57 protein-coding genes (1 of these 57 running past the window's edge) are annotated in these 55,370 nt (G+C 65.7%); 28 read left to right on the forward strand and 29 right to left on the reverse strand.

Going from position 1 to position 55,370, the window contains the following annotated elements; all coding sequences use genetic code 11:
- Nucleotides 1-804: IS256 family transposase (locus ACP7BL_RS09915; RefSeq protein ID WP_426258249.1), on the forward strand; the 804-nt coding region annotated here is incomplete at its 5' end.
- Here the strand turns inward: ACP7BL_RS09915 and ACP7BL_RS09920 are convergent.
- From ACP7BL_RS09920 to ACP7BL_RS09930, 3 genes are all read right to left on the reverse strand, one after another.
- The gene (locus tag ACP7BL_RS09920) at nt 785-1,057 is read right to left on the reverse strand and encodes a hypothetical protein (protein WP_426258250.1); all 273 of its coding nucleotides are present in this window, start codon (nt 1,055-1,057) and stop codon (nt 785-787) included. The genes ACP7BL_RS09915 and ACP7BL_RS09920 overlap by 20 nt on opposite strands.
- Before the next feature lie 260 nt (nt 1,058-1,317).
- Nucleotides 1,318-2,292 carry an agmatine deiminase family protein gene (locus tag ACP7BL_RS09925; RefSeq protein WP_426258251.1) on the reverse strand — a complete coding sequence of 325 codons (975 nt, stop codon included), beginning with the start codon at nt 2,290-2,292 and terminating at the stop codon, nt 1,318-1,320.
- A 3-nt stretch (nt 2,293-2,295) separates the two neighbouring features.
- Nucleotides 2,296-3,948 carry a M28 family metallopeptidase gene (locus ACP7BL_RS09930; protein ID WP_426258252.1) on the reverse strand — a complete coding sequence of 551 codons (1,653 nt, stop codon included), beginning with the start codon at nt 3,946-3,948 and terminating at the stop codon, nt 2,296-2,298.
- A 124-nt stretch (nt 3,949-4,072) separates the two neighbouring features.
- Here ACP7BL_RS09930 and ACP7BL_RS09935 point away from each other — a divergent pair, with 124 nt between their 5' ends.
- Complete coding sequence (locus ACP7BL_RS09935) at nt 4,073-6,082, forward strand: alpha/beta hydrolase family protein (RefSeq protein ID WP_299112478.1); 2,010 nt, start codon at nt 4,073-4,075, stop codon at nt 6,080-6,082.
- Between the two features lie 55 nt (nt 6,083-6,137).
- Here ACP7BL_RS09935 and rpsD read toward each other — a convergent pair whose 3' ends face one another.
- Nucleotides 6,138-6,752, reverse strand: a complete 615-nt coding sequence (gene rpsD / locus ACP7BL_RS09940) for a 30S ribosomal protein S4 (protein ID WP_126845983.1) — start codon at nt 6,750-6,752, stop codon at nt 6,138-6,140.
- Nucleotides 6,753-6,962: 210 nt separating this feature from the next.
- Between rpsD and ACP7BL_RS09945 the strand changes: the two genes are divergently transcribed.
- Nucleotides 6,963-7,268: a chorismate mutase gene (locus ACP7BL_RS09945; protein ID WP_299112487.1), complete on the forward strand. Its 306-nt coding sequence runs from the start codon at nt 6,963-6,965 to the stop codon at nt 7,266-7,268.
- A 17-nt stretch (nt 7,269-7,285) separates the two neighbouring features.
- On the opposite strand, the gene ACP7BL_RS09950 is transcribed toward ACP7BL_RS09945, so the two are convergent.
- Nucleotides 7,286-7,537 (reverse strand): hypothetical protein, encoded by a 252-nt coding sequence (locus tag ACP7BL_RS09950; protein WP_299112490.1) that lies wholly within the window; start codon nt 7,535-7,537, stop codon nt 7,286-7,288.
- 211 nt (nt 7,538-7,748) lie between these two features.
- Between ACP7BL_RS09950 and ACP7BL_RS09955 the strand changes: the two genes are divergently transcribed.
- On the forward strand, nt 7,749-7,973 hold the full coding sequence (locus ACP7BL_RS09955) for a hypothetical protein (RefSeq protein ID WP_299112493.1): 225 nt from the start codon (nt 7,749-7,751) through the stop codon (nt 7,971-7,973).
- A gap of 46 nt (nt 7,974-8,019) precedes the next feature.
- Here ACP7BL_RS09955 and ACP7BL_RS09960 read toward each other — a convergent pair whose 3' ends face one another.
- The 4 genes from ACP7BL_RS09960 to rpiB are packed head-to-tail and all read right to left on the reverse strand — an operon-like array spanning nt 8,020 to nt 11,009.
- Nucleotides 8,020-8,757, reverse strand: a complete 738-nt coding sequence (locus ACP7BL_RS09960; RefSeq protein ID WP_033964432.1) for an RNA methyltransferase — start codon at nt 8,755-8,757, stop codon at nt 8,020-8,022.
- A complete protein-coding gene (gene nrdR / locus ACP7BL_RS09965) occupies nt 8,754-9,230 on the reverse strand; it encodes a transcriptional regulator NrdR (protein WP_033964431.1) in 477 nt (158 codons plus the stop codon). The genes ACP7BL_RS09960 and nrdR overlap by 4 nt, the downstream gene beginning before the upstream one ends.
- A gap of 1 nt (nt 9,231) precedes the next feature.
- Nucleotides 9,232-10,548, reverse strand: coding sequence for a serine hydroxymethyltransferase (glyA, locus tag ACP7BL_RS09970; protein WP_299112504.1), 1,317 nt, complete (start codon nt 10,546-10,548; stop codon nt 9,232-9,234).
- Nucleotides 10,545-11,009: a ribose 5-phosphate isomerase B gene (gene rpiB / locus ACP7BL_RS09975; protein ID WP_299112507.1), complete on the reverse strand. Its 465-nt coding sequence runs from the start codon at nt 11,007-11,009 to the stop codon at nt 10,545-10,547. The genes glyA and rpiB overlap by 4 nt, the downstream gene beginning before the upstream one ends.
- 145 nt (nt 11,010-11,154) lie before the next feature.
- Here rpiB and ACP7BL_RS09980 point away from each other — a divergent pair, with 145 nt between their 5' ends.
- From ACP7BL_RS09980 to ACP7BL_RS10000, 5 genes are all read left to right on the forward strand, one after another.
- On the forward strand, nt 11,155-11,754 hold the full coding sequence (locus ACP7BL_RS09980) for a sigma-70 family RNA polymerase sigma factor (protein WP_033964427.1): 600 nt from the start codon (nt 11,155-11,157) through the stop codon (nt 11,752-11,754).
- Nucleotides 11,751-12,518: an anti-sigma factor gene (locus tag ACP7BL_RS09985; protein ID WP_126845970.1), complete on the forward strand. Its 768-nt coding sequence runs from the start codon at nt 11,751-11,753 to the stop codon at nt 12,516-12,518. Before ACP7BL_RS09980 ends, ACP7BL_RS09985 begins: the two co-directional genes overlap by 4 nt.
- A 72-nt stretch (nt 12,519-12,590) precedes the next feature.
- A complete protein-coding gene (locus ACP7BL_RS09990) occupies nt 12,591-13,145 on the forward strand; it encodes a fasciclin domain-containing protein (protein WP_126845968.1) in 555 nt (184 codons plus the stop codon).
- Nucleotides 13,146-13,407: 262 nt separating this feature from the next.
- The gene (locus ACP7BL_RS09995; RefSeq protein ID WP_126845966.1) at nt 13,408-14,661 is read left to right on the forward strand and encodes a DUF3419 family protein; all 1,254 of its coding nucleotides are present in this window, start codon (nt 13,408-13,410) and stop codon (nt 14,659-14,661) included.
- Nucleotides 14,658-15,329, forward strand: coding sequence for a class I SAM-dependent methyltransferase (locus ACP7BL_RS10000; RefSeq protein WP_033964425.1), 672 nt, complete (start codon nt 14,658-14,660; stop codon nt 15,327-15,329). Before ACP7BL_RS09995 ends, ACP7BL_RS10000 begins: the two co-directional genes overlap by 4 nt.
- 151 nt (nt 15,330-15,480) lie before the next feature.
- On the opposite strand, the gene hemA is transcribed toward ACP7BL_RS10000, so the two are convergent.
- Both hemA and murI read right to left on the reverse strand, forming a co-directional pair.
- Nucleotides 15,481-16,722: a 5-aminolevulinate synthase gene (gene hemA, locus ACP7BL_RS10005; RefSeq protein ID WP_126845964.1), complete on the reverse strand. Its 1,242-nt coding sequence runs from the start codon at nt 16,720-16,722 to the stop codon at nt 15,481-15,483.
- A 71-nt stretch (nt 16,723-16,793) separates the two neighbouring features.
- Nucleotides 16,794-17,588, reverse strand: coding sequence for a glutamate racemase (gene murI / locus ACP7BL_RS10010; RefSeq protein ID WP_033964423.1), 795 nt, complete (start codon nt 17,586-17,588; stop codon nt 16,794-16,796).
- A gap of 106 nt (nt 17,589-17,694) precedes the next feature.
- Between murI and plsY the strand changes: the two genes are divergently transcribed.
- On the forward strand, nt 17,695-18,300 hold the full coding sequence (gene plsY / locus ACP7BL_RS10015; protein ID WP_137902459.1) for a glycerol-3-phosphate 1-O-acyltransferase PlsY: 606 nt from the start codon (nt 17,695-17,697) through the stop codon (nt 18,298-18,300).
- A gap of 4 nt (nt 18,301-18,304) precedes the next feature.
- Nucleotides 18,305-19,390 carry a DNA-processing protein DprA gene (gene dprA / locus ACP7BL_RS10020; RefSeq protein ID WP_299112550.1) on the forward strand — a complete coding sequence of 362 codons (1,086 nt, stop codon included), beginning with the start codon at nt 18,305-18,307 and terminating at the stop codon, nt 19,388-19,390.
- 2 nt (nt 19,391-19,392) lie between these two features.
- Here the strand turns inward: dprA and ACP7BL_RS10025 are convergent, their stop codons facing one another.
- Complete coding sequence (locus tag ACP7BL_RS10025) at nt 19,393-19,920, reverse strand: hypothetical protein (RefSeq protein ID WP_052192314.1); 528 nt, start codon at nt 19,918-19,920, stop codon at nt 19,393-19,395.
- Nucleotides 19,921-20,078: 158 nt separating this feature from the next.
- Here ACP7BL_RS10025 and ACP7BL_RS10030 point away from each other — a divergent pair, with 158 nt between their 5' ends.
- Together ACP7BL_RS10030 and topA are read left to right on the forward strand one after the other, a co-directional pair.
- Nucleotides 20,079-20,336: a SemiSWEET family transporter gene (locus ACP7BL_RS10030; RefSeq protein ID WP_126845953.1), complete on the forward strand. Its 258-nt coding sequence runs from the start codon at nt 20,079-20,081 to the stop codon at nt 20,334-20,336.
- A gap of 87 nt (nt 20,337-20,423) precedes the next feature.
- On the forward strand, nt 20,424-23,000 hold the full coding sequence (topA, locus tag ACP7BL_RS10035; protein ID WP_299111922.1) for a type I DNA topoisomerase: 2,577 nt from the start codon (nt 20,424-20,426) through the stop codon (nt 22,998-23,000).
- Nucleotides 23,001-23,004: 4 nt separating this feature from the next.
- On the opposite strand, the gene ACP7BL_RS10040 is transcribed toward topA, so the two are convergent.
- On the reverse strand, nt 23,005-23,301 hold the full coding sequence (locus tag ACP7BL_RS10040; RefSeq protein WP_299111924.1) for a hypothetical protein: 297 nt from the start codon (nt 23,299-23,301) through the stop codon (nt 23,005-23,007).
- Between the two features lie 73 nt (nt 23,302-23,374).
- A complete protein-coding gene (gene panC / locus ACP7BL_RS10045) occupies nt 23,375-24,226 on the reverse strand; it encodes a pantoate--beta-alanine ligase (RefSeq protein WP_299111932.1) in 852 nt (283 codons plus the stop codon).
- A 78-nt stretch (nt 24,227-24,304) separates the two neighbouring features.
- Here panC and ACP7BL_RS10050 point away from each other — a divergent pair, with 78 nt between their 5' ends.
- The 7 genes from ACP7BL_RS10050 (at nt 24,305) to ACP7BL_RS10080 (ending at nt 30,847) form a co-directional block, all read left to right on the forward strand.
- Nucleotides 24,305-25,099 carry a division plane positioning ATPase MipZ gene (locus tag ACP7BL_RS10050; protein ID WP_426258253.1) on the forward strand — a complete coding sequence of 265 codons (795 nt, stop codon included), beginning with the start codon at nt 24,305-24,307 and terminating at the stop codon, nt 25,097-25,099.
- Entirely contained in the window at nt 25,099-25,350 is a 252-nt protein-coding gene (locus tag ACP7BL_RS10055; protein WP_426258254.1) for a J domain-containing protein, read from the forward strand. The genes ACP7BL_RS10050 and ACP7BL_RS10055 overlap by 1 nt, the downstream gene beginning before the upstream one ends.
- A 58-nt stretch (nt 25,351-25,408) precedes the next feature.
- Nucleotides 25,409-26,806, forward strand: a complete 1,398-nt coding sequence (gene pgmG / locus ACP7BL_RS10060) for a phosphoglucomutase/phosphomannomutase PgmG (protein ID WP_426258255.1) — start codon at nt 25,409-25,411, stop codon at nt 26,804-26,806.
- Nucleotides 26,807-27,051: 245 nt separating this feature from the next.
- Complete coding sequence (locus ACP7BL_RS10065; protein ID WP_033966455.1) at nt 27,052-27,774, forward strand: 3'-5' exonuclease; 723 nt, start codon at nt 27,052-27,054, stop codon at nt 27,772-27,774.
- Between the two features lie 66 nt (nt 27,775-27,840).
- Entirely contained in the window at nt 27,841-29,361 is a 1,521-nt protein-coding gene (locus ACP7BL_RS10070; protein ID WP_033966454.1) for a sensor histidine kinase, read from the forward strand.
- 2 nt (nt 29,362-29,363) lie between these two features.
- The gene (locus ACP7BL_RS10075; protein ID WP_209515878.1) at nt 29,364-29,807 is read left to right on the forward strand and encodes a response regulator; all 444 of its coding nucleotides are present in this window, start codon (nt 29,364-29,366) and stop codon (nt 29,805-29,807) included.
- Nucleotides 29,804-30,847 (forward strand): sensor histidine kinase, encoded by a 1,044-nt coding sequence (locus ACP7BL_RS10080; RefSeq protein WP_426258256.1) that lies wholly within the window; start codon nt 29,804-29,806, stop codon nt 30,845-30,847. The genes ACP7BL_RS10075 and ACP7BL_RS10080 overlap by 4 nt, the downstream gene beginning before the upstream one ends.
- Before the next feature lie 6 nt (nt 30,848-30,853).
- On the opposite strand, the gene ACP7BL_RS10085 is transcribed toward ACP7BL_RS10080, so the two are convergent.
- The 8 genes from ACP7BL_RS10085 to recF form a co-directional block, all read right to left on the reverse strand.
- The gene (locus tag ACP7BL_RS10085) at nt 30,854-31,618 is read right to left on the reverse strand and encodes a class I SAM-dependent methyltransferase (protein ID WP_126845937.1); all 765 of its coding nucleotides are present in this window, start codon (nt 31,616-31,618) and stop codon (nt 30,854-30,856) included.
- Between the two features lie 75 nt (nt 31,619-31,693).
- Complete coding sequence (locus tag ACP7BL_RS10090; RefSeq protein ID WP_137902461.1) at nt 31,694-33,082, reverse strand: efflux transporter outer membrane subunit; 1,389 nt, start codon at nt 33,080-33,082, stop codon at nt 31,694-31,696.
- Nucleotides 33,079-34,200, reverse strand: a complete 1,122-nt coding sequence (locus ACP7BL_RS10095) for an HlyD family secretion protein (RefSeq protein ID WP_137902462.1) — start codon at nt 34,198-34,200, stop codon at nt 33,079-33,081. Before ACP7BL_RS10095 ends, ACP7BL_RS10090 begins: the two co-directional genes overlap by 4 nt.
- Nucleotides 34,201-34,204: 4 nt before the next feature.
- The gene (locus ACP7BL_RS10100) at nt 34,205-35,866 is read right to left on the reverse strand and encodes an MFS transporter (RefSeq protein WP_171010457.1); all 1,662 of its coding nucleotides are present in this window, start codon (nt 35,864-35,866) and stop codon (nt 34,205-34,207) included.
- A gap of 66 nt (nt 35,867-35,932) precedes the next feature.
- On the reverse strand, nt 35,933-38,440 hold the full coding sequence (gene gyrB / locus ACP7BL_RS10105; protein WP_426258257.1) for a DNA topoisomerase (ATP-hydrolyzing) subunit B: 2,508 nt from the start codon (nt 38,438-38,440) through the stop codon (nt 35,933-35,935).
- An 86-nt stretch (nt 38,441-38,526) separates the two neighbouring features.
- Nucleotides 38,527-39,366, reverse strand: a complete 840-nt coding sequence (locus ACP7BL_RS10110; protein ID WP_171010458.1) for an SPFH domain-containing protein — start codon at nt 39,364-39,366, stop codon at nt 38,527-38,529.
- Nucleotides 39,359-39,592 (reverse strand): hypothetical protein, encoded by a 234-nt coding sequence (locus ACP7BL_RS10115; protein WP_033967305.1) that lies wholly within the window; start codon nt 39,590-39,592, stop codon nt 39,359-39,361. The genes ACP7BL_RS10110 and ACP7BL_RS10115 overlap by 8 nt, the downstream gene beginning before the upstream one ends.
- A gap of 159 nt (nt 39,593-39,751) precedes the next feature.
- On the reverse strand, nt 39,752-40,807 hold the full coding sequence (recF, locus tag ACP7BL_RS10120; RefSeq protein ID WP_426258258.1) for a DNA replication/repair protein RecF: 1,056 nt from the start codon (nt 40,805-40,807) through the stop codon (nt 39,752-39,754).
- Between the two features lie 99 nt (nt 40,808-40,906).
- On the opposite strand from recF, the gene ACP7BL_RS10125 reads away from it, so the two are divergent.
- Nucleotides 40,907-41,473 (forward strand): carboxymuconolactone decarboxylase family protein, encoded by a 567-nt coding sequence (locus ACP7BL_RS10125; RefSeq protein WP_033966588.1) that lies wholly within the window; start codon nt 40,907-40,909, stop codon nt 41,471-41,473.
- Between the two features lie 282 nt (nt 41,474-41,755).
- On the opposite strand, the gene ACP7BL_RS10130 is transcribed toward ACP7BL_RS10125, so the two are convergent.
- The 3 genes from ACP7BL_RS10130 to ACP7BL_RS10140 form a co-directional block, all read right to left on the reverse strand.
- On the reverse strand, nt 41,756-42,535 hold the full coding sequence (locus ACP7BL_RS10130) for a Coq4 family protein (protein WP_426258259.1): 780 nt from the start codon (nt 42,533-42,535) through the stop codon (nt 41,756-41,758).
- A 79-nt stretch (nt 42,536-42,614) separates the two neighbouring features.
- Nucleotides 42,615-43,727 carry a DNA polymerase III subunit beta gene (gene dnaN / locus ACP7BL_RS10135; protein WP_209613074.1) on the reverse strand — a complete coding sequence of 371 codons (1,113 nt, stop codon included), beginning with the start codon at nt 43,725-43,727 and terminating at the stop codon, nt 42,615-42,617.
- 147 nt (nt 43,728-43,874) lie between these two features.
- On the reverse strand, nt 43,875-44,552 hold the full coding sequence (locus tag ACP7BL_RS10140) for an outer membrane protein (RefSeq protein WP_126845920.1): 678 nt from the start codon (nt 44,550-44,552) through the stop codon (nt 43,875-43,877).
- A 137-nt stretch (nt 44,553-44,689) separates the two neighbouring features.
- On the opposite strand from ACP7BL_RS10140, the gene ACP7BL_RS10145 reads away from it, so the two are divergent.
- A complete protein-coding gene (locus ACP7BL_RS10145; protein ID WP_426258260.1) occupies nt 44,690-45,343 on the forward strand; it encodes a histidine phosphatase family protein in 654 nt (217 codons plus the stop codon).
- Nucleotides 45,340-45,822 (forward strand): hypothetical protein, encoded by a 483-nt coding sequence (locus ACP7BL_RS10150; RefSeq protein ID WP_426258261.1) that lies wholly within the window; start codon nt 45,340-45,342, stop codon nt 45,820-45,822. Before ACP7BL_RS10145 ends, ACP7BL_RS10150 begins: the two co-directional genes overlap by 4 nt.
- Here ACP7BL_RS10150 and ACP7BL_RS10155 read toward each other — a convergent pair.
- Nucleotides 45,812-46,705 (reverse strand): LysR family transcriptional regulator, encoded by an 894-nt coding sequence (locus ACP7BL_RS10155; protein ID WP_426258262.1) that lies wholly within the window; start codon nt 46,703-46,705, stop codon nt 45,812-45,814. The two genes, ACP7BL_RS10150 and ACP7BL_RS10155, sit on opposite strands and share 11 nt — an antisense overlap.
- Before the next feature lie 86 nt (nt 46,706-46,791).
- On the opposite strand from ACP7BL_RS10155, the gene ACP7BL_RS10160 reads away from it, so the two are divergent.
- From ACP7BL_RS10160 to ACP7BL_RS10170, 3 genes are all read left to right on the forward strand, one after another.
- Nucleotides 46,792-47,742 (forward strand): NAD(P)H-binding protein, encoded by a 951-nt coding sequence (locus ACP7BL_RS10160; RefSeq protein ID WP_426258263.1) that lies wholly within the window; start codon nt 46,792-46,794, stop codon nt 47,740-47,742.
- A gap of 389 nt (nt 47,743-48,131) precedes the next feature.
- Nucleotides 48,132-49,340, forward strand: coding sequence for a 23S rRNA (adenine(2503)-C(2))-methyltransferase RlmN (gene rlmN, locus ACP7BL_RS10165; protein ID WP_426258264.1), 1,209 nt, complete (start codon nt 48,132-48,134; stop codon nt 49,338-49,340).
- Nucleotides 49,341-49,534: 194 nt separating this feature from the next.
- Nucleotides 49,535-50,296: a sulfite exporter TauE/SafE family protein gene (locus ACP7BL_RS10170; RefSeq protein ID WP_426258265.1), complete on the forward strand. Its 762-nt coding sequence runs from the start codon at nt 49,535-49,537 to the stop codon at nt 50,294-50,296.
- Here the strand turns inward: ACP7BL_RS10170 and ACP7BL_RS10175 are convergent.
- Genes ACP7BL_RS10175 through ACP7BL_RS10185 form a run of 3 tightly spaced genes read right to left on the reverse strand, consistent with a single transcriptional unit; the run spans nt 50,287 to nt 52,407 of the window.
- The gene (locus ACP7BL_RS10175; RefSeq protein WP_426258266.1) at nt 50,287-50,634 is read right to left on the reverse strand and encodes a cytochrome C nitrite reductase; all 348 of its coding nucleotides are present in this window, start codon (nt 50,632-50,634) and stop codon (nt 50,287-50,289) included. The two genes, ACP7BL_RS10170 and ACP7BL_RS10175, sit on opposite strands and share 10 nt — an antisense overlap.
- Complete coding sequence (locus ACP7BL_RS10180; RefSeq protein WP_426258267.1) at nt 50,631-51,824, reverse strand: molybdopterin-dependent oxidoreductase; 1,194 nt, start codon at nt 51,822-51,824, stop codon at nt 50,631-50,633. Before ACP7BL_RS10180 ends, ACP7BL_RS10175 begins: the two co-directional genes overlap by 4 nt.
- Nucleotides 51,817-52,407: an NADPH-dependent FMN reductase gene (locus ACP7BL_RS10185; RefSeq protein WP_033966586.1), complete on the reverse strand. Its 591-nt coding sequence runs from the start codon at nt 52,405-52,407 to the stop codon at nt 51,817-51,819. The genes ACP7BL_RS10180 and ACP7BL_RS10185 overlap by 8 nt, the downstream gene beginning before the upstream one ends.
- A 213-nt stretch (nt 52,408-52,620) precedes the next feature.
- On the opposite strand from ACP7BL_RS10185, the gene ACP7BL_RS10190 reads away from it, so the two are divergent.
- Entirely contained in the window at nt 52,621-54,768 is a 2,148-nt protein-coding gene (locus ACP7BL_RS10190) for a transglycosylase domain-containing protein (RefSeq protein WP_426258268.1), read from the forward strand.
- Between the two features lie 41 nt (nt 54,769-54,809).
- Nucleotides 54,810-55,370, forward strand: partial view of a threonine aldolase family protein gene (locus ACP7BL_RS10195; protein WP_426258269.1) — the 5' portion only. It continues 441 nt past the right edge of the window; only the first 561 of its 1,002 coding nucleotides appear in the window; the start codon lies at nt 54,810-54,812; its stop codon lies off the right edge, out of view.

Below are 55,370 nucleotides of genomic sequence, written 5' to 3' on the forward strand. Positions count from 1 at the left end.
ACGGTGACCGACGCCGTGCTCGACGAGGTGGCGACGTGGCAGCAGCGGCCGCTCGATCCGATCTACCCGCTGGTTTTCTTCGACGCGATCCGGGTCAAGATCCGCGACGAGGGCATAGTTCGCAACAAAGCCATTCACATCGCGCTGGGCGTTCGCGCCGACGGCGCGAAGGAGGTCCTCGGCCTGTGGCTCGAGCAGAATGAGGGTGCGAAGTTCTGGCTGCGGGTAATGAACGAGCTGCGCAACCGCGGCACCGAGGATATCCTGCTCGCCGTCGTCGATGGCCTCAAGGGCTTCCCCGAGGCGATCACCGCCGTCTTCCCCGACGCGATCGTCCAAACGTGCATCGTGCATCTGCTCAGGAACTCGATGGACTTCGTGTCCTGGAAAGACCGCAAGAACCTCGCCAGCGCGCTCAAGGAGATTTACCGCGCGCCCAGCGCAGAGGCGGCCGAACAGGCGCTGAGCGCGTTTGAGGCCGGCCCCTGGGGCCAACGCTATCCTGCCATCGGCCAAAGCTGGCGGCGCGCCTGGGGCGAAGTGATCCCGTTCTTTGCGTTCCCCGACGAGGTCCGCCGGATCGTCTACACCACAAATGCGATCGAGGCTTTGAACTCGAAGCTCAGACGCGCCGTCCGCGCCAGGGGCCATTTTCCCAGCGACGAGGCTGCCACCAAGCTGCTCTATCTGATCTTGAACCGATCGGAGAAAGAGTGGAAAATGCCGCCACGGGAGTGGTCCATGGCCAAGGCCCAGTTCGCCGTCATCTTCGGCGAGCGCTTCATCAGGGCCATGGCGGCGTAATGTTCAACCGCCCGCCCACACACGGAAATCCTGACAGTGCCCGATGGACGGCGCGGTGATAGCGCGAGGTCGGCTCCATCAGCACGAGCGCCACCGCGTGCTGGGTGAGCAGCGCCACGAGGTGGCGGTGGCCGTGCGCATCGTTGGTCACGCGCAACCGCTCGCCCAGCGGGTGCAGATGCACATCGAGATGCGCCTTGCTCACATCGATGCCGACATGGATCGTCGGCGTTGCCTCGGCCTTTTCTTGCATTCGGGTCTTGCTCCCCATCATCTGTTCAGGCCAGACAAAGAGGACGGACGGACCACGCTCGACTGCGGCGCATCGCCCAGAAACCTACGGTCCCGCCCGTCCGACCTGCAGGGGCGGCCACCCCTGCAGGTCAACCTTTCTGGATCACCAGATCAGGCCAGCCGCAACATGCAAGAAACCGCAAAACGCGCTGTGCCAGGTTTCTCGACTACGCTCGAAACGAACGGGCAGAGTGGCGGCGCGGAGCCCAATGCCCCCCGTTACGCCGGCACTTGCTGTGAAATGCAGTGGAAGCTCCCGCCCCCGGTCAGGATTGCGTCCGCCCGCAAGCCCACCGCCGCGCGATCCGGAAACAGCGCCTGCACCGCCGCCACCGCAGCATCGTCGTTGGGCGCACCGTAGAGCGGCACCACGACGGCGGCATTGCCAATGTAGAAGTTCATATAGCTGGCAGGCACGATTTCGTCGTCGCGAAGCACGCGACCGGGCGACGGGATTCGCACCAGCTCGATGCCGTCCTTGGCGGATGCGGCTTGCGCGGCGCGCTGATAGACCAGCCAATTGGGGTCATTCTCCGCCGCCTCCGGGATCACCAACACCCCCGGCGCAACGAAACGCGCCAGATTGTCGACATGCCCGTCGGTATGGTCGTGCATCAACCCGTCGCCCAGCCATAGCACGTCGACCAGCCCGAGATCGTCGCGCAGGCGCTGCTCGATCTCGCTCCTGGTCAAGGACGGGTTGCGATTGGGGTTGAGCAGGCATTGCTCGGTCGTCACCACCAGCCCGGTGCCATCGCCGTCGATCGCGCCGCCCTCCAGCACCCAGTCGCAGCTTTCGACCGGCAGTTTCTTGCGCGCGGCCAGCCGCCGCCCGATATCGTCGTCGCCCGGCAAATCATATTTGCCGCCCCAGCCGTTGAAGCCAAAGTCACGTGCGCTGCCGTCGGACAGCACGATCGGCCCGGTGTCGCGCAACCAGATGTCGCCGAACGGCTCGACCACGACGCTCGCGACATCGCCCGCCAGCCGCTCGGCGGCCGCTGCCGCCGCATCGTTGGCGGCGACGAGCAGCACGCGCTCGCCGCGTCCCCCGGCATGCACCGCGCGCGCGAACGCCGCGACTTCTTCCTGCGCGGGTTCGAGATCGGCTTCCCACAATTCGGGATGGCTCGGAAAACCGATCCAGACGGCGGCGTGGGGGGCCCATTCGGCGGGCGGCAAGGGACGAGTCATGCGTTACTTTCCTGCAGCCGCCCGGCTTTGATCGCGAATCGAGCGGAATTCGGCGGTCTTGTACCAATTCGGCCAATCGGCACCATCCGCCAGCGACCGGCCGAGCGCATAATAAAGCTGCACATCCTCGACCGCGCCCGACCAGTCCCACGCCGGATTATATTCGTCCTGCGGCTTGTGATAGCGATGCTCGATATAATCGAGCGTTGCGGCGTGCCCCGCCGCCTCGCCGCCAACGCGCAGATCCTCGCCCGATTCGCCGTAGAACATTGGCACGCCGAGCTTGGCGAAGCTGAAATGGTCCGAGCGGAAATAGCTGCCGCGCTCGGGATTGGGTTCGGGCTTCACCACGCGGCCCTGCGCTTCGACCAGCAGCTTCATGCGGTCTTCCAGCTCGGATTTGCCAGCCCCCGTCACCACAAAATCCTTGGCGCGGCCAACGGTGTTAAGCCCGTCCATGTTCACGCCGCCGACGGTCTGCGCGATCGGGTAGATCGGGTGCTGCGCATAATAACGCGACCCCAGCAGCCCGCATTCCTCGCAGGTGACCGACAGGAATACGAGCGTGCGCCGCGCCGGGCCCGCCTTCACATTCGCCTCGGCGAGTGCCACCAGCCCGGCGACCCCGCTCGCATTGTCAAGCGCGCCATTGCAGATGTCGTCGCCCTTCACCGCATCGCAATGCCCGAGATGGTCCCAATGCGCGGTGTAATAGACATAGTCGTTCGGCGCCGTCGTACCCGGAAGGATGCCGATCACATTCTTCGACGCCTGCCGCTTGATCGTGTTGTCGAACGATACCGACGCGGTGACGCCCAGCGGAACCGCCTTGAAGCCCTTCACCTTTGCCGCCGCGTTCAGCGCATCGAAATCCTGCCCGGCGCTCGCGAACAGTTCGCGCGCCTTGGCCAATTGCATCCAGCCGACCGCCTGGCTCTGGTCGGCATGGTCGCCCGCTTCGTCCAGCTCCAATTGCGGGCCGGTCCAGCTCGATTGCACCACGCCCCAGCCATAAGCGGCGGGCGCGGTTTCGTGCACGATGATCGCGGCCGCCGCCCCGTGGCGCGCGGCTTCCTCGAACTTGTAGGTCCAGCGGCCATAATAGGTCATCGCGCGCCCCTCGAAGAGGCCTTGGTTGGTCGGCGTCTGCCAATCGGGATCGTTGACCAGGATGACGACGGTCTTGCCCTTCACATCGACGCCCGCATAATCGTCCCAGCCGCGCTCGGGCGCGGTGATGCCATAGCCGACGAACACCACCGGGCTGTTCCGAATGTCGATCCTGGGCGTAACGCGATAGGTGGCGATCACGACATCGCTGCGATAGGCGAGGCTCACCGGGGCCTTGCCGCCGGTGAAGCTGAGCGGCGTCACGTTCTTCGCGGTCAGTTCGACCAGCGGCACGTCCTGAAACCATTTGCCGTCATTCCCCGGCTTCAACCCGGCGGCCTTGAAGCGCTCGACGATATAGTCTGTCGCCTTGGTCTCGCCCGCCGTGGTCGGCTTGCGCCCCTCGAACGCATCGGAGGAGAGCGTCTTGGTGACGTCCTTCAGCGTCTCGACGCTGATCGTGGGCAGCGGCCCATTCTGGGCCAGCACGGGGTTTGCCGCTGTCAGCAAACCGAGAGTGAGGGCAAGGGTCGGTATCGCGCGCATCGGCCATCATCCTGTCGCTAGGGTGGCCACCTTTTGGCAGGCGCAGTGCGCGTGCGCAACCAAGCGCGGTGCCACGTTGCGTCGCCTGCGAAAGTGCGTATCACTCTGCAAAAAGGGGAAAAGCATGAACCGATATCTGCTGGGGACCGCGCTGGCCGTTTGCCTCGCCACACCGTTGCTGCCCGCCGTCGCCGCCGCCTCCCCCGTCAGCGATGCGGCGACGCGCTTCGGCGCGCGCGAAGACATTCAGCAGGTCAGCCTTTCGCCCAGCGGCACGGCAATCGCCTATATCGCGGCCATTGAAGGGCACGGTGCCGGCTTGTTCGTGGTGTCGGTCGCCGACGGAGTGCCAAAGCCCATACTCGCGTCCAGCGGCAACCCCGACCGGCTGACCGCGTGCAAATGGTCAACCGACACGCGGCTGATCTGCGGAATCTACATGATCCTCGACACCGGGCTGACCCATGGCGGCTTCAATGGCTATACCCGCCTCGTCGCGGTCGACAGCGACGGCAAGAATTTGAAGGTGCTCAGCGCGCGGACCAACGAACGGTCGCTCGGGGCCTCCTTTGGCGGGGGCGACGTGATCGACTGGAATGGCGGTGCGCCCGGCACGGTGCTGGTCACGCGTAGCTATGTGCCGGAGGCAACCACCGGATCGCTGATCGCAGAGAGTCGCGAAGGTGTGGGCGTCGACCGGATCGACACCGTTTCGCTGCGCCGCGCAAACGTCGAGCCGCCCAATAACGATGCTGTCGATTATATTAGCGACGGTTACGGTAGCGTCCGCATCATGGGCAAGCGCCCCAAGCTCAACACAGGCTATAACAGCGATACGATCCTCTATTCGTATCGCAAGTCCGGCGACCGCACCTGGCTGCCGCTCGGCACGCTCAAGACGACGGGCGGCGTGCTGTCGGGCTTCAATCCCTATGCAGTCGATCGCGACCACAACCTTGTCTACGGTTTCGACACCAAGGATGGGCGCAGGGCGCTGTACACGATCGCGCTTGACGGCAGCCTGACGCGCTCGTTGGTGCTCGACCGCCCCGATGTCGATATCGATGACGTGATCCGCATCGGACGCCAGAACCGCGTGGTCGGCGCAAGCTTTGTCACCGACAAGCGGCAAAGCATTTTCTTCGACCCCGATCTGAAAAAGCTCGCCGCCTCGCTGTCGCGCGCCTTGCCCGGCCTGCCACTGGTCACGTTCGTCGATGCCAGCGCCGACGAGAGCAAGCTGCTGCTGTTCGCGGGCAGCGATGTCGATCCGGGCCATTATTATCTCTACGACAAGACGACGCGCCACCTCGCCGAAGCCTTTCCGGCGCGCGCTGCGCTCGCCAAGACGACCCTTGCAGCTCGCACGCCGATCACCTTCACTGCCGCCGATGGCACGCAGATTCCGGCCTATCTCACGCTGCCGCCCGGCAGCACGGGCAAAAACCTGCCGACAATCGTGATGCCGCATGGTGGCCCCGAAGCGCGCGACGAATGGAACTTCGACTGGCTGTCGCAATTCTTCGCCAATCGCGGCTATGCCGTGCTCCAGCCCAATTATCGCGGATCAACCGGCTACGGCATCGCCTGGTTCAAGGAAAATGGCTTCAAATCGTGGCGCACCGCGATCGGCGACGTCAACGATAGCGGTCGCTGGCTGATCAAGCAGGGAATCGCCGATCCTGCCAAGCTGGCGATCGTCGGCTGGTCCTATGGCGGCTATGCCGCGCTACAATCGGCGGTGCTCGATCCAAGCCTGTTCAAGGCGATCGTCGCGGTCGCGCCCGTTACCGATCTGGAGACGCTGCGGCAGGAACGGCATGACTTCACCGACTTTACGGAACAGGATGCGCGGATCGGCAAGGGCCCGCATGTTCGCGAAGGCTCCCCGGCGCAGAATGCCGCGCGGATCACCGCACCCGTGCTGCTGTTCCACGGGGACCGCGACCAGAATGTCGGCATCGGCGAATCACGGCTGATGGCGGGTCGCCTGAAAGCAGCGGGCAAGTCGGTCGAGCTGGTCGAGTTCCACGCGCTCGACCACCAGCTCGACGACAGCAACGTGCGCGCCACGATGCTCGACAAGGCCGATGGCTTTCTGCGCACCGCGCTGGCGTTGCCGCCCGCCAAATAAAAAGGGCGGCCCGTTGCCGGGCCGCCCTCTTGCAGTCTCGATCGGGATCGAACGATCAGCGCGAATAGAATTCGACGACCAGGTTCGGTTCCATCTTCACCGGATAGGGCACTTCGTCGAGCGTCGGAACGCGCGTGAAGGTGACCTTGGCCGCGCCATCGGGGGCGACATAATCGGGGATTTCGCGCTCGGCGAGCTGCTGCGCTTCGAGCACCAGTGCCATTTCCTTGGCCTTGGAGCCGAGCGTGATCTCGTCACCGACGAAGCAGCGGCGCGATGCGATGTTGCACTTCACGCCGTTGACGCGGACGTGGCCGTGCGAAACCAGCTGACGCGCAGCCCACACGGTCGGCGCGAACTTGGCGCGATACACGATCATGTCGAGACGCTGCTCGAGCAGGCCGATCAGGTTCTGGCCGGTGTCGCCCTTCATGCGCGCGGCTTCGGTGTAGCAAGCGCGGAACTGCTTTTCCGTCACGTCGCCATAATAGCCCTTGAGCTTCTGCTTGGCGCGCAGCTGGATGCCGAAGTCCGAGACCTTGCCCTTGCGGCGCTGGCCGTGCTGGCCGGGGCCATATTCACGCTTGTTGACGGGCGATTTGGGGCGGCCCCAAATATTCTCGCCCATACGGCGATCGAGCTTGTACTTTGCGGATGAACGCTTCGACATGAGATATTCCTTGGCAAATGCTTCGTGACAAGACCGCCTGCCTGCGCAAACGATCGATACCCGGTATCGCTCTATCCGAACCTGTAAGGGATACGGGCAGGGCCACCACTTCACCGGGGTGTGGGGCCAAATGCGAAGGCGGGCGGTTAGCGGGACCGGTCGCATGAGTCAAGCTGGACAGGCGCGCCGCGGCTCGCCAAGGGGGAGCGCATGACGAACGCGATCCTCACCGGCCCCGATTGCACCAATATGGCGGAGGTCCGCGCTGGCGTCGACCATGTCGACCGCGCGCTGATCGCGCTGCTCGCCCAGCGCTTTGCCTATATGGACGCAGCGGCGCGGATCAAACCCGAACGCGGCGCGGTGCGCGACGAGGGGCGCAAGGCGCAAGTGATCGCCAATGCCTGCGCGGAAGCGCGCGCCGTCGGCATTCCCGAAAGCGTCATCGCCGATTTGTGGGAACGGCTGGTCGAAGCATCGATCGCCTATGAGCTCGTGGCGTTCGACCGGCGCTGACCGCGCATCCCTTTCGGTTAGCGGGGAATATCCGAGCCGTTCCCGTCGCGCCGATTGCGCAGCGCCGCGGCACCACGCTCCCGTTCGGCTTCAAGCGCGACCCATTCGGCCTTGGTGTGGCAGACGCGCTTGGTAAACATCGAGCCGGTCACTTCCTCGGAGCGACAAATCTTCTTTTCTTTAGCCGCGTCCGCTGTGGAACCGGCTGTGTCCATGGCCTGCGCGGCCATTGGAAGGCATAATAGAGTCGCAGCGAGTAACGTCTTCATATACCCTCCCGATCGAGATCCAGTGCGCCGACAGTGAACGGTCTGCGCGATATAATGGGCAATCGCCGCCATCAAGGCACCGCGACGCTTCGTAGGGCCGGAGAACCCGTGAGCGGAACGCCAACCGGCCTCCATTCCCGAGCCTTAACGGCCGAGAACCCCAGCCATATGCTCGCTGCCCGCTGCCTCGCGCTCCCATTCCTCCGCAGTTTTGCAGACGCTGGCCCGCACCCGCGAGCTGGTCGTCGCTTCCGAACGGCAGATTTTGCGCGGCTTGGCGGGTTTGCTGGGCTTTGCCGTCGGGGTCGGACCCGACGACGTTCCCTCAGCGGATGTTTGCGCAATCACCGGCGATGCCGCAAGCGCGATGGCAGCCATCATCGAGGCAGAACGGACCAGCATGAAGATCTCCGACTTATGCGATGCGCCGGTGTAACCAGCCCGCAAGATGCCGTCAAAGCAGAATAATCTGTGCCGCGCGCTTAGCGGTCCCGCGGCCGCTTTCCTGCCAGCGCGCTCAGCACGCCGCGCACGGTGCGAACCTCCTGCGCCGACCAGCCAGGCTTGGTCAGCAAGGTCCGCAAGGTCCGTCGCGTCACCGGCGTGCGTTCGGGCGGGAAGAAGAAATCGGTCTCGCCCAGCATCGCGTCAAGCTGTGCGATCATCCCGTCCAGCTCTTCCTGCGGTGCCGGCGGCGGCAGATCGACCTGGGGTGGGCTCGCCAGGCGCTCCGCCTTCGACCATTCATAGGCGATGAGGATGACCGCTTGCGCCAGATTGAGCGATCCGAATTCCGGGTTGATCGGCACGGTGATGATGGTCCGCGCCAGCGCGATATCGTCGGTTTCGAGCCCCGAGCGTTCCGGCCCGAACAAAATCGCCGATCGCCCCGGCCCGGCATGGATCGCGCGCGCCGCCCCCTCGGGCGTCACCACCGGCTTGGTCACGCCGCGTTTGCGCACGGTGGTCGCATAGACATTCGCGCAATCGGCCACGGCGTCGGACACGGTTTCGAACACCCGCGCCTCTTCCAACACGACATCGGCACCGCTCGCGGCGGGGCCTGCGCTGGGGTTGGGCCAGCCGTCGCGCGGGCTGACGAGGCGCATCTCGACCAGCCCGAAATTGAGCATTGCGCGCGCGGCCTTGCCGATATTTTCACCAAGCTGCGGACGAACGAGAACGAGCACGGGCGGTGGGATGATCGAAGGTGTGCTCACCCCTTGCCGACCTCGCTCACCGTGCCGGCAAATTCCTCGAAATCGCGCGCTTCGCGGAAATCCTTATAAACGCTGGCAAAACGGATATAGGCGACCGAATCGAGGCCCTTCAGCCCCTCCATCACCATCTCGCCGATCTTGCCCGAGCGCACTTCGTTCTCGCCCAGCGTCTCGAGCTGGCGTTGAATGCCCGACACCAGCTTCTCAAGCTGCGCCGCCTCGATCGGGCGCTTGCGGGCCGCGATCGAGACCGAGCGCAACAGCTTCTCGCGATCGAACGGCTCGCGCTTGAAGCCGCCGCCCGCGCCTTCGCTCTTGACCACGGTCAACTCGCGGAGCTGAATCCGCTCGAAGGTGGTGAAGCGCGCACCGCACCCCTCGCATTGCCGCCGCCGCCGGATCGCGCCTGCATCCTCGGTCGGGCGCGAGTCCTTTACCTGACTGTCTTCATGGCCGCAGAACGGACAGCGCAAATCACACCCCTTCCGGATAGATCGGGAAGCGCGCGCACAGCGCCAGAACGCGCTCGCGGACATTGGCCTCGACCTGCGCGTCGCCGTGCTCGCCATTCTTGCGCAAGCCATCGAGCACATCGGCGACCATGTTGCCGATCTCGCGGAATTCGGCCGGGCCAAAGCCGCGCGTCGTGCCCGCTGGCGAGCCAACGCGGATGCCGCTGGTCTTGGTCGGGGGGAGCGGATCGTTGGGAATGCCGTTCTTGTTGCACGTGATGCCGGCGCGTTCGAGCGCTTCATCGGCATCCTTGCCGGTCACGCCGAGCGGGGTAAGGTCGATCAAGGCGAGATGCGTGTCGGTGCCGCCCGAAACGACTTCCGCGCCGCGCTCCTTGAGCGTGGCGGCGAGCACCTTGGCATTCTCGATCACGGCGGCGATGTAGCTCTTATAGCCCGGCTGCAGCGCCTCGCCGAAAGCGACCGCCTTCGCCGCGATCACGTGCATCAGCGGACCACCCTGCAACCCCGGGAACACCGCCGAATTGAGCTTCTTGCCCAGCGCTTCGTCATTGGCGAGGATCATGCCCCCGCGCGGCCCGCGCAGCGTCTTGTGCGTGGTGGTGGTGGCGATGTGCGCGTGCGGGAAGGGCGACGGATGCAGGCCCGCCGCAACCAGCCCGGCGAAATGCGCCATGTCGACCATGAAATAGGCCCCGACTTCATCGGCAATCGCACGGAATTTGGCGAAATCGATTGTACGCGGATAGGCCGAGCCGCCCGCGATGATCAGCTTGGGGCTATGCTCGCGTGCCAGCTTTGCCACTTCATCGAAATCGATCAGATGCGTGACCGGATCCACGCCATACTGGACCGCGTTGAACCACTTGCCCGACATCGCCGCCTTGGCACCGTGTGTCAGGTGACCACCGGCATCGAGGCTCATGCCGAGGATCGTCTCGCCCGGCTTGACCAGCGCCAGCAGCACGGCACCATTGGCCTGCGCGCCCGAGTGCGGCTGGACATTGGCATAGGAACAGCCGAACAATTGCTTGGCGCGCTCGATCGCCAGCGTCTCGACTTCGTCCGACGGGTGGCAGCCCTGATAATAACGCTTGCCGGGATAGCCTTCGGCATATTTGTTGGTGAAGACGCTACCCTGCGCCTGCAGCACCGCCTTCGACACGATATTTTCGCTCGCGATCAGCTCGATCTGCGTCTGTTCGCGCGTCAGCTCATGGGCAATCCCGCCGAACACCGCCGGATCGGCCTCGGCCAGGCCGCGCGTGAAGAAGCCGTCGGGCTGGACGTCGTGAAGCTCTGATGGATTGGTGCTCATGCCGGGTTCCCACTCGTAACTGGCGCAAAGGACGGTGCGCCGAGCTTTTCGACGCGCGATTGATGGCGGCCACCGGCGAAATCGGTGGTCAGGAAAGCGGTGATACAGGCCTTGGCCATGTCCTCGCCGGTCAGCCGCGCGCCGAGCGCCACGACATTGGCATCGTTATGCTCGCGCGCAAGGGCGGCGGAAAGCGGTTCGGAGACGAGCGCACAGCGCATCGCGAGATGGCGATTGACCGCGATCGAAATGCCGATGCCCGATCCGCACAGGGCAACGCCGCGCTCGGCCGCGCCAGAGGCCACGGCCTCGGCCAGTTTGAAGCCGAAATCGGGATAATCGACGCGCGCATCGCTGTCCGGGCCGAGATCGAGCACGTCATGCCCTTCGGCGGCGAGCCATGCGGCAAGCGTGGCCTTTAACGCAAAGGCGGCGTGATCGGAGGCGATGGCGATGCGCAAAGCGGGCGCGCTCCCAAAAGGTGAAGCGGAATGGCGTGCCCTTAGCCAAGCCCGCGCGCGATTGCCACACCCAAGCGCACGCACCGACACCGCAATCGCACGCCGATATTGCCGTGGCCCCCGCGCCAAGCTAGGCACTGCCCCCGTGACCGATCACCCGCTCGACGCTCCGGCTCCATCCGGCACGCCCTCGCCAGAGGCGGCGGCGCGTGCGCGGCTGGTGGACGCGCTGGTGCGCACCGGCGAGGAGGACCGCGCGGCCTTTCGCGATCTCTATGCGCTCACTTCGGCGAAACTATTTGGCGTCTGCTACCGTATCTGCGGCGAAAGGCAGGCAGCGGAAGACGTGTTGCACGATGTGTATCTGACGATTTGGCGGCGCGCCGGTGCCTATGACCCGCTGCGCGCCAGCCCGATCACGTGGCTCGCCACGATCGCGCGCAACCGCGCGATCGACTGGCAGCGCGCGCAGAAAATCCGCCGCGCCACCCCGATCGAGGATGCGCCGCCGGTGATCGACACGGCCCCGCTCGCCAGCGAGTCGATGCTGCAGGACGAAGCCAGCGACCTGTTGCACGGCTGCCTGCAAGGCCTTGAGGCACGCCAGCGCGATGCGATCCGCACTGCCTTTTTCGACGGCGTAACCTATGCCGAACTGGCCGAACGCCAGTCGATCCCGCTTGGCACGATGAAGAGCTGGGTGCGGCGCGGCCTCGCCAAATTGAAGGAGTGCCTTGAGGGATGAGCGACATGCCCCCTCCTGCAGGCGTCGGCCCCGAAGGCCTCGAGGACGCGCCCGACATGACCGCGGCCGAACTCGCGCTCGGCGTGCTGGATGGCGAGGAAAGGGCCGTCGCGCTCCGCCGCGTCCTCGCTGACCCCGATTTCGCGCGCGAGGTCGAGCGGTGGCGCGGGCATTTGGCACCGTGGTTCGACCAATGGCCCGCGATCGCGGCCCCCGATATTCTCGCGCGCGTCGAGCGCTCGCTCGATCAGGCACCGGCAGCACCGGTTGCAAGTCTGGTGACGCGACCCCGGCCACGCAGCGCGATCTGGCCCGGCGTGGCCGCGCTGTCGAGCATTGCGGCAGCGGCGCTGCTGGTCGTGCTGGTCACGCGCCCGCTCGCGCCCATGTCGCCGCCGCAGCCCGCACCGTCAGTCGCCGCGCCGCTCGCCCCGACGCTGGTCGCTTCGATCACGCCGGAGGGCAAAGGCACCCCGGTCACGGCAATCTATGACAAGAATGCCGGGACGATCCGCTTGACCGAGGCGAGCCTGACCAGTGCCGACCATAGCGCGGAATTGTGGGTGATCCCGGCCGACGGCACGCCGCATTCGCTGGGGGTCTTGCGCACCCAAGGGGCGACCGCGCTGACGCTGCGGCCGGAGAACCGGCAGCGTATTGCGGCGGGCGCGGTGCTTGCCGTTACGGTCGAACCGGTCGGCGGGTCACCCAGCGGGCTGCCAACCGGCCCCGTGGTCGCCAAAGGCGTTCTTTCGCCGGTCTGAGTGCATCCACGGCGGGGGCTGCCCCGTATCTCCGCCGCGTCCACCCCGGGCGCACCCGCAGGAGAACCCCCTATGACCCGCATTTTTCGCACCGCAATCGCCGCCGCCGCCGTCGCGATGAGCGCAGGATCGCTCGCATCCGCCCAGACCAACCCAATGGTCGGCGGTGCCGCCATGTATCCCACCAAGAATATCGTCGAAAACGCCGTCAATTCGAAGGACCACACCACGCTGGTCGCCGCAGTCAAGGCCGCTGACCTGGTCGAGACGCTGTCCGGCCCGGGGCCGTTCACGGTGTTCGCGCCGACCAACGCCGCCTTCGCCAAACTGCCCAAGGGCACCGTGACGACGCTGCTGAAGCCCGAAAACAAGGCGACGCTCGCCGCCGTGCTGACCTACCATGTCGTTCCCGGTCGTGTCACCGCCGCCGACATCGCCGCCGCCGCGCAAGCGCATGGCGGCAAGGCCACCTACACCACCGTCCAGGGCGGCACGCTGACCTTCGCCAAGGCAGGTCGCGGCTGGAGCGTCACCGATGCCAAGGGCCATACCGGGCGGATCACCATCGCCAATGTGATGCAGTCCAACGGCGTGATCCATGTCATCGACACCGTGATGCTGCCGTAAAAATACCGCGCCGCCGCATCCGGGCGGGGCATTCGCGCGTATAATGAACTGTCCCCGTTCCGCAGGGGACAAACTGACCGTTCGCCGGGTCCCCTCCTTTGCGGCGAGCGGTTGTAAAAACGGACCTGTCGGCGTCCCCCGCGTCGGCAGGTCCTTTTCATTTCGCCACAAGCGCGTCATGGAAGCGTCACCGGATCGTCGTAACGCACGGCTGCCGCCTGCGTCTTTTCCTCAACGCGATGTCCGGCCGGAGAAGCTTGCCATGGCCCTTGCCATTCGACCGCCTCAGGATCGCCCCCGCAAGACCGCCGCAAAGAATCGCGCGGTTCGCAGTGCAGTGCATCAGCACAAACATCTCTCGAAGCAGGGGCTGCTCGAACGCGCCTTTACCTTCGCCTTTCGCGGCCTCGTCTATGCCCAGATCTGGGAGGATCCGGCGGTCGACATGGAAGCGCTGGCGATCGCGCCGGATTCGCATGTCGTCACGATCGCCTCGGGCGGGTGCAATGTGCTGAGCTACCTAACCGCCAACCCGCGCGCGATCACCGCGGTCGACCTCAACACCGCGCACATCGCGCTCAACAAGCTGAAGGTCGTCGCCGCGCGGCATCTGCCGGATTACGACGCCTTCCACCGCTTCTTCGCCCAGGCCAACAGCCGCGACAACGTGCGCGCCTATCGCACCTATATCCGCCCGCATCTCGACGAGACGACGCTGGCCTATTGGGAAGGCCGTGACATCATCGGCCGGCGGCGGATCGGCGGTTTCGCCAAGAACGTCTACAAGCGCGGCCTGCTCGGCAATTTCATCGGCGTGGCGCATCTGCTCGCGCGGCTGAACGGCGTGAACCCGAAGATCCTGCTCAAGGCGCAATCGATCGAGGAACAGCGCGAAATCTTCGACCGCGAATTCGCGCCCTTTTTCGACAAGGGCTTCGTCAAATGGATCACCGATCAGCCTGCCTCGCTGTTCGGCCTCGGCATTCCGCCAGCGCAATATGAGGCGCTGGCTGGCGACGAGAAGATGGCGGTGGTGCTGCGCGAACGGCTCGAAAAGCTCGCGTGCGATTTCGACATCAAGGACAATTATTTCGCATGGCAGGCCTTTGGCCGCGGCTATGGCCAGGGACCATCGGCACCGCTGCCGCCCTATCTCCAGCGCGACCATTATGACGAGATTGTCGAGCGCGCGAGCCGGATCGAGGTGCGCCACACCAACTTTACCGATTATCTGCGCACCCACGGCGATGCCTCGCTCGATCGTTACATCCTGCTCGACGCGCAGGATTGGATGACCGACGAACAGCTCACCGATCTGTGGAGCGAAATCACCCGCACCGCCAAGCCCGGCGCACGCGTGCTGTTCCGCACCGCTGGCGAACCCAGCATCCTGCCCGGCCGCGTGCCCGATGCGATCCTCGGCAAATGGACGTACCGCGCCGAGGAGTCGCTCGATTACACCAAGCGCGACCGCTCCTCGATTTACGGCGGCGTCCATCTCTACGTGCTCGGATGAACGCAGCCTCGATCGACACCGGCCATGCCGGGCATATGGATGCGATCTATCGGTCGCAGCGCCATATCTATGATCTGACACGCAAATATTATCTGCTCGGGCGCGATGCGCTGATCGACGGAATCGCGCCGCCGCCCGGCGGCAGCGTGCTGGAAATCGGCTGCGGCACCGGGCGCAACCTGATCGCGGCGGCTAGGCGTTGGCCCGATGCGCGCTTCTACGGCATCGATATTTCGGAAGCGATGCTGCAGACGGCGCGTGCGAAGGTCGCCAAGGCAGGCCTTTCCGATCGGATCGTGCTGGCGCAAGGCGACGCCACCGCTTTCGATGCCGAGGCGCTGTTCGGCATCGCGACCTTCGATCGTATCTTCCAAAGCTATACGCTGTCGATGATTCCCGGCTGGCACGATGCCATCCGGGAGGCCGCCACCAAGCTCGCGCCGGGTGGGCGGCTCGACATTGTCGACTTCGGTCAGCAGGAAGGGTTGCCCAAAGCCTTTCGTGCGTTGTTGTTCGCCTGGCTCGCCAAATTCGACGTGGCACCGCGCGCAGCATTGCAGCCTGCCCTGATCGAAATTGCCAGCGAGGTGGGCGGCATGCCGCGCTTCGCCCCGCTCTATCGCGGTTATGCCTGGTCGGGCCGCATCGAGCGCAACGCCAATCGCTGACGGGGTCAATTAGTGGTGGAAAACCAGCCACAACAGCAGAATGACCGGGATCGGAACCCCCAGCAGCCACAAAATACAACCCTTGCCCATGATAACCTCTCGCTGATGTGAGAGGCGTAACGGGTTACAGGCGTCGCGGTTCCCGCTCGGTTCAGGCCGCCTTGCGCAATTCCAGCCGACCCCAGATTTCGACCAGCGCCCCGGTCAGTTCGCGCATCATCGCTTCGTCATGCGCGGGACCCGGGGTGAAGCGCAGCCGTTCGGTGCCGCGCGGTACGGTCGGATAATTGATCGGCTGCACGTACACGCCATATTCGGCGAGCAGGATGTCGCTGATCTTCTTGGCCTTGACCGGATCGCCGACCATCAGCGGCACGATGTGCGTGGTCGAGTTCATCACCGGCAGACCGGCTTCTGCGAACAGCGTCTTCAACAATGCGGCGGCGGCCTGTTGCCCCTCACGCTCGACACTCGACGCCTTCAGGTGTCGCACACTGGCCAGCGCACCCGCCACCAGCACCGGCGACAGCGAGGTAGTGAAGATGAAACCCGGCGCATAGGAACGGATCACGTCGATGATCGTCTGATCGGCGCTGATATAGCCGCCCATCACCCCGATCGCCTTGCCCAGCGTCCCCTCGATGATGGTCAGCCGATCGGCGACGCCATCGCGGTCCGAAATGCCGCCGCCGCGCGGGCCGTACATGCCGACCGCATGGACTTCGTCGAGATAGGTCAGCGCATGATATTTGTCGGCCAGGTCGCAGATCGCGGCGATCGGCGCGACGTCGCCATCCATCGAATAGACGCTTTCGAAGGCGATCAGCTTCGGAACCGCCGGATCGGCCGCCGCGAGCAGTTCCTCGAGATGCGCCAGGTCATTGTGACGGAACACATGCTTTTCGCAGCCCGAATTGCGGATGCCCGCGATCATCGAGGCATGGTTGAGCTCGTCGGAGAAGATGATGCAGCCCGGCAGCACCTTGGCCAGCGTCGCCAGCGTCGCCTCGTTCGAGACATAGCCGCTGGTAAACAGCAACGCGCCTTCCTTGCCGTGCAGATCGGCGAGTTCGCCTTCCAGATCGACATGATAATGCGTGTTGCCACCGATATTGCGCGTGCCGCCCGAACCCGCGCCGACATCGTGCAGCGCATGTTCCATCGCCGCAATCACTTGCGGGTGCTGGCCCATCGCCAGATAATCGTTCGAACACCACACCGTGATCGGCTTGGGGCCGTTATGTCCGGCGAAGCACCGCGCATTGGGGAAGGCCCCCTTGTTGCGCAGGATGTCGATAAAGACGCGATAACGCCCTTCGACATGCAGGCGATCGATCGCCTGCGCGAAAATCCGGGAGTAATCGACCCCGGGATGCGGTGAGTCTACGTCCATGTCCGCCCACTACCCCCGCCAAGCGCCGATTTCCAGCGGCTTTCCCCGATCTACGTGATCATACCTATCGGTTATAGAATATCCAGCCGCGTGAGTCCAAACCGGGCGAGTGCTGGTACCAGCCGATCCGTATCGGCACTGTGCGCGGTAAACACCGCACGCCCCTCGCGCGGCGTATCCGGCCAGCCCTGCCCCTCGGTCAAATGCGCGATCCGCCGGGCGATCCCCGCGCTGCCATCGACGAAGCGCACCGGGTGCGGGGCCGCCGCCGCCAATTCGTCCGCCACCAGCGGGAAATGCGTGCAGGCATTGACGATCGTATCGATCCGATCGCCACCAGCTTGCCCGAACAGGCCATGCAGGATGGCGGCATAGCGCGCCGGATCGGTCGGCTCCCCGTGCAATTTGGCTTCGGCGAGCGCGACCAGCTCGGCCGATCCGTGGCGCAACACCGTACAATCCCCGGCAAAGCGCGCCGCCAGATCATCGACATAAGGCTGGCGCACCGTGGCTTCGGTGCCGAGCACGCCGATCACGCGCGTCGCGCTGGCGATCGCGGCGGGCTTGATCGCGGGGACGGTGCCGACCACGGGCAGATCGAGCGCCTCGCGGACCGTTGCCAGCGCAATCGTCGATGCCGTGTTGCACGCGATCACGATCAGGCGCGGTTGATAGCGTTCGGCGAGCCGACCCAGCAAGGCGGGCACGCGCGCGGCGATCTCGCGCTCGGTCTTGGTGCCGTATGGGAAACCCGCCGAGTCCGCGACATAGACCACCGGCATGTTGGGCAGCAGCACCCGCGCCGCACCGAGCACCGACAATCCGCCGACCCCGGAATCAAAAAACAACACGGGGCGCTGATCCATGGCGCTCCATAACGCGATCGGCGCATTTGACAAAACCGGCTTGATGGAGATTGTGGCACCGGGCCGTGTGCACGCTATGTTCACACCGACCATAGGGGGATCTTACGTGCCGACCGACTATCTCTGGCAGGCCCCGGCGGCGGCGCTGGTGCTCGGCTATCTGCTCGGGTCGATTCCATTCGGCGTCCTGCTCACCCGCCTGGCGGGCGCGGGGGATTTGCGCCAGATCGGGTCGGGCAATATCGGTGCCACCAACGTGCTGCGCACCGGGCGCAAGGGGCTGGCGGCGGCAACGTTGCTGCTCGACGCGGCGAAGGGGTTTGTCGCGGTGTGGATTGCCGAGCGCTATCTTGGCGGCACCGGCGTGGTCGCGGCGGCGGCGGTGTTCCTTGGCCATCTCTATCCGGTCTGGCTGCGCTTCCGCGGCGGCAAGGGCGTGGCGACGCTGCTCGGCGTGGTGCTGGCTTTGCATTGGCCGATTGCACTCGTTTACGCGGTGGTGTGGATCGCCATGCTGGCGCTGCTGCGCATTTCCTCGCTTGCGGGCATGACGGCTGCGGTAACCGCCCCGCTCAGCGCCGCTTTTTTCGGTCGGTTCGACCTTGTCCTGCTGCTGCTTGCGCTCGCTTTGCTGGTGCTGTGGAAGCATCGCGCCAATGTCGATCGCCTCATCAGCGGCACCGAACCGCGCGTCGGCCGCAAGCGTGGCTGAGGCGATGGATCAAGCGCAACGGGCGATCCCCCGATTGCGCCTGATCCGTTCGGCGCAGATCGGGCCCGTCACCTACGCCCAATTGATCGCGCGCTTCGGCAGCGCGCACGCCGCGCTCGATGCCGTGCCGCACCTCGCCGCGCGTGGCGGTGGCAAGCCGCCCGCGCTGGCCCCGGTCGCGCTGGCCGAGCGCGAGCTGGCAACGGTGGCCCGGCTGGGCGCGCGCCACCTGTTCCTTGACGACCCCGACTATCCCCCGCTGCTCGCCGAACTCGACGATGCCCCACCCGCCTTGATCGTGCGCGGGCGGATCGATCTGCTCGCGCAGCTCTCCATCGCGATGGTTGGCGCGCGCAATGCGTCAGCCGCAGCGTGCCGCTTCGCACGTCAACTCGCCGCCGAACTCGGGCGCGAGGAAGTGAGCATCGTCTCGGGCCTGGCGCGCGGCATCGACACCGCCGCGCATGTCGGATCGATCGAGACGGGGACGATCGCCGTGATCGCCGGGGGCATCGACGTGGTCTATCCGCCGGAAAACGCGGCGCTGCAGGAGCGCATCGCGCAGGACGGCCTGCTGATCGCCGAACAACCGCCCGGCACCGAGCCGCGCGCGCGCCACTTTCCCTATCGCAACCGCATCATCGCCGGGCTGTCGCTCGGCACCGTCGTGGTCGAGGCCGCGCCCAAATCGGGCTCGCTCATCACCGCGCGCCTTGCCGCCGAACTGGGCCGCGAGGTGATGGCGGTGCCCGGCAGCCCGCTCGATCCGCGCGCGCAGGGGTGCAACGGGCTGATCCGCGACGGCGCGACGCTGGTGCAATCCGCCGCCGACGTGCTGGAAACGGTGCGCCCGATCGACCAGCGTATGGTCCGCACCAGCCGCGACGGCTTCCGCGCGCCCCCGCCCGAAGATGCGAGCGACGCCGAACGCCGCGACGTTTGCGACCTGCTCGGCCCCGTACCCGTCGCGATCGACGAACTGATCCGCCAATCCGGCCATAGCCCCGCGATTGTGCAGACGGTGCTGCTCGAACTGGAACTGGCCGGGCGGTTGGAACGTCATGCCGGAGGTCGGGTGGCGCTGGTCTGAACTCAGGACGCCGCGCAGGCCTTCGCGCTACCGGGGCAGAGAGCGATCGAATCGAGATAGGCCTCCGCCACCGCCGCATCCTTGGCCGTCGGCACCGACCGGAATGCATATTGGACGGAATGGATGTCCGCCGCACCGGTGAATACTTTGACGAAAAAGACCTCAGCTTTGCCCGTCGCGCTGTTGAGCGGACAGTCCGCGCGCATCGACGCAACCGCGCGTCCGTCGGCGACGCTATCGACGATCGGCGTCGTCGATGCGCCCTGACAGCTGCGTTTCACGCCATTGGCCAGCCTGTCCAGAAAGCCGTGCCCGCCCACTCGGGCAATCCCGGTAAAACGCTGCACCGTGATCATCCGGGACCATTGCTCGACGGTTTCGCCGCGCGGGATTCGCTCGGTTATCGCGATCTGCGTATTGTGCGCGTCATAGCCGGTCACGAACCCCGGCGGGGTCGGCGCTTCCAATCGCTCGGGCAGCACCACTGTCGCCGCCTGCACCGCCATCATCGCCGCAATTGCCCGAATCATGCTGCTCTCCCCTGCTCCCGACCGCTATGCCAGCCCAGTCGCGCGCTCGCCACCGTGCAGACCTTTTGACGCAAACGGGAACTTGCCGGGAGGTTTAAACGTCCCGCAGACGGTCGCTCCGTTTGGCGGAGACTGCCGCCTCAATCCGGAGCCTCCCCATGACCGACCGTATGCTCTCTATCCTCGGCTGGGTGGCCACCTGCACCGCGATCGCGATGTACGCGTCTTACGTCGACCAGATCCGCCTCAATTTGGACGGGCACAAAGGCTCGATCGTTCAACCGATCGCAACGGTGGTGAATTGCGCCTTATGGGCACTGTACGGTCTTGCGAAGCCCAAGCGCGACTGGCCGATCGTCTGCGCCAACAGCCCCGGCATAGTGCTGGGCGCGCTGACGCTGGCGACTGCATTGTGATGTCGATGGTTGACGTGATGCCCCGCTTGACGCAGCGCCCGCCACATCTCCATCCTCGCGCGTACACGTAAGGACCTCGATCACCCCATGCAGCTTGTCATCGTCGAATCGCCCGCCAAGGCGAAGACCATCGAGAAATATCTCGGTTCGGATTACCGCGTCCTCGCTTCCTACGGCCATGTCCGCGACTTGCCGCCCAAGGATGGCTCGGTCGATCCCGAGGACGGGTTTTCGATGGAATGGGAAAATTACGCCGACAAGGCCAAGCAGTTGAAGGCGATCACCGATCTCGCCAAGACCGCCGACCGCCTGATCCTCGCGACCGACCCTGACCGCGAGGGCGAAGCGATCAGCTGGCACGTGCAGGAGGTGCTGCGCGGCCGCAAGGCACTGCCCAAGGACGTGCAGCGCGTTACCTTCAACGCCATCACCAAGGCGACGGTGACCGAGGCGATGCAGCATCCGCGCGAGCTCGATACCGATTTGATCGACGCCTATCGGGCGCGCCGTGCGCTCGATTATCTCGTCGGCTTCACGCTCTCCCCAGTGCTGTGGCGCAAGCTGCCCGGCGCCAAGTCGGCAGGGCGCGTGCAATCGGTCGCGCTGCGCCTGATCGTCAGCCGCGAGCGCGAGATCGAGGCCTTCCGCCCGCAGGAATATTGGTCGGTCATCGCCGACATGGAGCATGACGGCACGCCGTTCCAGGCGCGGCTCGTGCAGTTCGAGGGCAAGAAGCTCGATCGCCTGTCGATCGGCGAGGAAGGCACCGCCAAGCGCGCCAAGGCCGCGGTCGAAAGCGGACTGTTCACGGTGCAATCGGTCGAGGTGAAGCCTGCGACGCGCAACCCGCCGCCGCCCTTCACCACCTCGACGTTGCAGCAGGAAGCTTCGCGCAAGCTCGGCTTCTCCGCCGACCATACGATGCGGATCGCGCAAGGCCTCTACGAGGACGGCGCGATCACCTATATGCGTACCGACGGCGTGCAGATGGATTCGAGCGCGATCTCTGCCGCGCGCCATGCCGTCGCCGATCGCTATGACGCGAGCTACGTCCCCGACAAGCCGCGCGTCTACCAGACCAAGGCCAAGAACGCGCAGGAAGCGCATGAGGCGATCCGCCCGACCGACTTCAGCAAGGACAAGGCTGGCGGCGGCGATCATGCGCGGTTGTACGATTTGATCTGGAAGCGCGCTCTGGCGAGCCAGATGGCCTCGGCCCGGCTGGAGCGCACCACGGTCGAACTGGCTGACGGCACGGGCGACACGGCCCTCCGCGCAACCGGTCAGGTGATGCTCTTCCCCGGCTATCTCGCTTTGTACGAAGAAGGCTCGGACGACACGCAGGATGAAGACGCCAAGCGCCTGCCGCGCCTGCGCGAGGGCGATGCCCCGGCCAAATTGGGCGTCACCGCCGAACAGCATTTCACCCAGCCGCCGCCGCGCTTCTCGGAAGCGTCGCTGGTCAAGCGCCTCGAAGAACTCGGCATCGGTCGCCCTTCGACCTATGCCTCGATCATCAAGACGCTGAAGGACCGCGCCTACGTCCGCGTCGAGAAGAACCGCTTCTTCGCCGAGGAATCGGGCCGGTTGGTGACGGCGTTCCTCGAACGCTTTTTCGAGAAATATGTCGGCTATGATTTCACCGCCGGGCTCGAGGACGAGCTTGACGAAGTGTCGGGCGGCCGCGCGCAGTGGCAAGCCGTGCTCGAAGCCTTTTGGAAGGACTTCAAGCCGCGCACGACCGAGGTGATGGAGCAAAAGCCGTCCGAAGTGACCGCCGCGCTCGACAAATTCCTCGAACCCTATCTCTTCCCGGCCAAGGCCGATGGCAGCGATCCGCGGCTGTGCCCGCTGTGCCACAAGGGCCAGCTCGCCTTGCGCGGCGGCAAGTTCGGCGCGTTCGTCGCCTGCTCCAATTACCCTGAGTGCAAATATACCCGCCGCTTCGGCCAGCCCGGCGGTGAAGGCGAGGCCGATGCCACGCCCGAGACGCTCGGCAAGGACCCGGAAAGCGGCTTGCCGGTCGAGCGCAAGTCGGGGCGGTTCGGCCCTTATATCCAAATCGGCGAGGGCGAGACGCGCAAGATGGCGTCGATCCCGAAAGATATTGGCGAACTCGATCTCGAATGGGCGCTGAAACTGCTGTCGCTGCCGCGCACCATCGGCACGCACCCCGAAACCGGCGAACCCATCACGGCGGCCATCGGTCGCTATGGCCCGTATCTGAAGCATGCCGGCAAATATGCGCGGCTTAGCTCGACGGCGGATGTGTTCGAAACGGGCATGAACGCGGCGGTGGTCAAGCTCGCCGAAGCCGCCGCAGGCGGCGGGCGGCCGCAACGGGGGGCCCAGGCCCCGCTCAAGGTGCTGGGCCTGCATCCGCGCAGCGAGGCCGAGATCAAGCTGATGGAGGGGCGCTACGGGGCCTATGTCACCGATGGCACGACCAATGCGACCTTGCCCAAATCGATCGAGAAAGACGCGCTGACGCTCGAAGAGGCGGCGCAGTTGATCGACGCGCGCGCAGCCGCAGCACCACCCGCCAAGGGCAAGAAGAAGGCAGCGGCCAAAAAGCCCGCCGCAAAGACGGCTGCAAAGAAGCCTGCGGCCAAGAAACCGGCCGCGAAAAAGGCGGCACCCAAAAAGGCGGTCGCCGCAGAGTAAAGGATCAGGCGGCGCGGCGCTGGGTGGCGACCAGGAACGCCCGCGCCGCCGCCTGGGCGGTGGCGATTTCGCGCGCGGTCATGTCCTCGGCAATGTCGCGGCGGCAATCCTTGGCGATCTCGCTGCCCGCAACGGCGGCCAGGTTGAACCATTTGTGTGCCTCGATCAGGTCTACGCCGATACCAGCGGAGCCACTCGAATAGACCATGCCAAGGTCGAAACACGCATCGGCGTCGCCGCGCGCCGCGTCGGCGATTCGGCTGTCGATCAGGAACTGCGCATTCTTCAGGCTGCTGCCCATGCTCTTAACCCCCGTTAACCATCCCTACCGGCAACACCTTGCCGGATTGGGGTCAACAAAAGGTTAACGGCCGTTAGGCATGATCGGCGGGCGGAATCGCGAGGTTGTCGATCAACCGCGTCGTGCCGATCCGCGCCGCTGCGAGCAAACGCCGCTCGCGGCTGGGGTCGGTCGCTGTGGCCAGCGTCGCGGCATCGACCAGCTCGACATAATCGACCTCGAAACCGGCGGTATTCAGCGCTTCGCGCGCCGTGGCCAGCCCGCCTTCTGGATCGTCGCCGCGCGCAATCGCTTTGGCCGCCACGCCTAATGCGCGCGGCAAGGCCACCGCTGCGACACGCTGCGCCTCATCCAAATAGATGTTGCGCGACGACAGCGCGAGCCCGTCATCGTCGCGCTGCGTCGGCACGCCCTGGATCTCGATCCCGAAATCGAGATCGGCAACCATCCGGCGAATCACCGCGAGCTGCTGGAAATCCTTTTCGCCGAACAGGGCGATGTCGGGCCGGACCTGGTTGAACAATTTCGCGACGACGGTCGCTACGCCATCGAAATGGCCGGGCCGCGATGCGCCATCGAGCCCCTCGCTCACCCCCGCCACCGAAATCGTGGTGGCGAACTCGTCGGGATACATCACCTCGACCGGCGGCATCCACAACAGGTCACAGCCCGCCTCGGTCAACAGCCGTGCGTCCGCCGTCTCCCGCCTTGGATAGCGCGACAGGTCCTCATTCGGGCCGAATTGCCGTGGGTTGACGAAGATCGACGCCACCACCTTGCGGCCCGGCCGCTTCGCCGCCTCGATCAACGCGAGGTGCCCGGAATGCAGCGCCCCCATCGTCGGCACGAGCGCAATGCTCGCGCCTCCGCTGCGGAAATCGGCGATCCCAGAACGGAGCGCTTCGAGGGAACGGATGGTTTGCACGGATGTGTGGCCTTCGGTAAGGACGGGCGCGCCTTCTATGAGGCGTGATCCAACCGGACAAGACGGGAAGCAAACACGTTGGCGACTGCTGCGCGAAAGCCACACATTATTGTCTTCGCCAATGAAAAGGGCGGCACGGGCAAGTCGACCACGGCGGTGCATGTCGCGATCGCGCTGGCGGCGCGCGGCGCGCAGGTGTCGGCGCTGGATCTCGACCATCGCCAGCGCACGATGGGGCGCTATTTCGACAATCGTACCGCGACGATCAAACGCACCGGCCGCGACTTGCCGACCCCGCGCCACACCACCCATGACGGCGAAAGCCTGGCGCGCTTCACCGAAAGCTTCGATGCGCTGGCCGAGGGTGCGGACTTTCTGGTGATCGATACGCCGGGTCGCGACGACCGGTTCGCGCGCATGGCCTCCGCCCGCGCCGATACGCTGGTAACGCCGATGAACGACAGTTTCGTCGATTTCGATCTGATCGGCCAGGTCGATCCCGAAAGCTACAAGGTCACGCGCCCGAGCTTTTATGCCGAAATGATCTGGGAAGCGCGCAAGGCCCGCGCCAAGGCCGATGGCTCGACGATCGACTGGGTGGTGCTGCGCAACCGCGTCCAGCATATTGAGGCGCGCAACATGCGCCGTGTGTCCGAAGCGCTCGACCAGCTCGCCAAGCGCGTTGGCTTCCGCATCGTGCCGGGCCTGGGCGAACGCGTCATCTACCGCGAACTGTTCCCCAACGGCCTGACCATGCTCGATTCGGGTGAATTCGGTGCCATGGGGCTGGCGCACGTCGCCGCGCGCCAGGAATTGCGCGAGATGATGGGCGCGCTTGCGCTGCCGGAACCGGTCCCGCCGCTGTTCGCATAATGGGCAAGATTCTTTTCTTTGCGGCGGTCCTGCTCGGTGGCTGGTGGCTGCTGCGCGCGCGACCGAAACCGACGCTGCGGCTCGACGAAGCCGAAGCGCGCGCCGTGCTCGGGGTGTCGGCCGATGCCGATGCGGCGGCGATTCGCGCCGCGCACCGGCGCTTGGTCGGCGCGGTCCATCCCGATCGAGGGGGCTCGGCCGATCTCACCCGGCGGATCAACGCCGCGCGCGATCTGCTGCTCCGACACTAGCCATTGAACTTTCGCGGGTTTCACCGATTAGGCACGCATCCAACCAACAGGAGCTACCATGACGCACCGTTTCGACCCGACGTCCTTGCGCGAATATGACATCCGCGGGATCGTGGGAAAGACGCTCGGCACCGCAGACGCCGACGCGATCGGTCGCGGTTTCGGCACGCGCGTGCGCCGCGCGGGCGGCACGCGCGTTGCCGTCGGCTATGATGGTCGCTTGTCCTCGCCCGAGCTTGAAGCGGCTTTGGTCGGCGGCCTCACCGCCGTCGGTGTCGATGTCGTGCGGATCGGCATGGGGCCGACGCCGATGCTCTATTATGCCGAGGCCACGCTAGAAGTGGATGGCGGCATCGAGATAACCGGCAGCCATAATCCCGCCGAGTATAACGGCTTCAAGATGGTCTTGCAGCACAAGCCGTTTTTCGGCGCGGACATTCAGGACCTTGGCCGCATGGCGACGGAAGGCGACTGGGATGTCGTCGCCGATGAGGCCGACCGCGGCACCGTCTCCACCGCCGACATTGAGGACGATTATGTCGGTCGCCTCGTCGCAGGCTATGCCGGGGGCAGCTACAAGATCGGCTGGGACGCCGGCAATGGCGTGTCGGGCCCGATCATCGAGAAGCTCGTCAAGCTCCTGCCGGGTGAGCATCACTTGCTGTTCACCGATGTCGACGGCAATTTTCCCAACCATCACCCAGATCCCACTGATGAAAAGAACCTGACCGACCTGAAGCGCCTCGTCGCCGAGAAGCAGCTCGATTTCGGACTGGCTTTCGATGGCGATGGCGACCGCATCGGCGCGATCGACGGGCAGGGCCGCGTCATCTGGGGCGACCAGATTCTGTCCATTTTGGCGGAGCCTGTGCTGAAGGAACTGCCCGGCGCGACGATCATCGCCGATGTTAAGGCCTCGCAAATGCTGTTCGACCGCGTCAGCGAGCTCGGCGGCACGCCGCTGATGTGGAAGACCGGCCACAGCCTGATCAAGATGAAGATGAAGGAAACCAACAGCCCGCTGGCGGGCGAAATGAGCGGGCACATCTTCTTCGCGCACGAATTTTACGGTTTCGACGACGCGCATTATGCCGCCGTCCGCCTGATCCGCGCAGCCCACATGATCGGCAAGTCGATCACCGATTTGCGCGGCGCGATGCCGGCCTTGGTCAACACCCCCGAAATGCGCTTCCAGGTCGATGAAAGCCGCAAGTTCGCGGTGGTCGAGGAAGTGCTCGACCGGCTCGAGGCGGCAGGGGCCGACGTCAACCGCACCGATGGTGCGCGAGTCAACACCGCCGACGGCTGGTGGCTGCTGCGTGCCTCCAACACCCAAGACGTGCTCGTCGCGCGCGCCGAGGCGAAGGATCAGGCCGGGCTGGATCGCTTGCTCGGCATGATCGACGACCAGCTCGCACTCAGCGGCCTCGTCCGGGGTGAGCAAGCGGCGCACTGAGGAGATTGGTTCGCGCAGAGGCGCGGAGGACGCAGAAGGGTTTTCACGCGAAGGCGCGAAGCCACTAAGATGGATTTTCCGCGAGGCGGTTTATCCACTCACTTGTCCGGCGGACCGCCGGACAAGGACTCCTTCGCGCCTCCGCGCCTTCGCGTGAAAAATCCTTCTCCTTCTCCGCGTCCTCCGCGCGAACAAACCCTTCTTCTCCGCTCGCAATCCGCAGCAGAACACGCCACCTAGTCCCAATGCCCCCGCCCCCACCCCAGATCATCCGCGTCATCGACCTTGAAACCACCGGGGAAGCCCCGCCCGTCCACGGCGTGTGCGAAATCGGCTGGCAGGACGTGGCATTAGGCACCGATGGTCGGTGGGAAATCCATGGCGAAGGCGGCGCGCGGCTGGTCAATCCCGGTCGCCCGATCCCGCCGCTGACGCAGACGATCCACCATATTCTCGACGAACAGGTCGCCGATGCGCCGTTCTGGCACGATGTCGCGCGCGCCGTGCTCGATCCCTATCCGAAGCGCGTGGCGCTCGCCGCGCATCGCTCCATCTATGAAGAGAAATTTTGCAGCCCCGCGCTCACCCGCAATGCGCCGTGGATCTGCACCTGGAAATGCGCGCTGCGGCTGTGGCCGGACAGCCCGACCTTCTCCAACCAGATGCTGCGCTATTGGCGCAAGCCCGAGGGGCTGATCCACGAACGCGGCCTGCCGGCGCACCGCGCCTTTCCCGACGCCTATGTCACTGCCTTCCACTTGCGTGACATGCTGAACGCGGTCGGCATCGACCAATTGCTCGCCTGGTCGAGCGTGCCCGGCTTGCTGCCGCGCGTGCGCCAGGGGCCGGATCGCGGCAAGGAGTGGAGCGAGGCAAGCGACGAGACCATCGCCACCATGCTGGAGGATCGCGACGAGGACGTCCGCTTCACCGCCGAGACCGAGCGCGCGCGCCGCCGCGCTGCCTAACCACTTGATCCAGGTCAACAACCGCTGGCTGGCGTTTCGCGCAAGGCCTGCGTAAGGGCGGCGCATATGTTCGAACGCATCGTTCAGGGATTTGGCATTGGCGAAGGGCGCATGCAGCGCTTCCTGCTTACCTGCATGGGGCTGGGCTTTGCCGCGCTGATCGCGGTGGGCGTGGCGGCCGGCTGGTCGACCGCGCGCAACGAAGGCCATACGCGCGACGTCAACCACACCTATGAGGTCGAACTCGCGATCGACCGCGCGCGTATCCTGGTGGAACAAAGCGAAACGTCGCGTCGCGGCTTCGTCTTGACTGGCGAGCAAGTCTATCTCGACACCTACCGCGCCGGGATGGCGACATTGCCAATGACGCTGGCGCGGATCGCCGCTCTGACGCGCGACAATCCCCGCCAGCAACGCAATATCGCCAACCTGCGCGTGCTCATCGCCGATCTGACCGCACAGCGCGAACGCACGATTGCGGCGATCGTGCGCGGGGACCGGCTCGGTGCGCTAACGCTGTTTCGCGATGAAACCAGCGCACGCCGGATGCGCGCCGTCCGCCGTGTGGCCGATGCGATGGTCGCCGAGGAGCAACGCCTGCTCGCCATCCGCGACGCCGAACAACAGGCGAGCGTCCGCATCTTTTATGCCACGCTCGCGCTTGCCGGGCTGTTGCTCGTTCTGGTTGCCCTGATCTCGTTGCTGACCGTGCAGCGTTACACCCGCGACCTCGCCGCCTCGCACGATGCACTGCGCGATTTCGCCGATACATTGGAGGATCTGGTCAAGGAGCGCACCGCCGACCTGACCCGTGCCAATGACGAGATCCAGCGTTTCGCCTACATCGTGAGCCACGACCTGCGCAGCCCGCTGGTCAATGTGATGGGCTTCACCGCCGAGCTGGAAAGCGCGACCGCCACGATTGGCGACCTGATCGATCGGGCCGAGCAGCGCGCGCCCGACATCGTCACCGAGGACGCCCGGCTGGCGGCGCGCGAGGATTTGCCCGAGGCGATCAAATTCATCCGTACCTCGACGCAGAAGATGGACCGGCTGATCAACGCCATCCTGAAGCTGTCGCGCGAGGGGCGGCGCGTCATCGTCCCCGAGCCGCTCGACCTCGGCTCGATGGTCGATACGATCGGCGCAAGCCTGACGCAGCAACTCGACCATCGCGGCGCGACGCTCGCGATCGAGCACCCGCTCCCGGCGATCGTCAGCGACCGGCTTGCGATCGAGCAGATCCTGTCCAACCTCATCGAAAACGCCGTGAAATACCTCAGCCCCGATCGTGCGGGGCAGATCGTGGTCCGCGGCCAGCGCGACGGGCAGCGGGTTATGATCGAGGTTGAGGACAATGGTCGCGGCATCGCCGCCAGCGACCATCAACGCGTGTTCGACCTGTTCCGCCGCTCGGGCAACCAGGATCAGCCGGGCGAAGGAATCGGTCTGGCCCATGTCCGTGCCTTGGCGTATCGCTTGGGCGGCGTGATCGAAATGGCGTCGGAACTGGGTCGGGGTACCACCTTCCGGCTGAACCTGCCGGCCAAGCTCGACATGACCAACGGCGATTCTCGGGAAAGCTGAATATGAACGACCACCAAAGCGTCAGCATCATCATGATCGAGGATGATGAAGGCCACGCCCGCCTGATCGAAAAGAACATCCGCCGCGCGGGTATCCTCAATCACATCACCCATTTCACCGACGGTACCACCGCACTCGACTATCTGTTCAACAACGCCGCCGGCCCGCAGCGCAACGGCCCGGCGCTGGTGCTGCTCGATCTCAACCTGCCCGACATGAGCGGGACCGACATTCTTGCCAAGATCAAGGCCGCCGACGGCCCGCTGCGCCGCACCCCCGTGGTGGTGCTGACGACCACCGACGACAAGATCGAGATTCAGCGCTGCTACGATCTCGGCTGCAATGTCTACATCACCAAACCGGTCAATTACGAAAGCTTCGCCCAGGCGATCCGCCAGCTCGGGCTGTTCCTGTCGGTGATCCAGGTCCCCGAGACCGAGGGGTGAACCGAACCGCCCCACCTGCGGTCCTGTATATCGATGACGATGCGGGGTTGCGGCGGCTCGCCGCGCGCACGCTCGCGCGCCATGGCTATGCGGTGACGGTTGCCGAAGGCGGTGCCGAGGGCGTCGCACTCGCGCGCAGCCAACCCTTCGACCTGATCGCGGTCGATCACTATATGCCCGGCATGGACGGGCTGGAAACGCTCGAGCAGCTCCACACGCTGCCGGTGATGCCGCCGGTCGTTTATGTCACCGGCTCCGAGGAAGGCCGCATCGCCGTCGCCGCGTTGAAGGCCGGGGCCGCCGACTATGTCGTGAAGACCGTCGGCGTCGATTTCTTCGATCTGCTCGCCAGCGCCTTCGCGCAGGTGCTCGAACGCGCGGCGCTCGAGCGTGGCAAGGCCGCCGCCGAAGACCAATTGCGCGCCAGCAACGCCCGGCTTGAAGCGCTGCTGCGCGAGGCCAACCACCGCGTCGCCAACAGCCTGCAACTCGTTTCGGCGATGGTGCGCATGCAGGCGACCGCGCTCGATGACGACAATGCCCGGCTCGCGCTGGAAGACACGCAGCGCCGCATTACCGCGATCGCGCAAGTCCACCGGCGCCTCTACACCAGCAACGATGTCGAACAGGTCGACATGCGCGAGTATCTCGGTGCCTTGGTCGATGAACTGGGCGAGACCTGGTCCACCCCGGCGGCACCGCGCACGCTTCGTCTTGCCGCCGAACCGATTCGGCTATCGACCGATCGCGCGGTGTCGCTCGGGGTGATCGTCACCGAGCTGGTCAGCAACGCCTGCAAATATGCCTATCCCACCAATGGCGGCGAAGTGCGCGTCTCGCTGCACGGCGATGGCGACGCACACTTCCGGCTCGCGGTGGAGGACGATGGCATCGGCATGAAGGCAGACGCTGCCCCCACCGGCACGGGCGTGGGCACAAAGCTCATCCGTGCGATGGCGCAAAGTCTGCAAACCATCGTCGAATATGACACCGGCGCGCAGAGCGGCGTCCGCGCGACGCTGCGCGCGGCGCTCGACTAAGTCCGCTCAGCGCGGCTTGCGGAATTTGTAGACGAACTGGTCGGTGTGCCCCCGAATGGAGGGGTCGAAGACGTTGGCACTGTGGTCGTCCGCCGGATTGCGCAGGACATCGCTTTCGCCGACGAACTCGAACCCCGCTTTCACCACCTCCGCCTTGACCGCCGCCGGATCGATCCGGTGCTTGGTCGAGGTGCCGCTAAGGCCGGTGCCCGCGGCGTCGGCATGGTCGATCACGACATAGCTACCACCGGGCTTCAGCGCCCTCAGCACTTCGGCATTCAACTGATCGAGCGCGGCTTCGCCCCCTTTATTGGCGACGTCGTGATAATTCTGGACGGTCCACACCAGATCGACCGGTTCAGATGCCGCCACGATGCCCGAGCCCAGCACCTTGGTGGTCACATTGTACAAATGCAGCGCGTCGAGCGCGGCTTCGCCCTTGGCGGCGGATTGGGCCGAAGCGGCCGGCCAGATCGCATAAACGTGCCCCGCCTTGCCGACCGTGCCCGAGAAGATCCGCGTCCAATAGCCACCGCCCGGGATCCAATCGAGCACCTCGTCACCGGGCCCCACACCAGAAAAGGCCAGCACCTCTGCCGCCTTGCGCCGCGCGTCATCGCCCGCTTGATCGGCCCGCGCCGGATTGGCCAGCCCGGCGGCAACGGCACGTTGCGTTTCCTTCGGCGAATGTTTGGAGGCGGGCTCAACCGCTGCCACTGCCGCCGTTGCGACCAGCGCCGTCACCGCCAACCCCGTCAAAACACCGCGCATGCTGTTTCCCCTCACCGTTTGCGCAAATCTACGCCAACAGGCCGCCCCGAGTCACGCGAAAGAGAGGCCACGCGCTTACTCCGGACCGTCCCGGTCGGTGACGACACCGGACCAACCACCCCCCATCGCCTGATACAATTGCACGCGCGCGGCCAACGCATCGCTCCGCGTCTGGATCAGCGCCAATTGTGCGCCGAGCAAGCCGCGCTGCGCATCCAGTTGCTCGAGATAGGGGGAATAGCCTTCGCGATAACGGTTGGTCGCCAATCGCAACCCTTCGGCGAGCGCAGCACGCTGCCGTTCCCCCGAGGCGACTTGCTCGTCCAATCGGTGCACTGCCGCCAGCCCATCCTCGACATCGCGAAAGGCACCCAAAGCGACGCGGCGATAAGCGAACGCCGCCTGGTCGCGTTGTGCGCCCGCGGCATCGGCTTGCGCGGTCAACCGGCCGCCCTGGAACAATGGGGCGAGCACACTCCCACCGAGCGACCATACCGTGATCGGATTGGTGAGCAGCGTCGAAAACGCCGCGCCCCCCGCCGCGCCGAGCCGCAATTGCGGTAGGAAGCGCTTGCGCGCCGCGGCCAGCGAACTGTCGCTCGCAGCCAGTTGATATTCGGCTTGTGCGACATCGGGGCGGCGGCGCAGTAACTCCGAGGGAAGGCCCTCCGGCACCGGTGGGGCGACCAGTCGATCCAGCGTCGTGCCGCGCGCCGTCGCGACCGGAAGCGCGCCGGTCAGCACGCTGAGCGCATCCTCGGCGCGCGCGATCGCAAGCGCGATTTGCGGCACGATCTGCGCGGTCGCTTCATATTCGGCCTGCGCCTGTTCGAGCTCGAGCTTGGGCGAATAGCCGTGCTCCACCCGCGAGCGCGCGATCCGCAGCGATTCAGCGCGCGCCGCCAGCGTCGATCGCGCGACCTCAAGGCGCGCGTCGAGCCCGCGCAGCGTGAGGTATCCGCTGGCCGTTGCGCCCGCGACCGACAACCGCACCGCATCGCGCGCCGCCGCGCTCGCCAGATAGGCGTCGCGCGCCGCCGAGCGCTGATCGGCCAGACGCCCGAACAGATCGACCTCATAGGCGACTTGCAGCTTCGGTTCACCTGCGGTCTGCTTCTCCGGCTGACCGAACGCGTCGACTTCGCGCGAGCGCGCGCCGCTGAGACTGGCGTCAAGCGTCGGCAGCAATTGCGACCGCGCCACTGCAACATTGGCGCGCGCCTCGCGAACCCGCGCGACCGCGACGCCGATATCGGTATTGTTGGCCAGCGCCCGCTCGACCAGCTCGGTGAGGACCGGATCGCCAAAGCCCTGCCACCATGTCCGGTCTAGTGGGGCAACCGGACCGGGATCGGTGCGCCACGCCGGTGCCGGAGCAAGCGGTGCCACCGTCGCCGTCTTCACCGTCGGCCCGGCACAGGCGGAGACCGCCATGGCCAGCAGCACAGTCGCGCGGCGGCTCATCGGCGGGGGTTTCCGTCGGTATCGATGCTGACCACCACCGACATGCCCGGTCGCAGCCGCGCCGCCAGCGCCTGCCCCGGATCGATCGCCACGCGCACCGCAATACGCTGCGCCACCTTGACGAAATTGCCGGTGGCATTGTCGGGCTTCAACACCGAAAATTCCGATCCTGCAGCGGGCGACAGGCTCTGCACATGGCCGGTCAAGCTGGCATTGCCCAGCGCATCGACGCGGAATCGGGCGCTTTGCCCAGGGGCCATGCGATGCGTCTGCGCTTCCTTGAAATTGGCCACCACCCACACGGTGTGGGGTACGAGGAACAGCAATTGCGTGCCCGCCGTCACATAGGCACCCTGTCGGACGCCGATTTCCGACACTTGTCCGTCGGTCGGTGCACGGATGATGGTGTTGTCGAGATCGATCTGCGCGAGGCGCAATTGCGCCTTGGCGGCATCGACCGCTGCTTCCAGCCCGCCGCGCCCGACCGCGACCGTGCGCACGTCCTGCGTACCGATCGCGCGGCTGGCCTGCGCCTGCTGCACCGCCGCACGCGCTGCCAGCAGGGTCGCACGAGTCTGGTCGAATTCGCGCGTCGAGATCGATCCGTCGGCGACCAGCGCCTGCGCGCGCTTCATGTCGGCTTCGGCGCGCGTCAATTGCGCCTTGGCATTCTCGATCCCGGCCTCCTGACTCAGGATCGCGACTTCGCGCGAACGTCGCGCCTGGGCGGAATTGGCCAGCGCCGCCTCCTGCGCCGCGACATTGGCCTGCGCTTGCGCCACCCGCGCGCGATAGATGCGGTCGTCGATCGTGGCCAGTACCTGACCCGTCTTCACCTCGGCGAAATCCTGCACCGGCACGCTGGTGACATAGCCGCTGACTTGCGGGCTGATGATCGTCACGCGGCCGCGCACATACGCGTTGTCGGTTTCCTCGGCCCAGCCCGCGAACGGCGGCAATTGCCATGCATAGAGGATGATGACGATCGCAACGACCGCCAGCGCGACGATGGTGATCGTCGCCGGACGCGATTTGACGGGCGGGGCCCAGCCGCGCGGGGCCGCAACCTGCGGATCGGGGGCGGTGGCCGTCGGTGTCGATGGGGAAGCGTCGCTCATTTCATTATCCCTGGTGACCCTGGGCTGCCTGGGTTTGTTTTTGTTGCAAGAGCAGAATCGGCGATATCTCGCCGCGCCGCCGGATCGACCAGCGGATCGCATAGCCCCACACAGCCGTCAGCGCAGCCAGCACGCCGACCAGCAGGAAGACGTCGTTAAACGCCAGGATATTGGCTTCGCGCGCCACCTGTTGCGCCAGCAGCGCGGCCCCTTCCGCACTGCGCAACGCCGGGTCGCCGACGACCCCGGCAACCCGCCCCGCCCCGGCGCGCAACCGCGCCGCCACCAACGGATCCGTCGCCACGATATGCTGCACCAACATGTTCGAATGAAATTTCTCGCGCACCACCTGAAAGGTCGACAGCAACGCCGTACCGACCAGCCCGCCAACGCTCTGGCTGAGGCTGAACAGCACGACGAAGCTCACGAAATTGCGCCCGCCCGCCAGCAGCGTGCGCGCGATGCCGATCACCATCGCCTGGCCAAGGAACAGCAGCGACGCAAAGCCGATCATCGCCTGGCTCAAATACAGGTTGCTCGGGCGTGTCAGGTTGGTCGCATCTGAATCCATGAACGCGGCGATGGCGACCAGGATGATCGCGATTGTGATCGGCCGCGTTACGTTGTGTGGATCGAACGTGAAGATCGCCACCACCAGCCCCGCAATCGAGGCCGCCACGACGATCAGGTTGAGCGTGACCATTTGGTCGTTGATCAGACCGACCGCATTCAACAGGCCGATCGAGCCAAATGCCTGTTCCGACAGCAAAATGCGCACCGACGCGGCAATCGCCATCAGCCGCAGCATTTCGCGCGTGCCGAGCCAGCGCGTGTTGATCAACGGGCTGGCGCGGTGATGCTCCACGATCAGCGCCGCCGCGACCAGCGCGACGCTGCCCGCCAGTGCCCATCCCATCCAGGCGCGCTCGGTCCACCATTCGATCCGTCCTTCGGACAGCACAGCGATCAGCAGCCACAACCCCGGAGCGAGCAGCGCAAAGGTGAGGAAGTCGAGCGGTTCGAACGCCTTGCTGCGCTCGCTCGGCGGCAAGGGCAGCGCCATCACCGCTGCGAGTGTGGCCAGTGCCAGCGCCAGTTCAAACCAATAGAGATGATGCCAATCACCCGACTCGAGCAACCGCGGCGACAAAGCACGCGCCAGCGGCGTCGCCAGTTGCGGGATGCTGATACCCATCATCACCCCGATCAGCCGCTTCGGCGCAGGCATCGACTGCATCAGATAGAGCAGCGTCAGCGTCGACAGGCCGCTCGCCGCGATTCCGCTCATCGCGCGCACCGCCACCGAGGTCCAGAAACCGTGGACGAAGAGATGCATCAGCGTCGTCGCCGCATAAGCAAGCAACATGTAGCGGATGAACGACTGCAACCCGAATTGTTGACGGTATTTCACCAGCAGCAAATTCGCGGTGACATTCGTCATGTAATAAGCGGCGGTCAGCCACGCGCTCTCATTGGTGTTGAGCCCGAGCGTGCCTTGCGCGAAATTGAGGTTCACCTGCACCAGCGCATTGCCGAGCGCGCCGGTGATCCCCACCAGGCATCCCACCGCGAAATAGCCGATATGCCGCGACAGCGGATGTTCCGGATTGGCGGGCGAGCCGGGCAGCGTCGGGCGCTCATTCGGTTTGAAGACGTATTCCGCCACGTCTCTAACTGCTCCCTGCCCGACCGCTCGCCCAAACACCCCGCCGCATGGGGTGGAATTCGCCTATCAAACGTCCAGATTGGCGACGCTCAGCGCGTTCTCCTGGATGAACTCGCGTCGCGGCTCGACCACATCGCCCATCAACCGCGTGAAGATCTCGTCGGCGACATCGGCCTGTTCGATCTCGACGCGCAGCATCGAGCGGTTTTGCGGGTCGAGCGTGGTTTCCCACAATTGCTCGGCATTCATTTCGCCCAGGCCCTTATAGCGCTGGATCGCGAGACCCTTGCGCCCCGCCGCCAGAATCGCCTCGAGCAATTGCGAGGGCCGCGCGACCATCGTGCTGCCCTTGGACGGGGCGACCGCTGCCGGCGCTGCGGGTTCTTCATCGGCGGCATCGGCCGCCGCATCGGCTTCGGCCTGCACCGCCGCTGCGGCCTTGCTCGACACGATCCGCGCCGTCTGGACATAGGCCTCTTGCTGCTCGACCGCGAGCGCATGGAGCTTGCGCGCCTCGGCCGAGCCCAGGAACGCGCCCTCGATCGTGTGACGATCGGTCACGCCGCGCCACACGCGTTCGACATGGAAACCGCTATCGTCGGCCAGCCGCGCCGACCAGCGCGCCTCGGGATCACCGGCATCGAGCCCGCGCACCACTTGCACCACCACCGCACGCCGCGCCTCGGGGTCGAGCGCCGGATCGAGCGCACCGCCCATGGCCAGCGCCTCGACGATCGTCGGCTCATAGCGCCGCGGCACATAGCGCATCAGCGTGCGCATCCGCCGCGCATGGTCGACGAGCGAACGCAGATCGGCACCCGAGCGCGATCCGCCAGCACCTTCCAGCACCGTGCTCGCCACGCCATTCTCGACCAGATAGTCGTCGAGCGCGTTATCGTCCTTGAGGTAGACCTCGGAGCGCCCGCGCGTCGCCTTATACAGCGGCGGCTGCGCGATATAGAGGTGCCCGTTGGTGATGATGTCGGGCATCTGCCGATAGAAGAACGTCAGCAACAGCGTGCGGATATGCGCGCCGTCGACGTCTGCGTCGGTCATGATGACGATCTTGTGGTAGCGCAATTTCTCGACGTTGAAATCGTCGCGCCCGATGCCGGTGCCCATCGCCTGGATCAGCGTACCGATTTCCTTCGATGACAGCATCCGGTCGAAGCGCGCGCGCTCGACGTTCAGGATCTTGCCGCGCAAGGGGAGGATCGCCTGGAAATGCCGGTCGCGGCCCTGCTTGGCCGATCCCCCTGCCGAGTCACCCTCGACCAGGAACAGTTCGGACTTGGCCGGATCGCGCTCCTGGCAATCCGCCAGCTTGCCGGGGAGGGACGCGATGTCCATCACGCCCTTGCGCCGCGTCAGCTCGCGCGCCTTCTTGGCGGCTTCGCGGGCGGCGGCAGCATCGATGATCTTCGCGACGATCGCCTTGCCATGCGCTGGATTTTCCTCGAGCCATTCGGCGAGCTTGTCCGCCATCAGGCTTTCGAGCGGCTGGCGCACTTCGGACGAGACGAGCTTGTCCTTGGTCTGGCTGCTGAATTTCGGGTCGGGCAGCTTGACCGAAACGATCGCGGTCAGCCCCTCGCGCATGTCGTCGCCGGTCAGCGTGACCTTCTCCTTCTTCAGGAGCCCCGACTTTTCGGCATAATTGTTGAGCGTGCGCGTCATCGCCGCGCGGAACGCCGCCATGTGCGTACCGCCGTCGCGCTGCGGGATGTTGTTGGTGAAGGCGAGGACGTTCTCGTAATAGGAGTCGTTCCACTCCAGCGCGACGTCGATCGTCACGTCATCGCGGGTGCCCGCAATCGCCACCGGCTCGGGCATCAGCGGGATCTTGTTGCGATCGAGATATTTCACGAATGCGGCAATGCCGCCTTCATAATAAAGCTCGACCGACTTCACCTCTTCGTGGCGCGCATCGTTGAGATACAGCCGCACGCCCGAATTGAGGAAGGCGAGCTCGCGATAGCGATGTTCGAGCTTGTCGAAATCGAATTCGGTGATCTTGAAGGTGGCGGGGCTCGGGAAGAAGGTGACGCGCGTGCCCTTGCGCCCCGGCGCGGGGCCGACGACCTTGAGCGGCGCCACCGCATCGCCGAACGCGAAGCGCATGTAATGTTCCTGCCCGTCGCGCCAGATCGTCAGATCGAGCCATTCGGACAGCGCATTGACCACCGACACGCCGACGCCGTGCAGACCACCCGACACCTTATAGGCGTTATCGTCCGACGTGTTCTCGAACTTACCACCGGCGTGGAGCTGGGTCATGATGACCTCGGCCGCCGAAACGCCTTCCTCGGTGTGGATGCCGGTCGGAATGCCGCGGCCATTGTCCTCGACCGACACCGATCCATCGGCGTTCAGCGTAATGTCGATCCGGTCGCAATGCCCGGCCAAAGCCTCGTCGATCGCATTGTCCGACACCTCGAACACCATATGGTGGAGGCCGGAGCCGTCGTCGGTATCGCCGATATACATGCCGGGGCGCTTGCGCACCGCGTCAAGGCCTTTGAGCACCTTGATCGAGTCAGCGCCATAATCGTTGGTATTGGGGTCTTCTGCCATGCCAAGCCTATAGGGTCGTGGCCACGAAAACGGAAGCAAAATGGCGCTTCCCGGCCCGGGACGCTCGGGTCCCGGGCCGAATACGGCTATTTTTCGGTAATGAACGGCAATTGCCCGCTCCCGGCGCTATAGGTCGGCAGCTTGCCGTCCCATTTCTCTATCGCGCGCTGGCGCAGGATCGCGGGGTTCGCGCGCAGCGCATCGCCTTCGATCTGCGACGCCTTGGCCTTGCCCTCGGCATCGGCGATGCGCGCATCGGCATTGGCTTTGACCGTCGCCACGTTCGCCTGTGCCGCAAGCGCCGCCTGTTCATTGGCGATCTTGGTGTTGATCTGGCTCAGCACCTGATCCGGCACGCGGATGTTCGACGCCCAATAGAGCTGCTCGACATGCAGCCCGACCGGCTCGAAATAGCGCGCGACATCGCGCTGCACCGCCGACAGCAACGCCGCCTTTTTGGGGCCGTAAATCTCCTCGATCCCAAGCCCGGCGGCTTCCTCGTTCAGCGCACTGCGCACCGCATTGCGCAGCGGCCCGGCGACGATCCCGGCCATGTCGATCCGGTATTTCTGGAAGAGGATCGGCGCCTTCACCGGGTCGACGCGATACGCGACCGACACGTCGGCCGACAGGTTGAGCCCGTTGCGATCCTGGAACGGAAATTCCTCGTCATTGCCGCTCTGTTCGGTCGAGGATTTGGTCCAGGCATAGGTCGAGGTGTAGATCGGATATTCATAGATGTTGGTGCCGACCGGCGTGAAATACCAGCCCACGCCCAGCGCATGGTCGGACACGCCCGCCGAACTGCCGAAATTGCTCACCTTGATGCCGACATGCCCCGGCTCGACCCGGCTGCACGAACTCATCGGCACGATCGCAATTAGGGGGATCAGCAGCAGCGGCACGAAACGAACGAACTTAGTCATGGTCCTTGTCCAGCAAGAGGAGAGTGAATTCGCGCGTCAGCGCGGTGACCGACAGGAAGCCTGCCACCAACGCGACGAGCGCGATCAGCGCGGCCGCGGCATCCGCCGCGTCGCTATGCAAATTGAACAGCGTCGGGATGACGAACGCGAAACAGGCGAGCTCGCACACGAGCAGCCCTGCGCAGCGCAAGCCGAAGCCGACGAGCCACAGATCCAGCGATTTCATGAAAGAGCTTTGCCCCGGAACGCCCCCGATAGGATGCCGGGGCCGCAGCGCTTCATCGGAAGCGCGAATGGGAATATCGGCCTGTTACGGGTGCGACACAATGGCAATCGGGATGCACGCCGCGCAATCGTGGATGCAGCCGCTGGGCCTCCCGTACCGTTACCCGCCCGCCCCCAGCGTCAGCCGCACCGCCGCTCCATCAAGCTCGGCGAACAGCGCAGGCTCGGTGCCCGTCATCCACACTTGCCCCGTCCCCGCCAGCCGCTCGAACAAGGCCGCGCGGCGCATGGGGTCGAGATGCGCGGCCACTTCGTCGAGCAGCAGGATCGGTGGCGCGCCGGTGCGTTCCGCCACCAGCCCGGCATGGGCGAGGATCAGCCCGAGCAGCAGCGCCTTCTGTTCCCCGGTCGAACACAAGGCCGCCGCTTGCCCCTTGCCGAGATGCGTCACCGCCAGATCGCTGCGGTGCGGCCCGACCAGCGCGCGGCCCGCCGCCGCATCGCGCGCGCGGCTCTGCGCCAGATCGGCCGCCAGCGTCGCCCCACCGCCGGTCCACCCTTCGAGGCGGAGCCCGGCGCGCGCAAACGGCCCCTCGGGCTGGTCGGTCAGCCGTTCGCCAAGTGACACCACCGTTGCGCGCCGTGCAGAGTCGATCGCCGCGCCATGTTCCGCCATTTGCGCTTCCAGCGCGGCCAGCCAGTCGCGGTCGGGCGGGCCGTCCTCCCCCAGCAGACGGTTGCGCGCGCGCATCGCCGCTTCATAGCGATTGGCATGGACGGCATGGCCGGGGCTGAGCGCCAGCGTCAGCCGGTCGAGAAAGCGCCGCCGCTCACCGGCGGGCTCGACGAACAGCCGGTCCATCGCCGGGGTCAGCCACAAGACCGTGAGCCATTCCGCCAGCGCCGTCGCCGCCACCGCCGCGCCTTGCACGCGCACGATCCTGCGTTCGGGGGCGGCTGCCTGCGTGCCGGTCGCGATCGCAACGTCGCCGACCAGCTCCGCCGCTACGCCAAAACCGCCACGCCCGCCTTGCCGCGCCATTTCCCCCAGGCTCGCACGGCGCAAGCCCCGCCCCGGCGCGAGCAGCGATACGGCTTCGAGCACATTGGTCTTGCCCGCGCCATTTTCGCCCGTCAGCACGACAAAGCCCGGCCCCGGCGCGATCGCCAGATCGGCATGGTTGCGGAAATCGGTCAGGACCAGGCGCGTGAGCATCGCGTCCGCTCTACCCTGTCGCGCAGCTTTCGCAATTTCCGCGCAGCTTTCAGGAACCAAGGCGGCGCTGGTGCGCTGCCGCGCCGAAGGAGACCGTCGATGCGCTTGCCCCTGATCACCCCCGCCGACCTGACCGAGCAGCAAAAGCCGCTCTACGAAGACATGAAGGCGGGCATCGCCTCCAATTTCAACGTGTTCAAGACGGTCAATGCCGATGGCGCGCTGATCGGCCCGTGGAATCCGTGGCTGCACGAGCCGGTGATCGGCAAGGCGGTGTGGGAGCTGACCAAGGCGATGACCGCGCAAGCGACGCTCGACGACAAGCCGCGCCAGATCGCCATCCTGGTGTGCGGCGCGCATTTCGATGCGGCCTATGAAATCTACGCGCACATTGCGGTCGCCGAGCATGAGCAGATGTCGCCGCAGCGCCTGTCCGAGCTTTGCGCCAACATCAAGCCGCACGACCTCTCTCCGCAAGAGAGCGTCGCCTATGATGTGGCCTTTGCGCTGGTCAATGGCGGGGTGCTGCCCGAGCCGTGCTACCGGCTCGCGGTGCACACCTTCGGCCAGCACGGCACCAATGAGCTGATCTATCTGGTCGGGCTGTATGCGTTGGTGTCGATGACGCTCAACGGCTTCAACGTGCCGGTGCCTGAGCGGGATTAGAGCCGCTGGGTTTTAGAGGGGGATACCCGAAATTCCGTTCAGGATGAGATTGTCGAGGGGCCCCTCTCCGCAAGCGCAGCGCTCACGGGGTGGAGGGGTGCCCTTCGACAAGCTCAGGGCGAACGGGGGAAGTGGCCGCCACCGCCTCCCCCACACCGTTCGGGCTGAGCCTGTCGAAGCCCCCCCACAAGCGAGGATGTCGCCTGCGGAGGGGCGCTTCGACAGGCTCAGGGCGAACGGGGGCGCAGGGTACGATTCGTTTGAAACGCGATCGTGATCGAATCAGGCAGTAACCGGTGCCGCGTCACCACGCCGCTGGCTGAGATAAGAGGCCATCTCCGGGCCAAGCTCGCGTTGCGCCTTCAGATAGGCCGTCGGCGTGGCGATCCCCAACCGCGCGCGCGCCGTGTCGATCGGCTCCGCCAGCAGCGCCTCATAATCCTCGCCCGACAGCCACTGCGCGCGGCGACCGTGGCGATAGCCTTCCCACACCGCGCGGGCGAACAGGGTGTTGCCGGTTGCCTTCAGGCTCTTCAGCGCCGCCGCCACCGCGATGAACGCCCAGCCGAGCCCGCCGACCTGCGCATAACTGAACGCGACCAGGCACGCCTCGCCGAGCGATTCGTCGGCTTTATAGCCGGTTAGCACATGCCAGATATCATGCGTGTCGCGCACGCGGCGGCCGAACCATGCATAGGGATGCTGGACCTGATCCTCGCTGATTACCTTGCTGACCGCGACCAGCCCGTCGGCGGAATAGCCGGTTGTTTCCAGAAAGTGACGATACGCCGCACCAACCGTGCCAGGCCCAAATTGCGCGACAAAGGCCGGATCGGAAAAGCGCGCCGCCAGCTCGACCTGCTCCGAAGCCAACCGCCCGCCCTGCGTGGTGGCGATCAACCGCGCGTAATTCATCGGCGCATTGCCGACATTCAGCGCGCGCATGATGCGGAACACCTGCGTCGTGTCGTCGCCATTGGCGAGCAGCTTGCGAATGGCATCAAAGGCGGTGCGCCAGTCGCGACGCCCGGTCGTACCCGGAAAAGGCGGAAGCTTGGCCATCGACTCGATCCTTGCTGACATGCATGTCAATAAAGATCGGGTGCCGCTACGTCAATCGGCCTTTAGGCGGAGGCGTCCCTCACACCCGCATCGGCATCAGCACGTACAGCGCGGCAGACTTGTCATTCTCGCGAATGAGCGTCGGCGCGGCGGCGTCGGCCAGATGCACCTCGATCGTGTCGCCCTGGAGCTGCCCCAGAATGTCGAGCAGATAGCGGCTGTTGAAGCCGATCTCGAAGCCCAGCGAGGTATATTCGCCCGGCACTTCTTCCGCCGCCGTGCCGTTTTCGGGGCTGGTCACCGACAGGATAATCTTGTCGCGGTCGAGCGCCATCTTCACCGCGCGCGTCTTCTCGGTCGCGATCGTGCTGACGCGGTCGACGCCTTCTTCAAAGCTGCGCGGATCGATCTTGAGGATCTTGTCATTGCCGGTCGGGATGACGCGCGAATAATCGGGGAAAGTGCCGTCGATCAGCTTGGAGGTGAGCAGCGCCTGGCCGAGATCGAAGCGGATCTTGGTCGCCGACATCGACACGCCGACCGACCCGTCGACTTCGTCGAGCAGCTTGCGCAACTCGGCGACGCACTTCCGCGGGATGATGATGTCGGGCATGCCCTCGGCCCCCTCGGGCCGCGGCATGGTGATGCGGGCGAGCCGGTGGCCGTCAGTGGCAGCGGCCTTCAACACCGGCAGCGGGTCTTCCGACACGTGCCAGAAAATGCCGTTCAGATAATAGCGCGTTTCCTCGGTCGAGATGGCGAAGCGCGTCTTGTCGATTATCTGTTTCAGCGTCTCGGCCGGCAGTTCGAATGACACCGGCAGCTCGCCCTCAGCAATCACCGGAAAATCATCGCGCGGCAGCGTGCCGAGCTGGAATTTGGCGCGCCCGGCCATGATCGTCAGCTTGCCGTCGGCAGCGGCGAGCGAGACCTGGCTGCCTTCGGGCAGCTTGCGGCAAATGTCGAACAGCGTGTGCGCCGACACCGTGGTCGACCCCGGCTGGTCAACTGCGGCTGCGACCGTCTCGTTGATCTGCAAGTCCAGGTCGGTCGCCATCAGCTTGAGCCCGCCTTCGGCAGTCGCCTCGATCAGCACGTTGGAGAGGATCGGAATGGTGTTGCGCCGCTCCACCACCGATTGGACGTGGCTCAAGCCCTTCAACAGAGTCGCCCGTTCGATCGTCGCCTTCATGTCGTTCCCCCGGGCCCATCGCCCACTTCACTCCCGCCGGACGCGTACGCGCCGGGGGCAATTCGCCGTGTCTCTTTCCTTAAACATAAAAGGGGCCGGGGCAAGCGCCCCGACCCCCGTTTTACGCCTGCAAACAGGCAGCTTGCATCAGAAGCGGACACCCAGCCCGGCAACGACCTGATGACGGTCGGTGTCGACGCTGAAATTGTTGGTGTTGCCGCCATTGGCATATTCCAGCCGCGCATCGCCATAGTTGGAATAGCGATATTCGAGCTTGGCGTAGGTGGTGCGACCGATCTTCTGCTCGACACCGGCACCGACGCGATAGCCGTCGAGGTTATAGTGCGCGCCGGTCGTGGTGGTGCCGTTGTTGGCGGTCAAGTCGAGACGGTCGTTGGTGTAACCGCCCTTGGCGTAGATCAACGTCTTCGGTGCGACGACATAGCCGATGCGGGCACCGGCATACAGGTCGCGGCCCTGCTTGACGCGGCCATAGCCGAGCGCGGCAGCGCTGGTCGGCGCGTTGCTGACATCGCCGGTCGAGCCGGTGACTTCGCCTTCGGCACCGATCACGAAACGGTTGAGCGCCACGTCATAGCCGAAATCGCCACCATAGGTCAGGCCATCGGCCTTGCGGTCGCTGCTGATGCTGGAATTGGGACCGCGGCCCGGCTGCAGCTTGTCATAGCCAAGGATCACGCCGACGCGGGGGCCGGTGAAGGTTGCATCGTCGCGCGACGGCGGGGGTCCGTCCTGAGCGAAGGCGGGGGCGGCCAGGCCAATGCCGAAAGCGGCAACGGTGGCGGTGAGGGCTAGCTTGCGCATTAGGGTAACTCCGTTGGTACATCCCACTGGTATTGCGTGGGGAACCCTCAAATAGGCAGCCCGGCGGGGAGTTGCATGAACCTCAGACAACGAGGAAAACCGTTGCTTTTGCGTCACACGGGGTTGAAAGGCAGGCCATGGATTCCAACGCCCAGATGCCGCCACGAAAGGGCCGCGATTTCATCGCGCGCCACGGCGAAACGGTGTTCAATGTGGTCGGGCGGTTGCAGGGCGACCATGTTCACACCCCGCTGACCCGCGCCGGTTTTGCGCAAGCCGATGAGATGGGGCGGGCGCTCCGAAAAAATCTCGGGGCCCGACCGGCGCTGACGCTGTGGGCGTCGCCGACCGGGCGCGCTTTGCAGACGCTGGCGGTGATTGCCGAGCATCTCGAACTCGACTGGCACACGGCGCGGACCGACTCGCGGCTGGTCGAAATCGATATGGGAACGTGGGGCGGGCGTTATTATGCCGATCTCGCGGCCGAGGGTGCGCGCGTGGTCGATCGGGATGCGGGGCTGCTGTTTCCGGCACCCGATGGCGAAACCTATGGCGAAATTGCCGCGCGCGTGGCGGGCTGGCTGGCGGACACTACCGATGACGACAGCGATCGGCTCGTCATCATGCACGGCATTTCCAGCCGGGTGCTGCGCGGGGTGATGACGAACGCGGCGGACGTGCCCGGTTATGGTGCCCCCGCCGCTCCGGGATTGCCACAAGGGTCGGTGGCGATGATCGATCGCGGCATCGAAAGCGTCGTGCATCTCGGCCTGGGGCACGCCCCTGCATGATGCGGCGACTGGCCGTTTTACTGGTCCTGATCGCCGCCCCCGCCGCCGCGCGCGAATCGCTGGGCGTGTTCGATCGCTGGGGGGCCTTTACCGATCCCTCTCCGCTGCGCTGCTACGCGATCGCCGCCCCGGCGCAGTCGGGCGGGGCGTCCGCCTGGCGGCCCTTTGCCAGCATCGCCACCTGGCCGGGGCAAGGCGTGCGCAACCAGCTCCACATCCGCCTCAGCCGCGAACGCAATCCGCAATCGCGCGTCACGCTGTCGGTGGGCGAGCGGCGCTTCGATCTGGTCGCGGGCAATGCCGACGCCTGGGCCCCCGACGCGCGCACCGATGCCGCGATCGTCACCGCGATTCGGTCCAGCCGCAGCATGAGTGTCGAGACGCTCGCCAAAAGCGGTGCGCCCTTTGCCGATGTCTATGCGCTGCGCGGGGCCGCCACCGCGATCGATGCAGCGTCGCTCGGGTGCCTCAGGCGTTGATATAGCCGCGCAGGCCTTCGACCAGATGATCGAAGGTCGCGCGAATCCGGGCAACGCCGCGCAGATCCTCATGCGTCACCACCCAGGTTTCCAGCGCTACCGCCACGGTATCGGGCAACACCCGCACCAACTCGGGGTCGCGCGCGGCCAGCCAGATCTGGCAAAAACCAATTCCCAAGCCTGCGCGAATGGCCGCGAGCTGGGCAAGGTCATGGTCGCTGCGAAAGCCGAAACGCTCGAGGTCGATCGGCCAGCCTTGCGCGCGCATCCCACGCAGGATGGCATTGTCATGCTCGACACCGATGATGCGATGCTGCGCGAGTTCGGCGATGCTTTGCGGCACGCCGTGCTCGGCCAGATAGTCGCGCCGCGCATGCAGGCCGAGCGGCACCTCGCCGACGCGCTGCGCGACCAGCGCTTCCTGCGTCGGGCGCACCATGCGCACCGCAATATCCGCCTCGCGCCGCAGGACGTCTTCGTTGCGATTGGTCGGCGACAAGTCGATCATCAAGCCCGGATGCGCACGTTGTAACCCCGCAAGGATCGGCGGCAGCACTTCGACTGCGATGATCTCGCTCGCCGAGATGCGCACGCGCCCGGCGACTTCGGTGGAAACGCTCGCCGCGCGGACAAAGGCGGCGGCGGCATGGTCCATCGCCTCGGCATGGCCCGCCACCGCGCGGCCTGCCTCGGTTGGCTGCAACCCGCCCGGTGTGCGGGTGAACAGCGCTGCCCCCGTCGCCGCCTCCAGCTCGGCGATCCGCCGCCGCACCGTCGGCTGGGCGATATCCAGCAGCCGCGCCGCGCCCGACAGGCTGCCCGTCCGCAGCACCGCCAGAAAGGCGCGCTGACGCTCCCAGTCGATCGAGTCGATGCTCATCATTTTTGTATAGGCGGCCTGGAAGTTCTTGCCAATTTTCGACAACCCCCTGGGCGCGTATCTCCATGTCGCAGCAACAGGAGGCGCAGATGACCTACAAAACGGCTTTGATCTTGGGTGCCAATGGCGGCGTCGGCGGGGAAACCGCACGGGCGTTGATCGCGCACGGCTGGCAAGTGCGCGCGCTGACACGAACGCCGCGCGCCGCGCAGCCTGGCATCACCTGGCTCGCCGGCGACGCGATGGACGCCGCCGCCGTGCTCGATGCCGCACACGGCGTCGATGCGATCGTCCATGCGGTCAACCCGCCCGGCTATCGCAACTGGAGCAGGCTGGTGCTGCCAATGCTCGACAACAGCATCGCCGCGGCCCAGGCGGTGGGCGCGCGGCTCGCCTTGCCAGGCACGATCTACAATTACGATGTCGGCACCATCGCCGTCGCCATGGTGGACTCTCCGCAGCAGCCGGTGACGCGCAAAGGTGCCATCCGCGTCGCGATGGAACAGCGCATCGAAGCGGCCTGTCGCGGCGGAATGCGCGCTGTCATCCTGCGCGCTGGCGACTTTTTCGGGCCGCGCCCGGGTGGCAGTTGGCTGTCACAGGGCATGGTCACCCCGGGCAAGCCGGTTACCGCCATCACCTATCCCGGCGATCGCGGCATCGGCCATAGCTGGGCCTATCTGCCCGATGTCGGCGAGACCTTCGCGCAATTGCTCGACCGGGACGCCACGCTGCCGGATTTCGCGCGCTATCATTTCGCGGGCTATTACGACCCCGACGGCACGCTGTTCCCAGGTGCCATCCGCCATGCAGTCGGCAATCCTGCGCTGCCCGTGCGGCGGATGCCCTGGGCGCTGCTGCCGCTGATCGCACCGTTCAACGCGACCATGCGCGAATTGATCGAGATGCGCACCTTCTGGCGCAACCCGCTCGCGCTCGACCATCGCGATCTGGTGGCACTATTGGGCGCGGAACCGCACACCCCGCTCGACCAGGCGATGGCCACGACGCTGCGCGCGCTGGGCTGTCTGGGGCAGTAAAATTGCCCATTGCGCGGATTGACGCGGATGCGCCCGCACCGACAAAACGCGGTACATACAAACGAGGGGGCAAGCATGAAGCAGCTAGGATCGACGCTAGAAAGGCTTGGACAGGCACTATCGCTATTGGGTGGAGCAACGTTAGCGCTCGTGATTCTAATTGTGATAATCAACGGACGATGGCCGGTGTTTCTGGAGCCCGTACGGAGCAGGTTTGAACTAATCTCTGGGTTTCTAGGCGACTATGCAATTATCGTCGAAGGGCTTTGCTTCGTCGGACCCGGGCTTTTGATCGCGTGGATAGGCGGCTGGCTTAAAGATTCAAACCGAGATACGACTTAAAACCGGCGGGAGTAGAAAAACCGCGCCTTTTAGCCTATGTGCCCCGGATGCAGACAGCTCCAGCCCTCTCCATGCCCATTCCGGGGCATATCGATCCCGTACCCGTGCCACGCGCGCTGGTGCCGCGCAGCGATGGGCGAATCGATCTGCTCGGCCTGTCCAAGGCCGATTTGCGGATGGCGCTGGAGACCTCGCAGCTCGACCCCAAACAGGCGAAATTGCGCGCCAAGCAATTGTGGCACTGGATCTACAATCGCGGCGTCACCGATTTTGCGCTGATGACCGACATTTCCAAGGCGATGCAGCCGTGGCTGGAACAACGGTTCACCATCAGCCGCCCGCAAGTGGTCGAGGCGCAAGTGTCGACCGACGGCACGCGCAAATGGCTGCTGCGCACCGATGACGGCAATGATTATGAGATGGTGTTCATCCCCGATGCCGATCGCGGGACCTTGTGCGTGTCGAGCCAGGTCGGCTGCACGCTGAACTGCCGCTTCTGCCACACCGGCACGATGCGGCTGGTGCGCAACCTGACGCCGGGCGAGATCGTCGGGCAGGTGATGCTCGCGCGCGATGCGCTGGGCGAATGGCCGAGCCAACCCGAGGGCCGGATGCTCACCAACATCGTGATGATGGGCATGGGCGAGCCGCTCTACAATTTCGACAATGTCCGCGATGGCCTGAAGATCGTGATGGATGGCGACGGCATCGGCCTGTCACGCCGCCGCATCACGCTGTCGACCAGTGGCGTGGTGCCGCTGATGGCGCGCGCGGGCGAGGAAATCTCGGTCAACCTCGCCGTGTCGCTTCACGCCGTCACCAACGAGATCCGCGACGAGATCGTCCCCATCAACCGCAAGTACAAGCTCGAGCAGGTGCTCCAGGCGTGCGCGGATTATCCGGGGGCCAACAATGCGCGGCGCATCACCTTCGAATATGTCATGCTCAAGGACAAGAATGACAGCGACGCCGATGCGCGCGAGCTCGTGCGGCTGCTGAAGAAATATGATCTGCCCGCCAAGGTGAACCTGATCCCGTTCAACCCCTGGCCCGGCGCGCCCTATGAATGTTCGACGCCGGAGCGGATCAAAGCCTTCTCCAACATCGTGTTCGATGCAGGCATCAGCGCGCCCGTGCGCACCCCGCGCGGCCGCGACATCGACGCCGCCTGCGGGCAGTTGAAAACCGCCAGCGAAAAGCGGAGCCGCGCCGAGCTCGACCGGCTGGCCGAGGAAAAGCAGGCGGCGCTGGGCTAACCCCCCGTGTTCCTGCGCAGGCAGGAACCCAGGGTTACGGGCGTGGCGCTTGCAGCCCTGGGCTCCTGCCTGCGCAGGAGCACGGCGGAGGTCAGCGAGCTGCACACCTTGCCTCGCCCGGTCGCGCGCGTCACAAACCGGTCTGGCGGAATGTGCGGCACGCTCGATGCCGGGACAAAGCCCGGCATGACGGAATGACGGTGGATCTGACGACAATCGGCTTATCGGCAGGCGCTGGCATCCTTGGCGGCGCGATGAACGCGCTGGCAGGCGGCGGCACCTTTGCCACGCTGCCCGCGCTGATCGCGCTCGGCCTGCCCGCCAACACCGCCAACGCCACCTCCAACCTCGCTTTGCTGCCGGGGGCCGCGACCAGCGCCTGGGCGTTTCGCGACGAATTGCAGCCGATCGGCGGGGTCCGCATCCGCTTGCTCGCCGCAATCACCTTTGTCGGCGGCCTGGCCGGCAGCGCGCTGCTCTGGGCGACGCCGACGCATGTGTTCGACTTGCTGATCCCGTGGCTGCTGCTGTTCGCCTTCGTCGTCATCACCTTCGGCAAACGCGCCGCCGATGCGCTGCACAGCCGCGTCACCATCACGCCGCACATGCTGGTGGTCGTGCAGGCGGCGCTCGGCATTTATGGTGGCTATTTCGGCGGCGGCGTCGGGTTGATGACCACCGCCGTCTATGGCCTGCTCGCGGGCGTTTCGCCGCGCGCCCTGTTCGCGCCGCGCACCTTGATGCTGGCGATCGCCAATGCCGCCGCCGCGATCGTGTTCATTCTCGCCGGGCTGATCGCCTGGGCCGCGTGCCTGCCGATGCTGGTCGGTGCGATCTTCGGCGGCTGGATCGGCGCGCATATCGGCAAGCGCCTGCCACACGGCGTGGTGCGCGGCTGGACCTTGTTCGTCACCGGCGCGACCACCGTGGTGTTCTTCTGGCGCGCCTATTTCTGAAACGCGAGCAAGGCCGCGACGATCTTGCCGTCATCCTTCTCGTCGATGGTCGCTTTATACGCGCTGCGCATCTTGGTGATTTCCGCCTGCCATTGCTCGGGCTTGAGCCGGGGCTGGCTCAGGATCAAATCGGGCGAATGGCAGGCGGTGCAATTGACCGTCACGATCTCTGCACTGGCGGGCAGCGTCACCGTCTCGTCGGGCAAGGTGACGCTTTGCGAGGTCAGCGCGATCGGCTCGCCCGCGCCGCGCAGCGACTCGGGCGTGGCATAGCGCTCGCACCCCGACAGCAGCGCCACTGCGGCCAGCGCGCCGATCGATCCAAACGGTCGCATCATGCTTGCATCACCTTCGCCGTCTCGATGCTGTTGCGCATATAGCCACCGGGGTTCCAGATCGGATCGAAGCCTTGCGTTTCGCCGCTGGTGTTGGTGGCCCGCACCGCCACCGTCTGCGCACCCGGCGGGACGGAAGCCGCCCAGCGCCGGAAGCCATAGCGCCCCGCATCGGGGCCAAGCTGCGCCGGATGCCAGCTCTTGCCGCCATCGATCGACCAGTCGACCTTGGCCACCCCGCCCGCGCCGCCCAGCGCTACACCGCGCACGCCGCCCGCATCGGCGCGCGTGAAGAAGGCACGCGGCAGCATCCGCCCGATCGGCACGGTCGGAAAATCCTTGGCCCCCGGCACCACGTTTGCGCGCGGGGTCGCCGGGATGCGATAGGCCTTGTCCATCCAATAGCCGGTGTCGGGCGCGGCGAGCACGGTGATGCGGTCAAGCGCCTTGACCCAATAGGTCGAGAACCAGCCCGGCACGATCAGCCGCAGCGGAAAGCCGTTGAGCAGCGGGAGTTGCGCACCGTTCATGCCGTACGCCACGATCACCTCGTCGGCGCGGGCATGGTCGATCGCCAGCGACTTGGCGAACCACGGCGCATCGCCCGGTGGACGATCGAGCCCGGCAAACTGCACCTGCACCGCGCCCGGCGCGACGCCTGCACGTTCCAGCAGATCGCGCAAACGCACCCCGGTCCACAGCGCATTGCCGATCGCGCCATTGCCCCATTGCGCGCCCGCCACGCGCGGACCGAAAGCCCCACGCGAATTGCCCGAACATTGGTTGACCGCCGCGATCTCGACTTGCGGCAGCGACTGTAGCTGCTTGAGGCTCAGCGACAGCGGGTGCTTGACCGCCCCGCCGACCTGCAAGCGGAAGCTGTCGACATCGACCGACAGCGGAATGTCGGCATAATGCCAGCGCACGAAGAAGCGGTCGTTCGGGGTGAAGGTCGATGCGCCCAATTCCCCGTCAAACGCCGCCATCGGCGTTTCGAGCAGCGGCGCGCGCACGCGCTGCAGGATCATGCCGCGCTTGCCCGGAAAAGCATCGGTCAGCGGGCGGCGGCCATCGCCCTGCGAAAAGCCAAGATCGACCAGGGATTGCGCCCACAGCGGACTGCTCGCCAGTGCGCCCGCACCGAGCGTCAGCGCGCTGCGCCGCGCGATGGGTTGGCGGAGCCACTCAGCCATGCTGGATCGCCAGCGGCGCAAAGCGCGCGACTTGCTGCCCGACCAGCGAAAGCTGTTCGATCACGGCGGGGTCGCTCGCGCCGCCCTCGGCATCGAATTTGGTGAGTTGCGTGTTGACCGCCGCCGCGAACGGCGTCGGCCAGCCGCGCAGGGCATGGACGATCGAGCGCAGCGCGGCGATGGTGCTGCCCGTCGCCTGCCAGCCATAGGCCGTCGCGATCAAGCCGACCGGCATATCGGCCAGATATGGACGATGCGGATCGCGCGCGGTTTCCTCGAGCAAGTCGAGCGCATTCTTGACCACGCCCGAAATGCTGCCGTGATAGCCGGGCGAGGCGATGATCAGCGCCGAGGCTTGCCGCACGGTATCGACGAACTCGCGCTCCTGCGGGGTCCGCGTCGTCGCTCTTGGATCATAAAGCGGCAGCTGCGCCATGTCGGCACCGCCGAACATGCGCGTGCGAAAACCTTCGCGTGCCGCCGCGTCCAGCGCGATCGCCAGCGCGCGCTCGGTCGAGGACACCCCTCCGATCGTGCCGCCAATCCCGACGACAAGGGGCAGATCGGGCGCGGAATCGGCCATCGGGGAAATCTTTCGCAGCGGGGCGGCACACGGCCACGGTCCGCGTTCGATAGCGGGCGCGCGCGCCGGGCTCAATCGCCAACTGGGGCCCGATCGGCTCCCCCTCGCGCCTTGCCCCCCGCGCTGCTACACCCGGCATCGATGCGTGACCCTTGCTTGCACGATCTGTTTTATATGAGTAACACACGCTTTCGGTGTAGCGGGATCTAGTCCATGCGTTCCTATCCCTTCGATCCGGCCGATCGGCCGCAGCGCGCGGACGATGCGCTCGAGCTGACCGGCGGTATGCCGCCGCCCGAACGTCATGGGGGGCCGAGCTACCAGGCCGAGGGTGAGCCTTACGCCGATGAGGACGACGGCTATACGACCACCCTGCCGGTGGTGCAGCGGCCCAACCGGCTGCGCTGGGTCATGCGCGGCATCGCCGCGCTGATCGTATTGTTCGTGTTCGCGGTCGGCTGGCTCGCGGTCACCGCGCCCTTGTCGAAATCGTTGCAGCCGCCGACCCCGCCCAGCATCACCCTGCTCGCCGATGACGGCACGCCGATCGCGCGGCGCGGCGCGATTCTGGGCGCGCCGGTCGATGCCGCCAAGCTGCCGAAAAACGTCACCAACGCGTTCCTGGCGATCGAGGACCGCCGTTTCCGCACGCATTGGGGAATCGATCCGCGCGGCATCACCCGCGCCTTCTTCCACAACATCACCTCCAAGGGCCGCGATCAGGGCGGCAGCACGATCACGCAGCAGCTCGCCAAGAACGCCTTTCTCGATTCGGATCGCACCGCCGCGCGCAAAATCCGCGAAGTGATGATCGCCTTCTGGCTGGAGGCGTGGCTGACCAAGGACCAGATCCTGTCGCGCTATCTGTCGAACGTCTATTTCGGCGATAACGTTTATGGCCTGCGCGCCGCCGCGCGGCATTATTTCGGGCGGACGCCGGAAAATCTGTCGATCGGCCAGGCGGCGATGCTGGCCGGGCTGGTCAAGGCCCCGTCCAAGCTCGCCCCCACCATCAACCTGAAGGGCGCGCGTGACCGGGCCGCCTTGGTCGTCGCGGCGATGGTCGATGCGGGTTTCCTCGATAAAGCCGACGCGGCCGAAGTCCGTCCAGCGCGACCGATTGCCGATCATACCCAGGTGCTGCCCAACGGCACCTATTTCGCCGATTGGGTGCTGCCCGAGGCGCGCGACCGCGCGGGCGAGATCGCTACCGAGACGACGGTACAGACCACGCTCGACCGCCGCCTGCAACGCGCCGCCGAACATGCAGTGCGGCGTGCGGGCTTGCGTCAGGCGCAAGTCGCCCTGGTCGCGATGCGCCCCGATGGCCGCGTCGTCGCGATGGTTGGCGGCAAATCCTATGCCGACAGCCCGTTCAACCGCGCGACGCAAGCCCAGCGCCAGCCGGGCTCTGCCTTCAAGCTGTTCGTCTATCTGGCAGCGATGCGCCACGGCATGACGCCCGATTCGGTGATCGACGACAAGCCCGTCACCATCGCCAATTGGTCGCCCAAGAACGCCGATGGCCGCTATCTCGGGCCGATTACGCTGCGCCAGGCGTTCGCGCGCTCGTCCAACGTGGCAGCGGCACGGATCACCCAGCAAGTCGGCGTCGCCAATGTCATCCAGGCGGCGCGCGATCTCGGCGTCACCTCGCCCATTCCCAATGAAGCGACGATCGCGCTCGGCACGTCGAGCATGTCGCTGCTCGAACTGACCTCGGCCTATGCCGCGATCCTGGCCGAACGCTATCCGGTCCACGCGCACGGGCTGGAGGCCGCTCCGGCGGAGCACGGCATCATGGCGGCGCTGACCGATCGCACGCGCGCGCTCGACGGCACGATCCATGACGAGATGCTCGATTTGCTCTCCGCCTCCGCCGAAACCGGCACCGGGCGTGCCGCGGCTCTCTCGGTCAAAACCTATGGCAAGACCGGCACCACGCAGGACAGCCGCGATGCCTTGTTCGTCGGCTTCGCCAATGGCCTGGTCGTCGGCGTTTGGGTCGGCAATGACGACAACACCCCTAATGCCGGTCTGTCAGGCGGCGGCATTCCCGCGCGGGTGTGGCGCGATTTCATGCAGACCGCGCTTGGCGTCGGCCCCGCCGCCGCGCCCGAGCCGGTCGAGGAGGTCGATCCCGATGCGGGCAATTCGCTGGGCGACGCGCTCGAAAACTTCCTCGATCCCAGCGCGATCCCCCCGGTCGAGGGCGAGATTCCGGGCGTCGGACGGATACGGTTGCGCAATGGCGAAATCGACTTCGCGCCCAGCCGCCCCGACCAGCGCGACCGCCGCCGCGATGCCCCCGACGATCGCGCCCCGCGCCGCGACCAGAGTGATCCGAACGACGACCAATAGCGCCGGTTGACGCCGGGCAAGCACGCCCGCATTGCTGTGCCATGCGCTTCTTCTCCGACAACGCCGCCCCCGTCCACGCCACCGTCCTCGCCGCCATGGCCGACGCCAATGTGCTCGACACCGCATATGACGGCGATGGCTGGAGCAAACAGCTCGACGCGCGTTTTTCGGAGCTGTTCGAAACCCCGGTGCGCGCCTTGTGGGTGCCCTCGGGCACGGCGGCCAATTGCCTCGCGCTCGCCGCTCTGTGCCCGCCCCACGGCGCGATCGTGTGCCACCGCGACGCGCATATCCAGAATGACGAAGCCGGCGCGCCCGAATTCTACACGCACGGCGCCAAATTGCTGCTGGCCGAGGGCGATGGCGCCAAGCTGACACCCGAGACGATCGCCGCCGTGCTCGATGCGACGCGCACCGACGTTCATCAGGTGCAGCCGCACGCGATCTCGATCACCAACGCCACCGAATATGGGCTGGTCTATACCCCCAATGACGTCGCCGCGATCGGCCATCTCGCGCGCGAACGCGGGCTCGGCCTGCATATGGATGGCGCGCGCTTCGCCAATGCCGTCGCGCATCTCGGCTGCGCGCCCGCCGACGTG

Source organism: Sphingomonas sp. DC1600-2, from assembly GCF_049897605.1.
Taxonomy (GTDB): Bacteria; Pseudomonadota; Alphaproteobacteria; order Sphingomonadales; family Sphingomonadaceae; genus Sphingomonas.

Excerpts from the sequence above, each read along its gene's own strand:
- ACP7BL_RS09920 (WP_426258250.1), bottom strand. The coding sequence starts at position 1,057 with ATGCAAGAAAAGGCCGAGGCAACGCCGACGATCCATGTCGGCATCGAT.
- ACP7BL_RS09925 (WP_426258251.1), bottom strand. The coding sequence starts at position 2,292 with ATGACTCGTCCCTTGCCGCCCGCCGAATGGGCCCCCCACGCCGCCGTC.
- ACP7BL_RS09930 (WP_426258252.1), bottom strand. The coding sequence starts at position 3,948 with ATGCGCGCGATACCGACCCTTGCCCTCACTCTCGGTTTGCTGACAGCG.
- ACP7BL_RS09935 (WP_299112478.1), top strand. The coding sequence starts at position 4,073 with ATGAACCGATATCTGCTGGGGACCGCGCTGGCCGTTTGCCTCGCCACA.
- rpsD (WP_126845983.1), bottom strand. The coding sequence starts at position 6,752 with ATGTCGAAGCGTTCATCCGCAAAGTACAAGCTCGATCGCCGTATGGGC.
- ACP7BL_RS09945 (WP_299112487.1), top strand. The coding sequence starts at position 6,963 with ATGACGAACGCGATCCTCACCGGCCCCGATTGCACCAATATGGCGGAG.
- ACP7BL_RS09950 (WP_299112490.1), bottom strand. The coding sequence starts at position 7,537 with ATGAAGACGTTACTCGCTGCGACTCTATTATGCCTTCCAATGGCCGCG.
- glyA (WP_299112504.1), bottom strand. The coding sequence starts at position 10,548 with ATGAGCACCAATCCATCAGAGCTTCACGACGTCCAGCCCGACGGCTTC.
- ACP7BL_RS09985 (WP_126845970.1), top strand. The coding sequence starts at position 11,751 with ATGAGCGACATGCCCCCTCCTGCAGGCGTCGGCCCCGAAGGCCTCGAG.
- ACP7BL_RS09990 (WP_126845968.1), top strand. The coding sequence starts at position 12,591 with ATGACCCGCATTTTTCGCACCGCAATCGCCGCCGCCGCCGTCGCGATG.
- ACP7BL_RS09995 (WP_126845966.1), top strand. The coding sequence starts at position 13,408 with ATGGCCCTTGCCATTCGACCGCCTCAGGATCGCCCCCGCAAGACCGCC.
- ACP7BL_RS10000 (WP_033964425.1), top strand. The coding sequence starts at position 14,658 with ATGAACGCAGCCTCGATCGACACCGGCCATGCCGGGCATATGGATGCG.
- hemA (WP_126845964.1), bottom strand. The coding sequence starts at position 16,722 with ATGGACGTAGACTCACCGCATCCCGGGGTCGATTACTCCCGGATTTTC.
- murI (WP_033964423.1), bottom strand. The coding sequence starts at position 17,588 with ATGGATCAGCGCCCCGTGTTGTTTTTTGATTCCGGGGTCGGCGGATTG.
- dprA (WP_299112550.1), top strand. The coding sequence starts at position 18,305 with ATGGATCAAGCGCAACGGGCGATCCCCCGATTGCGCCTGATCCGTTCG.
- ACP7BL_RS10025 (WP_052192314.1), bottom strand. The coding sequence starts at position 19,920 with ATGATTCGGGCAATTGCGGCGATGATGGCGGTGCAGGCGGCGACAGTG.
- ACP7BL_RS10030 (WP_126845953.1), top strand. The coding sequence starts at position 20,079 with ATGACCGACCGTATGCTCTCTATCCTCGGCTGGGTGGCCACCTGCACC.
- topA (WP_299111922.1), top strand. The coding sequence starts at position 20,424 with ATGCAGCTTGTCATCGTCGAATCGCCCGCCAAGGCGAAGACCATCGAG.
- ACP7BL_RS10040 (WP_299111924.1), bottom strand. The coding sequence starts at position 23,301 with ATGGGCAGCAGCCTGAAGAATGCGCAGTTCCTGATCGACAGCCGAATC.
- ACP7BL_RS10055 (WP_426258254.1), top strand. The coding sequence starts at position 25,099 with ATGGGCAAGATTCTTTTCTTTGCGGCGGTCCTGCTCGGTGGCTGGTGG.
- pgmG (WP_426258255.1), top strand. The coding sequence starts at position 25,409 with ATGACGCACCGTTTCGACCCGACGTCCTTGCGCGAATATGACATCCGC.
- ACP7BL_RS10065 (WP_033966455.1), top strand. The coding sequence starts at position 27,052 with ATGCCCCCGCCCCCACCCCAGATCATCCGCGTCATCGACCTTGAAACC.
- ACP7BL_RS10070 (WP_033966454.1), top strand. The coding sequence starts at position 27,841 with ATGTTCGAACGCATCGTTCAGGGATTTGGCATTGGCGAAGGGCGCATG.
- ACP7BL_RS10075 (WP_209515878.1), top strand. The coding sequence starts at position 29,364 with ATGAACGACCACCAAAGCGTCAGCATCATCATGATCGAGGATGATGAA.
- ACP7BL_RS10085 (WP_126845937.1), bottom strand. The coding sequence starts at position 31,618 with ATGCGCGGTGTTTTGACGGGGTTGGCGGTGACGGCGCTGGTCGCAACG.
- ACP7BL_RS10090 (WP_137902461.1), bottom strand. The coding sequence starts at position 33,082 with ATGAGCCGCCGCGCGACTGTGCTGCTGGCCATGGCGGTCTCCGCCTGT.
- ACP7BL_RS10095 (WP_137902462.1), bottom strand. The coding sequence starts at position 34,200 with ATGAGCGACGCTTCCCCATCGACACCGACGGCCACCGCCCCCGATCCG.
- gyrB (WP_426258257.1), bottom strand. The coding sequence starts at position 38,440 with ATGGCAGAAGACCCCAATACCAACGATTATGGCGCTGACTCGATCAAG.
- ACP7BL_RS10110 (WP_171010458.1), bottom strand. The coding sequence starts at position 39,366 with ATGACTAAGTTCGTTCGTTTCGTGCCGCTGCTGCTGATCCCCCTAATT.
- ACP7BL_RS10115 (WP_033967305.1), bottom strand. The coding sequence starts at position 39,592 with ATGAAATCGCTGGATCTGTGGCTCGTCGGCTTCGGCTTGCGCTGCGCA.
- recF (WP_426258258.1), bottom strand. The coding sequence starts at position 40,807 with ATGCTCACGCGCCTGGTCCTGACCGATTTCCGCAACCATGCCGATCTG.
- ACP7BL_RS10125 (WP_033966588.1), top strand. The coding sequence starts at position 40,907 with ATGCGCTTGCCCCTGATCACCCCCGCCGACCTGACCGAGCAGCAAAAG.
- ACP7BL_RS10130 (WP_426258259.1), bottom strand. The coding sequence starts at position 42,535 with ATGGCCAAGCTTCCGCCTTTTCCGGGTACGACCGGGCGTCGCGACTGG.
- dnaN (WP_209613074.1), bottom strand. The coding sequence starts at position 43,727 with ATGAAGGCGACGATCGAACGGGCGACTCTGTTGAAGGGCTTGAGCCAC.
- ACP7BL_RS10140 (WP_126845920.1), bottom strand. The coding sequence starts at position 44,552 with ATGCGCAAGCTAGCCCTCACCGCCACCGTTGCCGCTTTCGGCATTGGC.
- ACP7BL_RS10145 (WP_426258260.1), top strand. The coding sequence starts at position 44,690 with ATGGATTCCAACGCCCAGATGCCGCCACGAAAGGGCCGCGATTTCATC.
- ACP7BL_RS10150 (WP_426258261.1), top strand. The coding sequence starts at position 45,340 with ATGATGCGGCGACTGGCCGTTTTACTGGTCCTGATCGCCGCCCCCGCC.
- ACP7BL_RS10155 (WP_426258262.1), bottom strand. The coding sequence starts at position 46,705 with ATGATGAGCATCGACTCGATCGACTGGGAGCGTCAGCGCGCCTTTCTG.
- ACP7BL_RS10160 (WP_426258263.1), top strand. The coding sequence starts at position 46,792 with ATGACCTACAAAACGGCTTTGATCTTGGGTGCCAATGGCGGCGTCGGC.
- rlmN (WP_426258264.1), top strand. The coding sequence starts at position 48,132 with ATGCAGACAGCTCCAGCCCTCTCCATGCCCATTCCGGGGCATATCGAT.
- ACP7BL_RS10170 (WP_426258265.1), top strand. The coding sequence starts at position 49,535 with ATGACGGTGGATCTGACGACAATCGGCTTATCGGCAGGCGCTGGCATC.
- ACP7BL_RS10175 (WP_426258266.1), bottom strand. The coding sequence starts at position 50,634 with ATGATGCGACCGTTTGGATCGATCGGCGCGCTGGCCGCAGTGGCGCTG.
- ACP7BL_RS10180 (WP_426258267.1), bottom strand. The coding sequence starts at position 51,824 with ATGGCTGAGTGGCTCCGCCAACCCATCGCGCGGCGCAGCGCGCTGACG.
- ACP7BL_RS10185 (WP_033966586.1), bottom strand. The coding sequence starts at position 52,407 with ATGGCCGATTCCGCGCCCGATCTGCCCCTTGTCGTCGGGATTGGCGGC.
- ACP7BL_RS10190 (WP_426258268.1), top strand. The coding sequence starts at position 52,621 with ATGCGTTCCTATCCCTTCGATCCGGCCGATCGGCCGCAGCGCGCGGAC.